Source organism: Pseudoalteromonas sp. NJ631, from assembly GCF_000276645.1.
GTDB classification, from domain to species: domain Bacteria; phylum Pseudomonadota; class Gammaproteobacteria; order Enterobacterales; family Alteromonadaceae; genus Pseudoalteromonas; species Pseudoalteromonas piscicida.
On record NZ_AKXJ01000019.1, the window covers coordinates 1 to 57,671 of the forward strand.

Here is a 57,671-nt window from a genome sequence, read left to right on the forward strand (position 1 = left end):
GCTCCTACTACCATATACACTGCATCGTAGGGGGTGGTTCACCCGCCGATGGTTTTGCAATGAAGTTCCGGCAAAAAACATGTACATCAAAGCTTGTTTCAACACTCGCTCCCACCAGATACACAGCGTTAATTCTCATTGAGGTTTTGTATTCTTTCTTTAATTTTAGTGCTTGAAATTCCTTGGGTATAAGGGATATAAACAACTCGAATATTTTGTGGTGCTAAAGCTATTTCCAATGCTTGCCAACGGGGCGTGTGTTGCCATTCATCACCGCAGATCACAAGGTTTACTCTTTGTTGTGCGATCCAGTGCGCTGCTCGCTCAGTATCGGCCATTGGTGCACCGACTAAAACCGCTTTATCTACGCATGCTAATGCCTTAATAATACTTAAGCGCTCGTCTTGATCCATTATTGGCGGTCGTCCCTTACTTTTTAACGCAAAAGCATCCGGTGCGACCCCAACAACTAAGTAGTCACCGTGTGATTTCGCTAACGACAAATACGTTAAGTGACCAGAGTGAAGCAGATCAAAAAAACCAAGCGCTAAAACACGGCACGGCTGTTGTGATTTCATCTGCTTTTGTACGAACTGCATAAGATTTTTTAAAAGACCGTCATGAGGTTTGAATTGTAATAGCACCTTAAGCATGGCATGCATTTCTTTGAAGTTGCCTTTTTTCCACTCAGTGTAGAGGTGAGAGTAGGCATAACAGTAATATAAGTAGGAATCTTGTATAATATTCGGGGCGCAGACGATGGTATCAAAATTTGCGTCAGGCATTTTCCAATCCAATCCATATAATGCTTGTAAGATTTGTTCTGGATACTGGGGATAACAAATTTCTCCGGCAGGTGAGCTGATGCTCACAACTTGAATAGCAGAGAAACGCGTCACTCTATTCCAAGTAAAAGGTACTTCTCGCATCCATAAACCTGATATGGTGTCTCCAGTGCTTTGCTCTGTGGCATAACCGCAAAGGTCGAGCACCAAGCCTGATTGGTGGCGAAAACACCGAGGGTTTATAAGCCCATAGGATTGCGCTTCTTCCTGCCAGCCAAGATGCTGTAAATGTTCGATTGCGCTTTCCATGTGAGACCAGTCGATACCAATATCAATATCTTTATCATTTTCTAAGAGTTGACCTTCACGCTCTAACCCAAGCAAACTACCAGCCGTAGGGAAAGCATAAAACCCCGCCCTTTTTAAGGATGACAACGTTTGTAGTAATAGGTGTAATGCGTTTTCAGGAGTTAGTTTAGTTGAGTTCGCGCTTTCATGTATTGGTACTTCGGATGATTGAACTTCTGCAATGTTTGTCAGTGCGTCATGCTGCAAGCGCCTTCCTAGCGCTTGATAAAAGGTTTGAGCGGCGAGTGGTAGTTGTCTGTTTTGTTGATAACTACGAGCGAGAATATAATAGCTATCTGGTACATCTGGGTGTTTATGTAGCAGTGCTTCAAGTTGTTCAATCCATTCACTCCCGGCTTGTCTTCGTTGTGCCAATTGTGCGAGATATAAAATGACCTGCTGGTTGGGCTGCTGTTGATATAGCTGCTGAAATGCTTGTTCTGCTGCTTGGTCTTGGCCCGAAGTAAAATACTCGATAGCCTGTGTCATCTTTTTATTAAGCTGTGACTGTTGAATTGCTGTATCTTTCTGCATCGATTAAATACCTAGTTGGCTGCTTTTAGTTTTTGTAGTCACAGAGTCCATATTTTGATGACCCACTTTAATGGATTTGATGTGTTTAATGTGAAGTCGCTAGCAGTTTTATGCTTCTGCACGCTCGGGCATTTTGCCAACCAGTGGAAGCTCCACTATGATTACTTTAAATCAGGAAATCGGAGAGCGAAAGTGCTACCAGTTTTAATTATTGTTTCTTCTCTGACAGTACTCGCCCCTGATGAATTGTTTAAGACATTACAGGTTATTCAAGATTTAAACACCTCTAATCCAACACAAGCAACTCGGGTATATGAAGCAGCGCTGCCCAAACTGCCAACACAACCCTCTAAAGGCATCTATGAGTTACATCGTGCCGGTTTAGAAGCTGCAATTAAAACAAACGATACGGTCAGAATACATGAAATAGTAGCGCTATTTTCTGAAAATGCTGAGTGGCTTGCGTATTTGCAGTCCGAAAAGGGGCAAATTGCAAATTACCTCGCAATTTACTATCGCCGAATAGGTAAGCCTGCGCTTGCGCAAAAAAACTATGAATGTGCACTTAAGTACTCAACTCACGAGCAAAGGCCACTTATCGTTAATAATCTTGCCGTTTTATATCGAACAACAGGGCAGTTAGAAGAAGCAGTCGATATTTTAGCGCCGACATTGTCTGAGGTGAAGGATGAACAACTGGAAGCGGCACTTAACAATAACTTAGCTAATGTTTATTTCGATATGAGTAAATATCAGCATGCTGCGAGACTATATAGGCAAGCTTTTCTCTATCATCAAAAAGCAGAGCAAGCTTACGAAGCGAGCTATACGGGGTTAAATTTATTAAATGTTTATTTGCTTGCCAATCAGTGGAAAAATTATAGACGCTATATGAATACAGTGAAAACTCAGCTAAGTGCGGTAGAGGATAAAGAATTATCTATTGTGTTTACTTGGCAGGAGCTAATTTTTCAAAAAAGTAGAAATGGCATACAGCCAAATGCAGATCAAGTTGAGTTTCTTATTTCGACTTTACCCAAATTGCTCCAAAGTGATTACGGCAGCAATATGGAGAAATATGTTTATACATTGCAGCTCCCAGAGTTGATAGCATTTTATAATACGTTGTTGTCTGAGCAGCAACAAGTGGCAGCCAGTGTATCGACGAATGCTTCGCTACTGGAAGTGGCGCTATCTTGGTGTGAGCACTAATCCATCACAAAAAACTATTACCATAGTAGAGCACAGCACCGTTTTTTATACGTTGAATAGTAGATGTAGTCAGGTAGGGGCTGATAAATAATGAGTACCTTTGACTTAACCATCACAGAGTAATACCAATTTACTTAATTAAGTGGTCTATTTTGAGGCAAAAAAATCTTGTCGATAGCCCGGCAAAAATTTTGCTATTTAGTTGTTCTAAATGATAAATTTTTAACACTGCTAGCGTCAGATTTAATTCCTCAAATTGAGCAAGTATTAAGTCAAATCGGTATAAAATCAAAGGTCAAAAGCGAGTTCAGAGTTAGAAAGTCCACGCTAGATGTAGCTGGGGAACAGATTCATTGGTATCTGTGCCAAGTTTGTTACGCCAATATTGCCATTCAACACCTAACATTAACTGATTGTCAGGCATACCTACCGCGTTGCCTAGATCCCATTGTAGAATTGGCTGCGCGAGCAACCAGCCTTTTACGTCATTACCCAACTCGTTCTCTCGCTCGCCAATATACTCTACGTGACCTGTGAAATAGAACTTTTGCTCGCCTATTGTAAAGGGGTAACCCCAAGCGAGATCTACCATCCAGCTATCACTTTCTTTAGGCGCACCGCCATGACTAATACCTTGGCTATCGTCTTGATAAAGTGTGAAGGTAGAAGAGAAAAAATTGAACCCTTCAAAATTCCAATTTACTTTGACACCTGGCAAGTATTTCATCACCTTTGCGTCTGCGGCTGCATTGAAACCCATTGTTAAGCTAACGTCAGCTATGGCCTCGAAAGAAGACTTAAAGCCTGCAATCTTTGACATCGACAAGCTCGAATACCACTCCCCGTAAAAGTCTCCGTCTTGGTAACCATCACTAAGGTCATCTTTGCTGTAATCGATAAAGAAGAAATTATCGCCGTAGCGATATCCAGACGCATGTTGTAATGAGTAAACCGTTGCCGTTGCTTCGTTTCTGCTAAACGGGTTTTTGAAATCACCGTGGTTTATGTGTAGTTGCGTTGTACTCCAATCAGCAGCATAACCAAATGTGCTAAAAGCGAGTGAGGAGGAAATGATGAGTGTGTTGATTTTCATTTATTAATTCGGATAGCGTTAAAAGTGAAAGTATAACAAAAGCGCCCAAAGTTGGGCGCGTAATCCGAACAAATTATGCTTTATTTCTTCTTAGGCAGATAACGGTAATGGCGGTGAAAGCCAAAATGAAACAGTAATAAGAAGAACTAGATACGTCCCAAGGGCTGATTTTAAACGTGGCCCCGAGTAGCAGTGCTTGTGCACCATAGGGTAAAGAGCCTTGCATAACACAAGCAAAAATATCTAGTAAGCTTGCCGAACGCTTAGCTGAGATCTTTCCATCTTCAGCCAGTTTTTTAGCAACGGGGCCAGCAACTATGATACTTACCGTGTTATTTGCGATACACAAGTTACTTGTTAACACGAGTGCAGCAATACCCAGTTGATCAGCAACTTGACGGTGCCATTTCGCGATAATGCTGGTAATTTTTTGGATCTGTTTGGCTAAAAAATCTAGGCCGCCATTGATACGAATAAATTCAGATAAACCACCAATAAACATCGACAGCAAGAAAATCTCCTGCATATCACTAAAGCCTTTATAGATATCGTTTAAGAATGCAGCGCCTTGATAGTCACCGACAAAACCCATACAGCCGGCAAACACAATACCACTAAAGAGCACAACAAAGACATTGATACCAATCACCGCCAAGACCAAAATAAATGCGTATGGTAAAACTAATAACCAATCAAACGGCTTGGTTTCTACAACCTGCGGCTCTGGGGTTAAAAATATCAATAGCAAGACAGTCAACAACGCAGCAGGTAGGGCTATCTTTAGATTCTCTCTAAATTTATCTTTCATTTCACAGCCTTGCGTTCGCGTTGCTGCAATTGTGGTATCAGAAATAATAGATAAGTTATCGCCAAACATTGCGCCCGAAACGATGGTGCCAGCCATAAGTGCCGGATCAATTCCGGTTTTCATCGCGACGGCAACAGCAATAGGTCCAATTGCACCAATTGTGCCCATGGAGGTTCCCATTGCGGTAGAGACGACAGCAGAAATAAGGAACAAGCCGGGTAATAAAAATGCCGGAGGAATAAGTGATAAACCGGCGTTAACCACAGCGTCAACACCGCCAGTGGCACTTGCAACCGCAGAAAAAGCTCCTGCTAATAAATAGATGAGGCACATGGTGATGATATTGCTGTGTCCTGCGCCTTGAATAAAAGTTTCGACACTGCGGTTGATGGTATCTTTATTAAGTAAAAAAGCGAGAACGATGGCTGGTAGAATCGCGACAGGAGCTTTTAATTGATAAAACGCATAATCAACGCCTTGCGATTGCAAATACAATCCTGCGCCAAGAAAAATCCCTACAAAGGTCAACAGCGGCAATAATGATAATTTTGCCTTTGTTTGATTGTAATTTGGTTGCATAGCACTCCCCAACAATAAAGCACAGCCAATAGTCAGCTGTAAAACCGCACAACACACCTAATACCAATTGTATTAATTCTCCAACCAATTTGAACGGGGAATTAGCATATTAGCGTCGTTAAAAATTTCTCATTTAGAACAACTAAATAGCAAAATTTTTGCCTAGCTACTAAAGCTATTTCTCCGCTTCCAAATAGCCCATTTACTTAATGCAATTGGTATAAGATGAAAATCTCTCAACTTCAATAGGTGAGCGAGCGCGGCAGTTTATATGTTTAGACGTCTAAAGTCTAATGTTTTATTATTTTCAACTTAACTGACTATGACACACAGATACGGTAAACTCTACTCCCGCAAAAACACATTTCTATTATCCGGTTAGCCATCGTTGCTGCCTTTTGGATAATCAACATCGCAAATAAAAAGGGTAACGTATGACAAGAATAGGTATTTACGGTGCGAATGGCAGAATGGGGTTAGCATTGATTGAAGCCTGTTATTTGTCGCAACAAGTAGAGCTGGCCAACGCTTTTGTACGAGATAATTCACAATATCTTGATAAAGCAGTTAATCAATTGCAGCCTCAAGCAGGCGCAAATATCTGTTTTAGCTCCGAGCAAAGTAAGCTTGAAAATGTTGACGTATTAATAGACTTCACTTTGCCAGAGGGCATGAAGCAGCATTTATCAGCTGCAATTGCCGCTAAAAAACCGATGGTGATCGGTACTACTGGATTGACTGCAAACGAAATGGCGCTGTTGGTCGAAGCCGCAAAAGATATCCCAATTGTGTTTTCTCGCAACTATAGCGTTGGCATTAACCTGCTACTGAACCTAGTACAAACAGCCGCACAAAAGCTGGCTGACGACATGGATATTGAGATTTTCGAAGCACACCATCGCAACAAAATCGACGCGCCCTCAGGAACTGCGCTCGCTATCGGAGAGGCGATTGCAGAAGCAAAAGGCTGGCAACATGATGAGGTTGCGGTTTACGACCGAAGTCAAAGCCATGAAGCGAAATCTCAACAAGAAATCGGTTATTCAGTCCTCAGAGCGGGAGATATAGTAGGTGAACATACGGCTTACTTCTCGACAATGGGGGAAAGGCTTGAATTAACACATAAAGCAGCGTCGAGATTGACCTTTGCATCAGGTGCTGTAAGGGCTGCGCAGTGGCTAAAAGATAAACCAGCAGGCCTTTATGATATGCAAGATGTGCTAGATTTAAAGAAGTAAGTATAACATTTTGAGGCTTTAAAGCAAAAAAAGAGTTTAATGGCTTATTTTTATAATTTTTGTGATTTGTATTAGACGAAAAGGCATTCATGCTGTAGACTATAACGAATTTGCCAAAATTTTAATAACTGCGTGTTACCAAGCGCTTTGTAGACGGGATGTTGAGCGTTTTGCTTTCGCCCGTTTTTTACTATTAGGAGGTTAACTTGACTAAATCCGCTCTGTTAGTCCTTGAAGACGGCACGGTGTTTCGCGGTACTGCTATCGGTGCTGACGGTATGTCAGTCGGTGAGGTGGTATTCAATACGTCAATGACGGGGTATCAAGAGATCTTAACGGATCCTTCATACGCGGAACAAATCGTTACGCTTACTTACCCACATATCGGCAACACCGGTACTAACAGCGAAGATGAGGAAGCGGACAAGATCTGGGCAAAAGGCCTAGTGATCCGTGACTTACCACTGCTTGCGAGTAATTTCCGTAACGAACAATCATTGAGTGATTACTTGAAAGAACGCAATATCTTAGGGATCGCAGATATTGATACTCGTAAACTAACTCGCATTTTACGTGATAAAGGCGCCCAGAATGGCTGTATTATCGCAGGCGACGAAGTAGACGAGCAAAAAGCGCTAGAAGCGGCGCAAGCATTCCCTGGCTTGAAAGGGATGGATTTAGCAAAAGTAGTAACAACAGAATCTCAGTTTGAATGGCGTGAATCAAGCTGGACTCTAGGCGAGGGCTTTAAAACGCTTTCTGCTGAAGAAGAAAAATTCCATGTTGTTGCGTACGATTTTGGTGTGAAAAAGAACATTCTTAGAATGTTAGTTGATAGAGGCTGTAAGTTAACCGTTGTTCCAGCAGAAACCTCCGCTGCTGATGTACTTGCATTAAACCCTGATGGTATCTTCCTATCAAATGGCCCTGGCGACCCTGAGCCATGTACGTATGCCATTGAAGCAATCAAAGCATTTTTAGAAACAGATACACCTATTTTTGGTATTTGTTTAGGCCATCAGTTATTAGCACTCGCTTCTGGTGCGAAAACAGTAAAAATGAAGTTTGGTCACCATGGTGGTAACCACCCGGTTAAAGACTTAGATCGTGATGTCGTGATGATCACTGCACAAAACCACGGTTTTGCTGCTGATGAAGCAACGCTTCCTGATACCCTACGTGCAACGCACAAGTCACTGTTCGATGGCACACTGCAAGGTATTCACCGTACTGATAAGCCAGCGTTTAGCTTCCAAGGTCACCCTGAAGCAAGTCCTGGTCCACATGATGCGGCACCGCTATTCGACCATTTCATTGAATTAATGCAATCTCGCAACGCTTAATTAGACCGGAGTAATAATGCCAAAACGTACCGACATAAAAAGCATTCTGATTTTGGGCGCAGGCCCAATCGTTATCGGCCAAGCATGTGAATTCGATTACTCTGGTGCTCAGGCCTGTAAAGCGCTTAGAGAAGAAGGCTATAGAGTTATTCTTGTAAACTCTAACCCAGCGACTATCATGACTGACCCTGAAATGGCGGATGCAACTTACATCGAGCCTATTCACTGGGAAGTGGTAGAAAAGATCATCGAAAAAGAAAAGCCTGATGCGGTGCTGCCTACTATGGGTGGCCAAACAGCTCTTAACTGTGCGCTAGACCTAGATAAGCACGGTGTGCTTGCTAAACATGGCGTTGAGCTAATTGGTGCGACTGCAGATGCAATCGATAAAGCGGAAAACCGTGAGCGTTTTGACGCGGCGATGAAAAATATCGGCTTAGAATGTCCTCGTGCTGAAATTGCACACTCAATGGATGAAGCGCACGATATCTTAACTCGCATCGGGTTCCCATGTATTATTCGTCCTTCATTCACGATGGGCGGCACCGGTGGTGGTGTTGCGTATAACATGGAAGAGTTTGACGAGATCTGTACTCGTGGTCTTGACCTGTCACCAACAAATGAACTGCTTATCGATGAAAGCCTATTAGGCTGGAAAGAATATGAGATGGAAGTGGTTCGTGACAAAAACGACAACTGTATCATCGTATGTTCAATCGAAAACTTCGACCCAATGGGCGTACACACTGGTGATTCAATCACAGTTGCACCAGCACAAACGCTAACTGATAAAGAATATCAAATCATGCGTAACGCCTCGATGGCGGTACTTCGTGAAATTGGTGTTGAAACTGGTGGTTCAAACGTTCAGTTTGGTGTCAATCCTGTTGATGGCCGTATGGTTATCATCGAGATGAACCCGCGTGTATCGCGCTCTTCTGCGCTTGCGTCAAAAGCAACGGGCTTCCCGATCGCTAAAATCGCAGCCAAGCTTGCCGTAGGTTATACGCTTGATGAGCTTCAAAACGACATCACAGGTGGTGCAACTCCAGCATCATTTGAGCCGTCAATCGACTACGTAGTGACTAAGATCCCTCGTTTTAACTTCGAAAAATTCGCAGGTTCAAACGACCGTCTAACTACGCAAATGAAGTCGGTTGGTGAGGTAATGGCAATTGGTCGTAACCAACAAGAGTCATTACAAAAAGCACTTCGAGGCCTGGAAGTGGGTGCTACGGGTCTGAACCCAATCGTTGCACTTGACGCGCCAAACGCAAAAGAAACGATCATCCGCGAATTACGCGAGCCAGGTGCTGAGCGTATTTGGTATATTGCTGATGCGATGCGTCACGGAATGTCTGTTGAAGAGGTATTTGAACTCACTAAAGTTGACCCTTGGTACCTAGTGCAAATCGAAGACATCTTAAAAGATGAAGCGACAATCGCTGAAGTGGGCATGGCAGGTCTAAACAAAGACTTCCTACGCCGCTTGAAGCGTAAAGGTTTCTCAGATGCTCGCATTGCCGAAATTGCAGGCGTATCAGAAAAAGAAATTCGCAAGAAGCGTCACCAGCTTGAAATTCTACCAGTTTACAAGCGCGTAGACACATGTGCTGCAGAATTTAGCTCAGACACTGCTTACATGTACTCAACGTATGATGAAGAATGCGAAGCGAATCCTTCTGACAAAGACAAAATCATGGTTATCGGTGGCGGTCCTAACCGTATCGGTCAAGGTATCGAATTCGATTACTGCTGTGTACACGCTGCCCTTGCGATGCGTGAAGATGGCTATGAAACTATCATGGTTAACTGCAACCCAGAGACGGTTTCAACAGACTACGATACGTCTGATCGCTTATTCTTCGAGCCAATTACACTTGAAGACGTGCTAGAAATTGTCCGTGTTGAAAAGCCAAAAGGCGTAATTGTTCAGTACGGTGGTCAAACTCCACTTAAACTGGCACGAGATCTTGAAGCGAATGGTGTGCCAGTGATTGGTACTTCTCCTGACGCTATCGACCGCGCAGAAGACCGTGAGCGCTTCCAACAGCTTGTAGAGCGTCTAAACCTACTACAACCAGAAAATGCAACGGTAACCTCACTAGAAGAAGCAGTTGCTAAATCACAAGAAATTGGCTTCCCACTGGTTGTTCGTCCATCATACGTACTTGGTGGTCGTGCAATGGAAATCGTGTACGATGAAGACGACTTACGTCGCTACATGACAGAAGCGGTGTCTGTTTCTAATGAAGCACCAGTACTACTTGACCGTTTCTTAGACGATGCAATTGAAGTAGACGTAGATGCTATCTGTGACGGTGAGAATGTTATCATCGGCGGTATTATGGAGCACATCGAGCAAGCAGGTGTTCACTCGGGTGACTCGGCTTGTTCATTGCCTGCACACACGTTGCCACAAGATATTCAAGAAGTGATGCGTAAGCAAGTCCGTGATATGGCGCTGGAGCTGGGTGTTGTTGGCCTGATGAATACCCAGTTCGCGGTGAAAGACGGCCAAGTTTACTTGATTGAAGTTAACCCACGTGCTGCTCGTACAGTACCATTTGTTTCAAAAGCAACAGGCGTTGCACTTGCAAAGGTTGCTGCACGTTGTATGGTTGGCCAGTCTCTTGAAAGCCAAGGTGTAACGAAGGAAGTTATCCCTCCATATTACAGTGTAAAAGAAGTGGTATTGCCATTCGCTAAGTTCCCAGGTGTTGACCCAATGCGTGGTCCAGAGATGCGCTCGACGGGTGAAGTGATGGGTGTTGGTGAAAACTTCGCCGAAGCATTCGCAAAAGCCCAATTAGGTGCATCAAACACTTTACCACGTGGCGGCCGCGCGCTACTATCTGTGCGCAATGGTGATAAGGCACGCGTAGTTGAACTAGCTAAGACAATGAAAGCAATTGGTTTTGAGTTAGATGCAACGAATGGTACGGCGAAAGCGCTTGAAGAAGCGGGTATTGAAGTACGTCGCGTAAACAAAGTATTCGAAGGCCGTCCTCATATTCTTGACCGTATCAAGAATGGTGAGTACAGCTATATCGTTAATACTACCGAAGGTCGCCAAGCTATTGAGGACTCGAAGGTGTTACGTCGTGGTGCACTTCAGCATAAGACTAACTACACCACTACGCTAAATGCAGCGTTTGCAAACTGTACAGCGAATGAAGCTGACGATAGAAGTTCTGTAAACTCTGTTCAAGAACTACACCAGCGTTTGAACTAAAAAGAACAAGGCCAGAGCGTCAGCTCTGGCAATGAGTGAGATACTTATGCAATCAATTCCGATGACAGTACGAGGCGAAGAATTGCTTCGTGATGAACTGAATCATTTAAAAAAAGTTGTTCGCCCGAAAATCGTTGCAGATATTGCAGAAGCGCGTGAACACGGTGATTTGAAAGAAAATGCTGAATACCATGCTGCACGTGAGCAGCAAGGTTTTTGTGAAGGCCGAATTCAAGAAATTGAAGCTAAGCTTTCGACAGCACAAATCATCGACGTGACTAAAATGCAGAACAACGGCAAGGTTATTTTTGGTAGTACTGTGACTATTGTGAATGTAGATACAGACAAAGAAGTAACTTATCGTATCGTTGGTGACGACGAGGCAGATCTTAAGAACAACTTGATTTCTGTTAATTCACCGATTGCGCGTGGATTAATCGGAAAAGAACTAGATGATACGGTGAATATTCAAACGCCAAATGGTGCTGTTGAATATGAAATCATTGAAGTTGAATACAAGTAATCCTTTCTTTTAAAGCCCGCATCCGCGGGCTTTTTACTATAATAATCATTTCTACTTTTGCTGCTGTAATGCTGTGTAATTGCCATTTCTCTATATTCTTATAGCTTTGTTTGATGCCTATGTATTTTTGGAACAAACATTTTTAGGAGAAATGGATGTCATTTGAAGTCGATCAATTCAAAACACAAGGGTTTGAATTGTTTATGTCGAGTTGGAAATCTAGCTTGGTAGGTGCTGGCGCGCGGGATCTCTCCCAGAATCAACATTGTTTTTGGCGTACCATGCGTAGTCGATGTGCGATCGACCTTAGTAAGCAGAGTGAGCTTTTGCAAGGTGTGAGTTTAGCAAGATACGATACCTATCTTATTCTTACTGCTTTGTTGTATACCAATAGCTTGTATGCAAGCTCTGATTTAATCATTGGTTATAATCTACCAGATCACTTCTTTACCAGTAATAGTTCAGAAGCGCGACAAAGCTTCTCTCGTGAGTTACTTGATTCGCTTAAGCTCACTCAGCCCTTGTTCTTAGTTGATGAATATTTTGAAAATTTTGAGTTCAATACGATTGCTTATGACAAGCTCAATGAGGCTAATCCCGTTTGGCACGATATAAGCAGCGAATTAGGTACTTTACCCAGCTTAGTAAATACCACTCGCTCAGAGCATCAGCTTTCCTTGAATCTATTACACTTTGTACCGAAGCTATTCTCCGGTAAGCAACTTGCTGAGCAAGTAAACTATTTAGTTGAGATTGAATAGGATTATAGACATCTGACATAGTTTGAAACGAATTTGCTTTAGACTTTTAGTGCGAGCTTGTTACACTCGGATTGTTCCCAAAACCAATTAGGCACCGGTTCATAAGTGATATGTTAGTATGAATCGGTATCTTTATCAGGAGAATAACCATGAGTTTATTAAAAAGCGCATTGTTTAAGACGTTGAAAAATAAGTCTACTCAGCAAGTCGCTTCAGTGGTTTTGGATAAGGCACTGAAGCAGGGAAAAGAATACCTAGATTCAAGAAACACCAGCAGTGGTAACGATACAGATGAGTTGCTGTTAGGGCTACAGCATTTATTAGCACAAAAACCAAATGACGGTGTTTATTCAATCACGCTATCCACTTATCGAGTGAGAGTAAAAATCACTTCTGGCGCTATTTCCCATATTGATAAGATCTAATTTATTCCACTCACTATAAATTTTTATTCCTTCTTTTCGTCAATTGGTTGGATTTTTAATCATAAAGATCAACCAATTGGGTGTATGTATAAGCTACAACCTTCACCTTTGGATACCCGTTTTTAAGATTATGGTGGCTTTTCCGTCGAGCCACTATTCCATAAAGTTATATAAAATATATTGTATACATTGTAATTTTAGTGTTAAAAATCTATAACCCAATCGGGTTTGGATACACAACAGGAAAGGTAAATGATGAAAATTACAAAACTCACTTTGGCGCTATCTGCGCTTACAGCGATAAATTCAGCCAACGCACATCAAGAATCACAGCGACTCTTTAAGCCGCTCGATGCATCGGTTCAAGTGGAAACGAACATTTCCCATGGCCATGAGCACAAAAATTTGTATGATAGAGCACCCGTTGCACATACACCAACAAGGAGTATGCCGCTATTATCTGCTAAACACACGCCATTATTGCAAGCGATGGTAGTAAGCCAAAGTGAAGCGATTGCTGCATGTGATTTAAACAGCTTAGCAAATGCGAGCAGTAGCCAAATTGTTACTGAAATAAAGCAACAGGGTACGAGCTGTATCAATGCTTTGTTCTCCGCTGACAGCAGCATCCAGACACAAGTATTCACTTCAGATAAAATGTATGCTGCGGCGCAAAATGCCAAGTCGCTTTCGCAAAGCTATTCAGGCAACGGCAGTGCCGACCTCGAAGCGCTTTATCTATTTATTCGCGCTGGCTTTTACGTTGAGTTTTACAATGACCAGGTGACTTTTGCTACTTGGGTGAAGCCTGCTGTTAAAGATGCGTTGGATGCTTTTGTTAGCAATAGCCATTTCTACGACGACAATGATGCCCATGGTAAAGTACTTGGTGAGGCTATCACTACAATGGACTCATCGGAACTACAAGGGCACTATCTGCCAGTTGTAAAAGCATGGCTATCCAAATGGAATGAAAGCTACGCTCAAAAGTGGAATATGCGCAGTGCGGTAAACGGCATTTTCACTATCTTATATCGTGGTCAGTGGAATGATAACTTTGTCGCTTTGGTTAAAAACGATCAACAATTGGTGAGTTTACTAGGGAGCTTCACCGAACAAACTTGGATGGTAAATTCAGACTCTGAATATCTAATCATCAATGCTGCGAGCGAATTGGCTCGACTTAAATTATACAATGGTGCAGCTATTCAAGAGTCAGTCGACACGCAATTAACCGCTTTATTCTCGCGTTATAACAGTTATGGCTTTGGCGATGGTGTCTGGTTAGCTGCGGCTGATGTCGCGACCTATTATGCTGATTGTAGCCAGTTTGGCATTTGTAATTTTGATAAAGAACTTGAGACCAAAGTACTTTCTCAACAACATAGTTGTAGCGATACAATAAAGATTAGAGCACAAGCGCTCACCGCTCAGCAATTGACTTCAGCGTGTCAAACCATGGAAGCGGAAGAAGGGCGATTCCACACCATGCTGGAAACTGGCCGCTTACCGGTTGCCGATGATAACAATGATTTTCTGCAAGTGAATATCTTTAATAGCAGTGCAGACTATAAAAAATATGCCAAAGCCATTTTTAAAATCAGCACCGACAACGGTGGTATGTATTTAGAGGGTAATCCTAGCGATGTGAATAACGTTGCTAATTTTGTTGCATACGAGGCCAGTTATGCAAAGCCGGATCATTACATCTGGAACTTAGAGCATGAATACGTACATTATCTTGATGGGCGCTTTGATCTTTATGGTGACTTTAATGCACCGACTAAGCCTATCGTCTGGTGGAGTGAAGGGGTGGCTGAGTACATTGCAAACCTAAATGATAATCAAGCCGCAATAGATACAATCAAAGATGGCTCAGTATATACGCTAGCCGAAATATTCAGCACGACGTATGACGGTTTTGATCAAGATAGAATTTACCGTTGGGGTTATTTAGGGGTGAGATTCCTGTATGAAAAACACTTTGATGAAGTACTCGCAATGCGACAGGAAACGAGACAAGCAAATTGGAATGCGTACCAAGCCCGTATGGACCGCCTCGCATCACAGTATCAATCAGAGTTTGTTCAATGGTGCAACGAGCTTGCCGCTGGTGGTCAGAATAACGCACCCACTTCAGAGATTAATGGGCCATACTCTGGTGATGTTAATCAAGCGATACTATTTTCAAGCCAAGGTAGTGTCGACCCTGATGGTGATACACTCACTTATCTGTGGCGTTTTGGTGATGGTAGCCAAAGTAATGAAGCCAATCCCACGCACAGTTATGTGCAAGCAGGCGAGTATCAAATTAGCTTAACAGTGAGTGATCCTAGCGGTTTGAATCACACTAGTAATACAGTGGCTACTGTAAGCGCAACGACTTCAAACAAATTACATTCTGGCGTACCTGTCACGGTTGCGGGCGAGCAAGATGAACAAGTTGCGTTTTCAATCGATGTCGCTGCTGGCACTGATAAATTAGTCATCAGCACGTCTGGAGGTACAGGTGATGCCGATCTTTACGTTAAGTTAGGCACGGCGCCAACACTCAGCGAGTATGATTGCAGACCATACCAATCCGGTAACGAAGAGGTATGTGAAATCACTACACCTGCCGCTGGTACCTATCACATTATGCTGTATGGTTATAATCGCTTTGAAAATGTGCAGTTGTTAGGGGAAATCGTAACAAATTCAACAATAGAGGACGTATGTCAGTCGCAGGGTAGTGTCTCTAATGGTAGATTAGCAGCGGATGAAACAATTTGCCTTGGAAGCCAAGAGCCGATGTGGTTTAGCCTTGAGAATGTAAGTGGTCAACAATCGGTGGTGATCAAAACAGCCCATGGTAGTGGTGATCTTGGGCTTGAATACAGCAATGCAGGATGGCCAAACGGCACTAATGTGGACGCAAGCTCGTTCAATCAAGGTAACCAAGAGTGCATTGAGATAAGTGCGCAATCTGAATATTGGGGATACTTGAAAGTGTCAGGCTCACCAACGGGTGCAGCGCTGAAGGTGTCTTATAATAAAGATGGTTGTCAGTAATAGCGCGTTACTAAGGCAAAAATAATGAAAGTAATTAAACGGGTGATACAGATCACAGTTATTACTTGTTCATAATTTGTTTTTGTTATATTTTTGTAAAGTAAGGGGCCTTTGGTCCCTTTGTTCATTTAAAAACATGCAAAAGGAATTAACGGATGTGCCGAGAAGGAGCTAGGCTGTATTTTTAAACTGTATTAAAAGTTTAGGTTAGACACGAGGCTCTCAGTGTTAAAACAGTGTTAAAAAAGTACTTTATTGCCATTTCCATTTGGTTAATGGTGGCCTTTTCAGTGACAGCCGCTGAAACCCAAATTCTTTACGTATATCATCATAAGCCGCCCTATATTATTGATCTAGAAGCGCAAAAAGGTCTTTATTTTGATTTAGCAAAACTGATTAATGCCGTGCAAAAAGAGCTGCAGGTCGAAGTACGTTTCGTACCACGTAAACGCTTAGATAAGCAGCTCGAACAGCAAACGCTCAAAGGTTTTATTTTAGGAGTAAACCCGGCTTGGTTTGATGACCGCAAAAAACAAAAGTATTTGTGGAGCGGCCCGTTAATGTATGACACGGACGAATTCGTCTCGCATGTAGATCAACCGTTTGAGTATTATCACCCTAGCTCATTGTACGGTAATCAAGTTGGCGCCATTGCAGGGTACTACTATCGCCACTTGGATCAAGGAGTGGAGCAAGCCAATATCCAGCGAGTGAACGTAAATTCCGAAGAAGCACTATTGGAGATGATCCTCAAAAGGCGGGTGAGTATTGCCATTGTCAGTCGGTCTACGACAGAATATCTTGTTGCTAAAAATGGTTGGAAGCGAGTGTTTCACTTTTCTCAAAATCCCCATGAAACCTATTTTAGAGCAATATTGGCGCCTAAAAATTCAGCATCGGATTTTGAGGCGCTACAACAGGTGTTAGATTCCAAGCCTTTCAAAAAGCAATTGGTGAAATTGCTTAAAAGCTACCATCTTGCTTATTAAAGTAAGGGGAAAGGAGCAGTAGCTATTCTTATTTCAGGTTAGATACATCGCTCCGGTGCTTTCGTGATCACCAACTACCCGTGTTTTCCATTGACTGCCACGGCTCAGCTGGAGGCAACGCATCACCTTGTTGGAGTAACTCGATAGAAATGCCATCTGGAGACTTAACAAATGCCATGTGACCACAGCGGGGTGGTCGGTTGATCACCACACCTGCATCTTGCAGCTTTTGGCAAAGTGCATAAATGTTTTCTACGGCAAAGGCCAAGTGGCCAAAATTACGACCACCGCTATATTCTTCCGGATCCCAGTTATAGGTAAGTTCGATAGTAGGAGAAAAGCTTTGCTGCGCCTGCTCAACTTGATCAGGGGCGGCGAGATAAATTAAACTAAAACGGCCTTGTTCACTGTCATAACGTTTCACTTCAACGAGACCTAAGAGGTCGCAATAAAACTTCATTGATTCGTCAAGATCACGTACACGTACCATGGTATGTAAGTATTTCATTATGTATTCCGTTTAGACTCTAGTCAGCAAAGTTTAAAGTGTTACAGATCAGATTGAAAGGTCAACAGACCTCAGGCACCTAGATGACCGGATAAAAAAGTAATTGATTTCTGGTAATTTTTAGTACTGCTAGTTAAGCTTTTGTCAGATTGAGAATTAATGTATCACAAGGGCGCTCAATGATGGCAGAACTTCCTGAAGTAATAGATAGCATGACAGATATCGTTTCGTGCTTAAACACCAGCGAATCTTTGGAGCATTTCTTGTTGAATGTGCACTGTATTGTGCAAAAAATTACTTACGCGGACAATTTCTATGTGGTTTTGCAAAGACAAGATGGCGAGTTTGAATTTCCCTATTTCCATGATGTCAAAGACAGTATTTCGCTCGAGGAATTAAATAGTCTAACTAGCACAGAAATAGATAAAACGCTTACTAGTTATGCGCTGCGCTCTGACAGTGTAAAGAACTATTCTGAGCATGCTTTGATGGCATTGACCGAGAAAGGGGTTATTGAAATGTTAGGCAGTTTCCCCAAGCAATGGTTGTGCTTTCCGCTAATCAATCGCGACAAGCATTTAGGCGCGTTTGTGATCCAATCTTACCGTCGTAGCGATGAATATTCAGAAGCCATGGTGGATTTGTTGTATACCGTTAGTCATGTTATTGCCTCTGCGATGGATGCATTTGCAAACCAGCAAGCACTCATTGACGCGAATACAGCACTTAGAACACATGAGCTTGAATTGGAAGCAATGGTAGAAAAGCGCACCCGTGAACTTAGTGTGAGTTTAGAAGAATTAAGAACAGAAGTCGAAAAGCGCAAATCACTTCAAGAAAAGCTAGAGTTTGATGCCTACCACGATAATCTTACGCAATTGGCGAATCGAAAATACCTTTTTAACGAGCTGAATAAAATGTCTGCTCGCTCGATGCGACAGCCGGTAAATGTATATTTAGGGTATCTAGATTTAGATAACTTCAAGCCGATTAATGATAATCATGGCCATCATAGTGGTGACGAGGTTTTGGTACACGTAGCAAGACGTCTACAAGAAGCGTTACGAGAGTATGATTTTGTTTGTCGTATTGGTGGAGATGAGTTTGTCTTTGTGATTAATGAAAAAATTGCCAGAGACTTGCTTGAAAGCTTAGCAAATCGCCTTTTGAGTGTGATAAATGAAGATATCTTGCTTACCAATGGTGAGTTGGTCAATGTCGGGTGTAGCATCGGCATGGCGGTTTCTGAGGGCATGGAATTCAGTGCGGAATCGTTATTAAAAGTAGCGGATCAAGCGCTTTATGAGTCGAAAGGAAAGGGCAAGAATCAGGTTTCATTTAGCTTCAAATAACACTGAATATAAGATTAATATTTTGTTATTTATCATGTTTTTATAAAATTTCATGATATTGCTCGTTGCCCTTTGCTTTAAGCAGATGATTGATTTAGGATCAGGCTTTATAGTCAGAAAAACATGGACATTATGATCATCAGGCTGATCCTTATTGCACTGTTTTGTTTTGCTATGACGGCAAAAGCAGTAGAAGTTCAAAATTTATATGAAGCCTCGCTGAGTGTTAGCGACAAATCTCGCGCAACGCGAGCGCAAGCGAGCCAACAGGCATTATTAAAAGTGTTGCAAAAGCTCACAGGTAAAGCCGATGATTTTTCTCACCCTTCTATCCAAGCGAGCCTTAAGCGCATCTCAGATTACATGCTGAGATATGAATATTATGATCGACAAGGCGTAACCAAAATAAAGGTGGAGTTTGAGCCTGGTAAGGTCGAAGATCTAGTCAGAGAAGCTGGTCTACCGCTTTGGGGTAACCGCCGTCCTATGGTCGCGATTTGGATGGTGATTGAAGATAATTTCCGCCGAGAGTTTGTTACGCAAGAAAGCTACCCTCAACTCGAACGCCTGATTTATGACACCGCAGACGAATGGGGCGTGCCAGTGGTTGTTCCTTTGATGGATCTTGAAGATCGCAGCAATGTGAGTATCGCAGAGGTATGGGGAAACTTTTCTAACGAAGTAGAGGAAGCGTCATTGCGTTATGAGGCGGAGCGCGTTATCACCGCACGCTTGTTCCAGCCTCCCCATACAAATTCTTGGCAGCTAGATTGGCGCTACACTGATGCCGAATATTTTGAGCCTGAGCAATATGTCGGTGACAAGCAGCAAGTTATTATTGATATGGTGAACCAGCTATCTAGCACCTTAGCTCAGAAATATGTTATCGATCCTAATCTCACTTTAGAAGCCCATCGAACTGAAATCGTTGTTGAGCAATTACAGTCATTTACGGATGTAGAAATGGCGAAGCGTCGTTTGCTATCTATGAGTACTGTAGTGGATGTCGATGTGATCTACCGTGCGAAAACAGCTGTGAAGTTTGCGATTGAACATACCTCAAGCGTATCAGATTTGCGTAAAACCATTGCATTGGAGCAAAGTTTTAAGGCGTACGAAGACCCGAGAGCCTATTATCAAATCGCAGACGACAACAACCTTAAATATAATTGGGTGGGCAAATAGGATGGAATCGCCACGTCAAATGGCGTTGCCAGTGACGCTGCCTGATGACGAAACCTTTGCCTCTTATTTTGGCGGTGAAGCGTCATTAGAGGTAAGCCACTTAAAAAATGGTCTTTCCCGTCGTTTAACTGGTTTTCAGTACACTTATCTGTGTGGATTGGCAGACTCTGGCAAGTCGCACTTGCTTTATGCCACGTGCATTGAAGCGCAAGAGCTTGGACTCTCGACTATTTTATTGTCGATGCGAGAAGTCTTGGATTTTGGCCCCTTGGTATTAGATGGGCTCGATGCATTGGATGTAGTTTGTATAGACGATGTACATTTGGTTGCAGGAGATGAAGCTTGGGAAAAAGCCTTATTTAACTTTTTCAATCGTTTTAATGAAAAAGGCAAATGCCTAGTGGTTACTGCCGATCTGTTGCCCAACATGCTGAATTTGTCACTACCAGACTTAGAATCGCGTCTAACCTGGGGAACGACTTTTCAGATCCGCTCGATGAGTGATGATGATAAAGCCGAAGCCTTAGTAAAAAGAGCACACATGCGTGGCCTTGAACTCTCCGATGAATGTGCGCGATTTTTGCTCACGAGATTGAGTCGTGATATGCGCGCTTTACTTGATGTGTTGGATAAACTCGATCACGCATCCATGGCTGCGCAAAGAAAGTTAACAATTCCTTTTATAAAAGCCACTTTAAAGCTGTAACAGGGCTAGAATATCGCCTTGCAATTCAGTTATCATAAGAGATTAAATAACAGCAAATTACCTCAGCAAAGATCAGGTAGACAATGAATTTAGAAAATATTTTAGCGCAAGCGCTTGAAGCCGTTGAGCAGGCAAGCGAAATTGCGCACCTTGAGGAAGTTAGAGTTAACTACCTTGGTAAAAAAGGTGAGATCACAGGTCTTCTTAAAACGCTAGGCAAACTAGCACCAGAAGAGCGTAAAGATGCAGGTCAAGTGATTAACCAAGCTAAGACCCAAGTACAAGATGCGATTACGGTAAAACGTGAAGCGTTAGCCAATGCAGCACTTGAGCAGAAGCTAGCAGCTGAGACGATTGATGTGACGTTGCCGGGTCGTACAATGCCAGCTGGTGGCCTTCACCCAGTTACTCGCACCATTGAACGTATTGAGCAGTTTTTTGGTGAGCTAGGATTTGCTGTTAAATCTGGCCCTGAGGTTGAAGATGACTTTCATAACTTTGACGCGCTAAATATTCCAGAGCACCACCCAGCGCGTGCCGATCATGATACTTTCTATTTCAATCCTAAACTGGTACTACGTACACAAACCAGTGGCGTTCAGATCCGTACTATGGAAGCTGAGCAGCCGCCTTTGCGAATTATCTCGCCAGGTCGTGTATACCGTAACGATTACGATCAAACACATACGCCAATGTTCCACCAAGTTGAAGGCTTGATGGTCGACACTAACGTGAGCTTTACAGAACTTAAAGGAATTTTGCACGATTTCCTACGCAACTTCTTTGAAGAAGATATGGAAATTCGCTTCCGTCCTTCATACTTCCCGTTTACAGAACCTTCAGCTGAGGTGGACGTAAAAGGTAAAAATGGTAAATGGCTTGAAGTACTAGGCTGTGGCATGGTGCACCCGAACGTATTACGCTCGGTAGGCATTGACCCTGAAAAATACACTGGTTTCGCCTTTGGTATGGGGGTTGAGCGTTTGACGATGTTACGTTATGGCGTAACTGACTTAAGAGCTTTCTTCGAAAACGACTTAAAATTCCTAAACCAATTCAGATAAGAGCGACAAAAGTATGAAATTCAGTGAAAAGTGGTTACGCGAGTGGGTCAATCCAGCAATTGATACTGATGCGCTATCTGAGCAATTATCAATGGCGGGTTTAGAAGTTGATGGTGTAGACCCAGTTGCCGGTGACTTCCAAGGTGTGGTTATCGGTGAAGTGGTTGAATGTGGTCAACACCCAGACGCTGACAAACTTAGAGTAACAAAAGTAAATGTAGGCGAAGACGAACTACTAGATATTGTCTGTGGTGCCGCTAACTGCCGTGCCGGTTTAAAAGTGGCTGTTGCTAAAGTGGGCGCAACGCTTCCAGGCGATTTCAAAATTAAGAAAGCTAAACTTCGTGGTCAGCCGTCTCACGGTATGCTATGTGCGTTTGAAGAGCTTGGCATGGCGGAAAGTTCAGACGGTATTTTAGAACTCCCTCTGGATGCGCCAATCGGTCAAGATATTCGTGAATACTTCGGCTTGAACGATGTAACGATTGATGTCGATTTAACGGCTAACCGTAGCGACTGTTTGGGGATCAAAGGTCTGGCTCGTGAAGTCGGAGTACTAAACAGTATCGACGTAACAGAAGTTGTTATCACGCCAGTTACGCCAACGATTGATGATAAAATCTCTATTGAACTGGTAAACAGCGAAGCATGTCCACGCTACTTAGGTCGTGTGATCAAGGGCGTTAATGTTAAAGCAGAGACCCCGTTTTGGATGGTAGAGAAACTGCGCCGCTGCGGTGTACGCTCAATTGATCCAGTTGTTGATGTTACGAACTACGTATTGCTTGAGCTAGGTCACCCGATGCACGCGTTCGATTTAAGCCAAATCGAAGGTGGAATTAAAGTACGTAATGCCTCTGAGAATGAAGAGCTGGTATTGTTAGATGGCAACACGGCGAAGCTTAATCCATCAACACTACTGATTGCTGATGATAATAAAGCACTTGCGATGGCAGGTATCTTCGGTGGTGAACAGTCGGGTGTTAGTGACGAGACAAAAGACATCTTGTTAGAAAGCGCGTTCTTTGCACCGCTTGCGATTGCAGGTCAGGCACGTAGCTACGGTTTGCATACCGATGCATCGCACCGTTATGAGCGTGGTGTAGACCCAGTACTGCAGCGCGATGCGATGGAAAGAGCAACAGGCTTGCTACTTGAAATCGTTGGCGGTGAAGCCGGACCGATTGTTGAAGCTGTGTCAGAAGCGGATTTACCAAAAGAGCGTCAAGTGACTTTACGCCGTGAGCGTTTAGACCGCGTGATTGGTTATCATATCGAAGATGCTAAAGTATCAGACATCTTAACGCGCCTGGGCTTAGCGGTAACATTTGCTGGCGGCCAGTGGCAAGCTCAAGTGCCAAGCTATCGCTTCGACATTAGTATCGAAGAAGACTTAATTGAAGAAGTTGCGCGCGTATTTGGCTACAACAATATTCCAAATGTGGCACCAACCGCTGCGTTAAAGATGACAGATCATCAAGAAGCACGTTTGCCAGTAGCGCGTTTTAGAGATGAGTTAGTAAGCCGTGGTTATCAAGAAGCCATCACATATAGCTTCGTTGATCCAAAAGCACAACAGCAGCTACATCCAAAAGCCGATGCATTAATTCTTCCACACCCAATTTCGGTTGAAATGTCTGCAATGCGTGTAAGCCTGATGACAGGCCTGATCAATGCGGTTTCTTATAACCAAAATCGTCAACAGTCACGTATTCGTTTATTCGAAACGGGCCTTAAGTTTATCAAAGACGACAACGCGGAGAACGGTGTACGTCAAACCGCTGTGATCGGTGGCATCGCGTATGGTAATACGCACAATGAACACTGGTCTGTGCCTTCACGTAAAGTGGATTTCTTTGATGTGAAAGGCGATGTAGAAGCATTACTTGCGCTTTGTAACGATAAAGCGCGCTTTAGCTTTAAAGCAGAAGCGAGCGATGGTTTGCACCCTGGTCAATCAGCTGCAATTTATGCAGACGGTAAAAAGGTTGGTTTCATCGGTGCAGTTCACCCTCAGCTATTAAAGCCGTTAGAGCTTAAAGATACACCATATGTATTTGAAATCGACATGGCTGCTTTAGAAAATCGCTTGCTTCCAGAAGCAGTTAGTATCTCGAAATTCCCATCAAATAGAAGAGATATTGCTATTTTAGTTGCAGATGACGTAAAAATAGGCGATATTTTAGAGTGCATTGAGAAAGTTGGCGGAAATCAATTAGTTGACCTAAACTTATTCGATGTGTACAAAGGGCAAGGGGTTGAACCTGATCATAAGAGTTTAGCCATTGCTCTAACATTACAAGCGGTTGATAGAACGCTCGAAGAGAAAGACATCAACGCGGTTGTAGAAAACGTGGTGGCCGAACTGGCCAAACAATTCAATGCATCGTTGAGGGACTAGATATGGCGCTTACTAAAGCCGACATAGCTGAACACCTATTTGAAAAACTGGGGATCAATAAGAAAGATGCCAAAGACTTAGTTGAAGCGTTTTTTGAAGAAATCCGCTCAGCGCTAGAAAACGGCGAGCAAGTAAAGCTCTCTGGGTTTGGTAACTTTGACCTTCGCGACAAGAAGGAACGCCCAGGTAGGAACCCAAAAACTGGGGAAGATATTCCTATCTCTGCGCGACGCGTGGTAACTTTTAGGCCTGGCCAAAAGTTAAAAACCCGTGTTGAGGTCGGCACAAGCAAAAACTTGTAATATAAGAAAGCCTTGGTGGTGATACCAAGGCTTTTTTTATATTGAAATAGTTTTGTCACATATTCAAGCTACACTCTGCGCCTGTTTGCGTTCCGTGGAGTGAGGAGCTTATGCGAGGAGCACACTCCTTAAGCAAGTTGTTTAAGAATATCTTTATTGCTTGGTTGTCTTGCACCTTTGTATTTTCAATTGTGGCCGCCTTCACTTATGTGCATCAAAAAGAGACCGCTAAATCCAATCTTGTCACCGTAGCGAGTCGAATTGTATCTGACATCAACAAAGAGTTTGTCGTTGTAGACGATACCTTAAAACACGCCATCCACCTTTCTCCACATTGCGACCCTGACGGTCTACACTACATGCGTCGATTGGTTTTTGAAAACCCAGGCATGAGCGAAATAGGGATCGTAGATAGTAAAGGGAAATTGGTCTGCAATTCTTTTGGGCAACTCACTCCACCTGTGAATACCAGTGCTCCAATAAAGAAGCCTGGACTTAGATACTATGGCCCAATCATTACCGACTATTTAGAACTTCCAGCCTTTGTTTTAGCGCGCACGAGAGACGATGGTTATGAGGTAAATGTGTTGATGCCGGATCATTGGCTAAAGAGTATGCTTGATATCTCGGCTCATCATAATACCGATTTTGCTGCCTTGGTGGACAATAGCACGGGTGTGCCGGTTTTTTTAAATGGTAAATATGCTTTGCCAATCCGCCAAAAACTATTTCCGACTGCTAATAGCCGCGCAGTAGAAGGACTCTTTGATGATGCAAAGGTAAAGTTTGCGTACGTTGCAGCTATTCCGAGTTTGCCGCAGATGAGCTTAATCATTGCAAAAAATGATGAGCAACTAGTGAGTCTAGGGTGGTTGTGGCTAGTACTTTGGAGTGTGTTGTATTGCGCCTCTTGGGTTGGCCTCACGTTGTTATTGATCAGTTATGACAAGCGCCAGCTAAGCAGTAAAACACAAATATTAAGAGCATTGGCAAATGATGAGTTATTTAATGTGTATCAGCCTCTTGTTAATGCAGAGGTGCCATCGATAGTGGGCGTGGAAGTACTCATTCGTTGGCGTCATCCACTTGAAGGAGTGCTCGGTCCCGCTTACTTTGTGCCAGAAGCTGAGCGTGATGGTACAATTTTAGATATCTCGATAGCGCAAGTCGAAAACGCTGTGCGTGATTTGACGGACATCTTAGTTGCTCAGCCAGACTTTAAGGTGTCTTTTAACGTTAATGGTTTACTTCTGGGCTCTAAACGCTATATCGACGCCTTACTTGCTGCAAAAAACCAAATATCCTCGTTGACTATTGAATTAACTGAGCGTGATGTGCTGACGCAGGCTCAAACGAAAACGGTACTAACTGAGCTCAAACGGGCTGGAATAGAAATCGCGATTGATGACTTTGGCACGGGATATAGCGGTTTGCAGTACTTACAAAGTTTTCCGATCGACCTGCTGAAAATAGATCAGAGCTTTGTTGCATCAATTGGCCTAGATACTTTGCAAACCCCTGTTTTATCGGCAGTGATTGATATGGCGGAAAAGCTGGATAAAAAACTGATTGCTGAAGGGGTAGAAACTCAAGCTCAAGCTCGTTATCTCAAAAGCCGGGGGGTGAATGTTCATCAAGGTTGGCTTTATTTCAAAGCACTGGAACTACCGCAACTACAGTGTGAGATAGATAAAGTGTTAGATAACAAAAGAGCGGCTTAACCGCTCTTATTTAATGAAAAGGCCCAACTATTATAAAACTTCAGCGAAGTAGCAACCAAATGCACCAAGTGTTAGTACATTTGCGCTTGCCGTGCCACTTAGGTGCTTCAGCTCACACTGCCTTAATGCAACTTCAGGAAGTGTCGCGCTTTGCTGAGTAGCTGCTAAGTTGAATGCGCACAGCAATGTCTGGGTTTGTGTTTTACGGTAAAAAGCTAATACTGGCTCTGGGGTATCAATAAACTCAATGTCACCTGTTTTTAGTGCAGGTTGTGCATTTCGCCACTGTAGAAATGCTTGATAATAGCTGAGCGTTGAATTGCTATCTACAGCTTGTTCGTCTACTGCTCGTAGAGCATGTGCTTCAGAAACTGGTAACCAAGGCTTAGACTCTGAGAAGCCAGCATTAGTTTTTGCCTTCGTCCACGGAAGCGGCGTTCTACAGCCATCACGGCCTTTAAAGTTTGGCCAAAAGGTAATGCCATATGGGTCCTGCAGCTCTTCGAAGGCAACTGCGGCTTCGCCAAGTCCTAGTTCTTCGCCTTGATACATACAGACGCTACCGCGCAATGAACCGAGAAGGGCGGTGAGCATTTTGACCTGTGTATCGTTTACCTTGCCATCTACACTCCAGCGACTTGCTACCCGTTCTACATCGTGATTTGCAAATGCCCAACATGGCCAACCTTCGGTCATGACTGACTCCAGGCGAGAAACCGTTTCTCGGATGTACTTTGCACTATAGTCGTTAGTTAGGAGCTCAAAGCTATAACCCATGTGTAGCTTGTTACCATCGGCCGTATACTCTGCCATTGTTTGCAAAGAGTCTTCTGAGCTTATCTCACCTAAGCTAACTGTGCCTGGGTATCTATCTAATAGGGCACGGATCTCTTCCATGAACAGTAAGTTTTCAGGTTGCGTATTGTTGTAATAATGGTACTGAAAAGCATAAGGGTTGTCTTCGCTAAAGCCACGACCTTGACGGAGTTCAATAGGTTTAGCTGGATTATCCCTAAGCTGCTTGTCGTGAAAACAGAAGTTGATAGCATCTAGTCTAAATCCATCAACGCCTTTTTTAAGCCAAAATTCGACGTTGTCTAGTACGGCTTTACGTACTTCAGGGTGATGAAAGTTCAGATCCGGTTGCTCAGTTAGGAAGTTATGCAGGTAATATTGGCAACGTCTAGGCTCCCACTGCCAGGCAACACCACCAAAAATGGATAGCCAATTGTTTGGAGGACTGCCGTCTGGATTGGCATCGGCCCATACATACCAATCTGCTTTGTCGTTTGTTTTGTCTTCACGACTTTCGACAAACCACGGGTGTTGATTTGAGGTATGACTAAGTACCTGATCAATAATGATCTTAATATCACGATTATGTGCTTCGCTGATAAGCGTGTCAAAATCGTCGAGTGTACCAAACATAGGATCGATATCGCGATAGTCGCTAATGTCATAGCCAAAGTCTTTCATCGGTGACTTAAAAAATGGTGAAATCCATACAGCATCAACACCAAGCGATTTAATATAATCTAGTCGCTGAATAATACCCTGTAAGTCGCCAATACCATCTGCATTACTGTCCTGAAAGCTACGCGGATATATTTGATAGATAACCGCGCCTTTCCACCATTCATTATTTGCCATGCACTTTCTCCAGGCTATGTGCGTGTTTGTTCTTTGGCAGTGCTGAGTATCAAGTAAATACTATGCTAGGCACTTTCACCACTAATTTTGCAAAAGAATACGTCATGCACATGGGGCTGTAAAAAACCTGCATACGTATGCAGGTTTTTTTGGGTAATTTTATGATAAGTCATTTACATAAATTTATTTTATAAAATAAATTTACCAATAGTGGCCATTAAAAAGGAATAATCAGACAAATAAAGCTTTTCGAGAGCGAACTTTTGGTAAGACCAATTTAACTTGGGTATGACTAGTGATGACATGTTGAGGATATTTTGATGCTCAGTCGACAATAATAGCCCATGAAAGTTAAGATTTAGTGAAATTAAAGCAGGAAAATAAATGCGGTCGGTCTTATGACCTTAACTAATAAAAATATATATTTATCATAAGGTTGGGTTTTATTCCTGTAAAAAGCCTGTAAATTTCCTTGAAATGCACTAGCTTTGAATACGTATGCATAAAGTTGTTTACAAATTTAATCAGCCGCTAGTATTTGACTGACAACAACTGTGCTCGTTTGTTTTTTAATCAGTTTGCACGCCTGATGAACAAATCGCACAATATAATATGGTTAATTGGGATAAAACATTATGTCTAAGTTCAAACCGAGTATGCTAACGCTTGCGCTGATTGCTGCGGGTGTGAGCCATGCTGCTCCTGTTGAAGATAACACTGCTAATAATGAAGAAAATAACGTTGAGGTGATCGAAGTTCGAGGTATCTCGCGCAGTATCATCGCCTCAATCGATAAAAAAAGATTTAGCGACACCATTGCAGAAGTAGTTGATGCTGGAGACTTAGCTTCCTTACCTGACGTGTCAATCGCTGACTCGCTAAGCCGTCTACCAGGGATCACCGCGGTAAGAGCAAGTGGGCAATCTTCGCAACTTAATATTCGCGGGATGAACGGCGACTTTATTCAAACCACATTAAATGGACGTGAACAGGCGAGCACCAGTGGGTATACCGCAGGTAGTCGCTGGATTTCATTCGACCAATATCCGTCAGAATTAATTAATCAAGCCGCAGTGTATAAATCACCAAAGGCATCGCTGATTGAAGGCGGTGTTGCGGCTACGGTTGAGCTTAAAACAGCAAACCCTCTCGATGCTGAAAAAGAACATAATTTTAATTCTTCGGTAAGATATTCCTACAATGATGCAGCGTCAGATGTAGGCGCGGATTCAACAGGCGAACGTATTAGTTTTTCATACCGAGGTAAATTCCTAAATGAGACACTTGGATTTGCTATTGGTGGGGCGTATCTAAACCAACCAAATAACGCAATTGATATCTCAGCGCATGCTCCTACACGCTCTCAAGATTTTGATGGTGATGGTACTGAAGAGCGCTCAGTCAATGGCTTTCAATATCGCTCAGCCAAAGGCAGCGATGAAAGACTTGGCCTGTTAAGCACCTTGGTGTATCAGCCAACAGACGCATTCAAAGTCCAATTTGATTATTTCCATTCTAAGTTTGAATCGGAAGATAAAAAGAGCGGCTTAAATATTGAAGGGTTCTCAAAAGATATTAACTCGTTGTATACGGTTGACAATGCAGTTGTTAAAGATGGTTTTCTAGTCGCTGGGGATGTAACTATTACGGATCCCAATGGCCCATGGGTTGAGATGCGCTCTGAGGACCAATCAACGGACTCAACCACCGACAGCTTTGGCTTAAACTTGCAATATACGACAGATTCGTGGGAATTAAAGTTCGACTGGGCTCATAGTGAAGGGGAAAAAACGCGTAGAGATATGATTGCTTCAATGCATGCATACGAATACGGTACCTCTACACTGGAAGATGGAACATTAGTTAACACCTGGCAAGAATTAAGAAATCAAACGTTTTCTTTTGAACAAAGAGAGAAAGACTCACCACTGTTAACACTTGGTAACGGGTATACCGACCTATCTAATATGCGACTGGGTGACTGGGAACAATTCCCTCACAAGTACACAGATGAGTTAGATAGCGTTAAAGTTGATTTTAAATATTTTATTGAGAACAGCTTTATTTCTTCGATTGAAGTTGGTGCGCGTTGGTCTGATCGTGAATTTACTGATCAACGCTCGACATTTAGATGGGGCGCACGCGAAGGTCAAAACGGTTATCAATTACCGGATGGCACTATCGTCACGAACAAAGGCTGTGAATTTAATGATCAGAACCACCCGTGTATTCCTCACGATTTGACAGGATATGTTTCGGTTAGAGATACTCGAGGCTTCCAATACTTGGAATTAGACCTTGAAGGTATCGCTAACGAAGTATTTGGTCCGGGTAATTATGAGGCGCAACAAACTTGGGGCCACAATTGGACGCTCATTGAAAGTGGAGCTGTTCGAGAAGAAGTATTAGCCGGTTATATTATGGCAAATATAGATACTGAAATTGCCGACATACCAGTGACGGGTAATTTTGGCGTTCGTGTAGTAAGAACTGATACGAAATCAATAGGCATTCAACAGATCCAAGGCGATGAAGTTGGTGACTCAATCATCGATGACAATGGCGTTGAAAGAACCGATTATCGTCATGTTAATTATGGTCCTGAGTATACAGACACATTGCCTTCACTAAACCTCAATTTCAGAGTGAGTGACACAGACCAAATTAGGTTTGCAGCTGCAGAAGTTATTGGCCGTCCACCTGTCTACCAGCTTAGAGGTGGTGCAGGTTCTTGGGCTGACACCGCAAATGATGGTACTAGTCCTCGTTATAATGTGTGGTCAAAAGGTAACCCAAATTTAGACCCGTTTAGAGCGACTCAAATTGATTTATCTTATGAGCGTTACTTTGAAGATGGTGGTGCTTTTGTTGCCGCTATATTCTGGAAAGATATTGAATCTTTGATTGAAAGTATCACTTATCAAGAAGGTGAAGTTGACTGGGCTGATATTGGCCTAGAGGTTCCTGATGGGTTCGTTGCAGGTCAATACCAAACGACTCAGAACAATGATCAAGGTGGATACATTAGAGGTATCGAGCTTGCCTATACCACGATGTTTGATAATTTACCGGGCGTCTTTTCAGGCTTAGGTTTTAACGCTAACTATTCATATACCGAGAGCGAAACAACGGTAGATGGCGGTGGTAACTTCCCTGATCAGCAATTGCCACTCCCTGGTCTATCAAAAAATGTTTGGAGTGCGACGGTATTTTGGAACATAGACTCGTTCACAACACACCTGAATATCCGTTACCGTGATGAATATGTATATGAAGGGGCTTCACCAGGGGGCTCTTCTCTAGCTTGGGCTGATGAATATACTGTGGTTGATTGGCAGGCATCGTACAACTTTGAAAATGGTTTAGAAGCCGTCTTACAGGTTAATAACCTAACTGATGAGCCAAATACCACTAATTATGGTACTGCACTTGCCACTGGTGAGTACAAAGAGTTTGGTCGCCAGTATTATTTAGGGTTCAACTATAGCTTCTAATTAGTCGCAAGCATCCATGGCCACCAAAGTAACACCTGCTTTGGTGGCTTTTTTATAATCGCTCACAGTGTAATGAGTGGTTATCATCAATTATCTAAATTGATATGTTTGTTTCACTTTCAATACGTGGTTTTTAATAGAGTTAAGGTGCGAAGGCGATGAAAAATCAGAAAATAGTGATTTTAGGTGGTGGAACTGCTGGTTGGATGGCCGCAAATATGATGGCAAAAAGCTGGGCAGATAAAGCGATAGAAATCACTGTGGTTGAATCTTCTAGCATCGGAACTATTGGTGTTGGTGAAGGGTCTACTCCGCAGTTCAAAGGATTTATGGACTATTTAGGTATCTCGGAAGCCGAGTGGATGCCGGCTTGTAATGCGACCTATAAAAATGGTATTCGGTTTATAGATTGGTCGACAAAACCTGGGTTTTCTAGCTATTTTCACCCATTTCCTGCACAACCTGACGACTACAGTGCACCGGCTTTTTTTCATAACAGTTTTGTTCGGCGTAAGGCGATTGACGTAGAGGGCCACCCAGACCATTTTTTTTTAGCGACTCACTTGGCTGATTTAAATAAATCCCCAATTGCTGCAGAAAGCTTCCCGTTCGAAATTAATTATGGTTATCACTTTGACTCAGCTTTGCTTGGCCAGTTGTTGGCTCGCAAAGCGGCTGAGTTTAATGTAAAACACCTTGATGCAACAATTACCGACGTTCGAAAACACCTTGATGGTGATATTGCGGCACTGATAACGTCTGATGGTACAGAAATCGCGGGTGATATTTTTATTGACTGCTCGGGCTTCAAAAGTTTACTGCTACAACATACTTTAGGTGTGGGTTTTGAGTCATTCGAGTCCAATCTATTTAACGACGCTGCGGTCGTTATACCTACCAAGCAATTTGACACTATTCGCTCCGAAACACAGTCTGTTGCGCGTCAATTTGGGTGGTCTTGGCACATACCACTAACGAACCGTATCGGTAATGGTTATGTCTATAGTCAGCGTTACTGCGATGCGGATCAAGCCGAAACCGAGCTAAGGGCTGCTTTGGGTTTGTTGGACTCAGAAGTAGAAGCTCGACATATAAAAATGAAAGTAGGGCAAGTTAAAGCGCATTGGAGTAAAAACTGCATAGCGATTGGTTTATCTCAGGGCTTCATAGAGCCATTAGAAGCAACCGCTTTGCATATAGTCCAAGAAACCGTTCAAAGTTTCATTGACTGCTACCAAGATGCGGATTTTACCGATGGTAACAGAGATAAACACAACCGCGCTTTGAGCGAACGATATCAGGCTATTCGAGACTACATCGTCGCCCATTATCGTGTGAATAGTCGCACTGACACCAACTACTGGCTTGATAATGCCAACAATAACAACTTATCGCGGTCACTCTATCAAATTTTACAGACTTGGGTTTCTGGTAATAACTTATCGGATGAATTAGTTCGCCAAAACGTTGAGCGATATTACCCTTCAGTCAGCTGGCATTGTTTATTGGCAGGTTATGGTATCTACCCAGAACAAGCTCAGCTTAAGTCAGGCAATGCCCTAGCAAACCAACATAGCATCGAAAAAGTGAATGACTTCATTAGACGATGTGGATTGAATTTTAAAGATCATCGAATGGAGCTAGAAAGCTTTGTGGCAAATGTTCACAAGTAACTTGGTATTAATCGTTATTAAAATCTAATCAAGGGTCTTTCTGAATACATATGTAATGGGTTCAGTACGTTCGTTTACGCAAGTAGACTCTTTTAAAACAGCATTATGACAATACTATGAAAAATAAATCTCTACTATTGGCTGTGTCAGCGCTTTTGGGTGGTGCAGTAAGTTTAAGTGGCTGTGGCCCCAAGCCAGTTGATAAAAAAACCGAACAAATGACATTGCAATCGGAAGTTGCGCCAGTGAGCAAACCCGTTGTTTATCAAGTATTCACAAGGCTCTTTGGCAATACTAAAACAGAGAACAAACCTTGGGGAACGCTAGAGGAAAACGGCGTAGGCAAGTTTTCTGATTTTACTCCTACGGCATTACAACAAATTAAGGCGATGGGGGTGACCCATGTTTGGTATACCGGCGTGCTCCATCACGCAGTAGTGACGGATTATAGCAAGTATGGGATCAGCCAGGATGATCCTGATGTTGTAAAAGGCAGAGCGGGTTCGCCCTATGCAATAAAAAATTACTACAACGTTAACCCAGATCTTGCGAATGATCCTTCTGCACGACTGGCTGAGTTTGAAGCCTTAATCAAACGCACACATGACGCCGGCTTAAAAGTGATCATTGATATTGTGCCAAACCATGTCGCTCGTAACTATGAGTCACTCGGTGCGCCTAAAGGAACTGTTGATTTTGGCACCAATGACGACACGCAAGTTGCATATGCTCGGGACAATAATTTTTATTATGTGGTTGGTGAGGAGTTTACAGTACCAACGAGTGAAAGCTATCAGGTGTTAGGGGGGGGAACCCATCCATTAGCGGATGGCAAGTTTGCAGAAAATCCAGCAAAGTGGACCGGTAATGGGGCTCGTGCGGCAAAGCCTGATATTAATGATTGGTATGAAACCGTCAAAGTGAATTACGGTGTGAAGCCTGATGGTAGCTACGATTTTGACCGCTTGCCTGACGATTATGCGCAGCAAGATTACCGTGCGCACTTTGAATTTTGGCAACACAAGCAATTGCCAGATAGTTGGTACAAATTCCAAGCCATTACCCATTTTTGGTTAGAAAAGGGCGTAGACGGTTTCCGTTACGATATGGCGGAAATGGTGCCAGTAGAGTTTTGGAGCTTCCTAAACTCGTCGATTAAAACAAAAAATCCTGAAGCTTTCTTACTTGCAGAAGTCTATAACCCCACTTTATATCGCCCGTATATCAAGCAAGGGAAGATGGATTACCTCTACGACAAAGTGGGTTTCTACGACACCTTGAAGGCGTTAATGCAAGGCAAAGGTAGTGCCCAAGCCGTGTTGGATAGTCATCAATCGGTAGCCGATATTGCCGCCCATATGTTGCACTTTTTAGAAAATCATGATGAGCAGCGTATCGCAAGCCCTGAATTTGTAGGCGATCCGCTAAAAGGTAAACCCGCTATGGTGATCAGTCACCTGATAAGCACAGCACCATCAATGATCTATTTTGGACAAACATTAGGGGAAGACGGCTCTGAGCAGGCGGGGTTCGGCAGTCCAAGCAGAACCAGTATCTTTGACTATATTGGTGTACCCGAACATCAAAAATGGATGAATAACGGGAAGTTTGATGGCGCGCTTCTTTCGGATGAGCAAAAGGCGCTTCGTAATTACTACGTCAAATTACTCAATCTTGCAAAACAGCCAGCGATTGCGGCTGGTGAATACCAGCAAGTCACCCTGAGTGCTGAGATGCCAAGCAATGCTGAAACAGTTATGGCATTTGGCCGTAAATTAGGTCAACAAAAGGTGTTGGTCGTGAGCAACTTTAATGCGGAACAAGAACAAATAGTCACCGTAAATCTGCCTAAAGACTGGCATGGTGCTTACAACGATATTTTAGAGTCACACCCGACTTTACAATTACAACCAACAACTGATGGCGAGCATGTCAACGCAACGATTACACTAGCGCCGCTTGCCAGCGCGGTTTATCAATTAGAGAAGTAACCTATGCAACAAGAACAACAAAAACCACAGCTCAGTTTTTGGCAGATATGGAATATGTGCTTTGGGTTTCTTGGGATCCAATTTGGTTTTGCACTGCAAAACGGCAACGTGAGCCGTATTTTTCAAACCCTCGGTGCTAAGGTCGATGACATCCCTATATTGTGGGTTGCGGCGCCCTTAACGGGTTTAATCGTGCAGCCAATTATCGGCTACTGGAGTGATAGAACATGGGGAAAACTTGGGCGTAGAAGACCATTTTTCTTGTGGGGGGCTATTCTCACCACGCTATCGCTTTTCATTATGCCCAATTCTCCAACGCTTTGGATTGCGGCGGGTATGCTGTGGATCATGGATGCGTCGATCAACGTCACGATGGAGCCGTTTAGAGCATTAGTAGGTGATAATCTGAATGAAAAGCAACGTGCTACAGGTTATGCTATGCAAAGCTTTTTCATTGGTGTTGGTGCCGTGGTCGCGTCTGCGCTGCCTTGGATGATGACCAATTGGTTTGAGGTGAGTAACACAGCTCCTGCAGGACAAATCCCTGACTCGGTAAAATACGCATTTTACTGGGGGGGAGCTATCTTGTTCATCTCCGTATTGTGGACGATTCTAAAAACGAAAGAATATAGCCCTGAACAACTCGCAGCCTTTGAACAAGCGCAAACGAATACGCAAAGCGCAACACTGTCAGACTTACCTGTGAACTTTTTAAAAGGCAGTGCGGTGAGTGGTTTCATTGGCGTTATTGTGTTGCTTGCCGTTGCACTTCTTGGCCTTGAAAAAGAGCTTTATTTGCTCAGTGGGCTGCTTATCGCTTTTGCAATTGTATTTGTCATTGCGCATGTGATGCAGCAAAAACAGCGTGTAAGTAATGGTTTTTATCATGTTATTTTTGACTTGTTTACGATGCCAAAGACCATGCAGCAGCTTGCTGTGGTGCAGTTTTTTAGCTGGTTTTCGCTATTTTCCATGTGGATCTATACCACCTCAGCGGTGACGAGCTATCACTATGGCACGTCAGATGTAACGAGCAAGCTTTATAACGACGGTGCTGATTGGGTCGGGGTGTTATTTGCAGCCTACAATGGCTTTGCTGCTATTGCTGCGATGGTGATCCCATTTATGGTTAAGCGCATTGGTCTCAAAGGGGCACATGCAGCTAACTTGTTTTTTGGCGCCGTGTCTTTAATTAGCTTCAAATTTATCGCTGATCCCACATTACTTTGGTTGCCAATGGTGGGCATTGGCTTTGCTTGGGCATCTATTTTGTCATTACCTTACGCGATGTTAAGTAACGCTTTGCCAAGCAACAAAATGGGTGTATTTATGGGGATCTTTAACTTTTTTATCGTGATCCCACAATTACTCGCTGCCAGTATTCTAGGTCTAATTCTGCGTCATGGTTTTGATAACCAACCGATATTCGCACTCGTCATCGGAGGCGTGTCATTTTTACTCGCTGCATTAGCTGTTTCAAGAGTCACGATAAAGGCTCAATAAGGAGAACGAGATGATTAAACTATCAACAATCGCACTTGCCTTGGTAAGTGCTGGCCTCATGGGTTGCGGATCACAGCAATCTGGCAATGAAACCCTGACGGCACCAGGTGCACCTGGCGTTAAACCTTATTGGTCATACTCTGGAAAAACGGGGATTGGTACGTCGTACGAAGCGTACGAAGACGGCAAGTACAGCGATTCTACGGCTACTAAAGCAGTTTCAAAGGTATGGTTTTCTGTTGCAAAAGGGATGATCACAGAGACCATGTTTGGACTTATTCACCAAGCGCAGATCAAAGACATGCAATTTATCATCGTGGGTGACGGCTTTGCAGTGAAAGAATCTGATACTGACGCTCTAGATGTCACGATTGACTACCTTTATAAAGATGCCAGTGGGCGCCCGTTATCGCTGGCTTACAAAATTTTAAGCAAGGATAAGCAAGGCCGTTTTACTCTTGAAAAGCATATTTTTACCGACCCTGATGGACAAACCTTGTTTGTTCGAGCAAAAGTAGATACTGAATTCAAAAATGTACAGGCTTTTGTGAACGTTAATCCATACGTGAATAACAATGGCTTAAACGATTTTGCAAAAGTGACAGAGCAAGGTTTGTTAGCATGGGAAGGTAATAATTATCTCTCATTGCAGAGCAAAACCGGCTTTGTTGAAGCATCTGTCGGTTTTACTGGCATCAGCGATAATTTAGCGGCACTTGAGACTACAGGACATATAGCCCGGGCTTATGCGTCTACAGGCAAAGAGAGTGGCAACGTTAACTGGTTGGCAAACCTAGGACAAGTAAAGGGCAGCAGCACCTTTGACCTTACCTTGAGTTTTGGTCACTCTCAGCAGCAAAGCTTTGCTGAAGGGGCGGCTACATTAGCCAAAGGTTACGATAAGGTACTGGCTGACTATAATGGTCAAGGTGAAGCGACAGGCTGGCAAGATTATCTCGAAAGTTTAGCGCCACTAAAGTCCATGACGGCAAATACCGCAGACAACGGCAAGTTACTTTACACCAGTGCGCTTGTGCTTAAGGCGCAAGAAGATAAAACCCATGCCGGTGCGCTGATAGCATCGTTGTCAAATCCTTGGGGTGACACAGTGCCAGCAGAGCAAGGCCATACCGGTTATAAAGCAGTATGGGTGCGTGATTTTTATCAAGTAGCGATGGCATTTTTGGCGATGGGAGATACACAAACAGCACTTACTGCTTTTGAGTATCTAGAAAAAGTGCAAGTTACGGATAAAACACCGGGTAACCATGGCGATACTGGCTGGTTCTTACAAAAAACGCACGTAGATGGCGAGCTTGAGTGGGTTGGTGTCCAACTTGACCAAACGGCAATGCCGATTATGCTGGCATGGAAACTATGGCAAGCGGGTGTGCTAAGCGATGATAGATTGGTTTATTGGTACAACAAGATGTTAAAGCCTGCGGCTAACTTCTTAGTTGAAGGGGGACTGGCTAAAATATTGTGGAATGACACGCAAATCACACCGCCTGCGACGCAACAAGAGCGTTGGGAAGAGCAAAATGGCTATTCACCATCGACTACCGCGGCAATCATTGCAGGCCTTGTGACGGCGAGCGACATTGCTAAATTGGCCGGTGATAAAGCGGGACAAGAGAAATTCCTCGCGACGGCGCAGCAGTACAATCGTGATGTTGAGTCATTCATGTTCACAACCAAAGGGAATCTGCAAAGCAAACATAGTGATGGTCAATATTTCTTCCGTATTGGACAAGACGAAAACCCTAATTCCAGTACGACCTTAAATGCCAATAATGGCCGCAGCGGAATGGATAAGAAGCAGATCATCGACGGTGGCTTTTTAGAACTTGTGCGTTATGGAGTTAGAGGGGCTGATGCCCCGAGCATCGTGGCAACCATACCTGAATACGATGATGAGTCGATAGCTGAAAACTTAAGAGTAAAATATAGCTTTAAATTTGATGGCGATGTTAATAGTTATCCGGGGTACCGCCGTTACGGTAACGACGGCTATGGTGAAGACGAGAAACGCGGTATCAATTATGCTGAAAATGGTCAGAATACCGATGACCAACGCGGTCGAGTGTGGCCTTTCTTTACCGGAGAGCGTGGTCACTATGATATTGCGCTGGCGCTGCTTGATGGTGAGTTAAGTGCGGATGAACAGAGCAAAATACAAAATACTTATGTGAAGGGGATGGAGCACTTTGCTAATGAAGGCATGATGTTACCTGAGCAAGTATGGGATGGTGTGGGTAAAAATACCTTTGGCTATCAACTTGGCGAAGGAACCAACTCAGCGACGCCTTTGGCTTGGACACATGCTGAATACGTAAAGTTAGTACGCTCTCTTAATGAAAAACAAGTGTGGGATCACTACCCAATCGTAGAAAGTAAACTGAAATAACAAGCAGTAAGTAAACACATAAAAAATGCCGAAGATGAGTTCGGCATTTTTTATTCGATTATGCTGAAGATCTAGCTATCGCGAAGATTGTCTAATAATAAGTTTGGGCGGCAAGAGAGTAGAGGCTACCTCTTCACCTCGGATAAGTGTAAGTAGGTTATCGACCAGCATTTGTCCTGCCAATGTGGTGTTTTGCTGCACCGTAGTTAAAGAGGGAGAAACATAACCCGCAGCGGCAATGTTATCAAAGCCAACGACATGGACATCAAGAGGGACGCGAACGCCTGCTTCTTGAAGCGCCTTAATCGCGCCAATAGCAATAAGATCGCTAGCAGCGAAAAGCGCGTTAAATTTAACATTGTTGGCGATTAAGGAGCGAGTTGCATGATACCCTGAGTCTTCTGTGGAAATCGCATTTGCCATCTTACGGTCGCTCACCTCAATACCTTTTGCTTTAAGGGTGTCTCTAAAGCCTTTAAAGCGCGCAAAAAATTCTGGGCTGTGATCCGAGGCATCGCCAATAAACGCACAATCTGTTCTGACCATGTCGATTAAATGCTTAGCAGCCAATACACCTCCACCGTAATTATCGCAGCTCACCGTTAAGTCTGGACGGTTATCAACCGTTGCCCCCCAACAAACAAACTTTGTGTGGTTGTCGAGTAGAGTTTGTAACTTTGACTGGTAATCGATGTAATCACCATAGCCTAGTAAAATTAACCCGTCAGCACGATGGCTATCCTCGTAATCGGCATGCCAATCACTGCTCGTCGATTGGAACGATACTAAAAGGTCATAGCCTTCTTTCGCGCACGCTCGGGTAATACTGCCAAGCATACTTAAAAAGAAAGGGTTAATTTGTGACTCGTCTTCTGTGGGATCTTCAAATAACAGCAAAGCCAATGTACTGCTTTGCTGAGTGCGCAGATTACTCGCGTTTTTATCGACCTTATAGTTAAGCTTTTTAGCAATCTCATGAACGCGACGACGTGTTTCTTCGTTAACCAAAGGGCTATTTCTTAGGGCGCGCGACACCGTAGATTGCGAAACGCCAGCATAATGGGCGATATCAAATGAAGTTGCTTTACCTTTCATGTTCTTCTCAACGCTTAAGACAGTGACATTGTCAGCCATTCAATTTTTTTTTCAACCAATTTCACCGAATTTGCAAATTTTTATTGATACAGTCTGACACCGGTGTCATAATGTCGATGTTTTATCATTTTGTTGTCAAAACGTATTTGGCTGCCCTATGCCAAGGGCAGCATTTTTTACCAAATTAACAGAATAACAGGTAAGAGCAAAAGCCAAGGCGTGCAAATTTTGGCGAGTTGAGACAGTAAATTGCAGGACGTGTGCTGGCAGCCCTGATGTTAGCCCAAGCATAATCGCAGTGATAAAGAGATAATAATATGAGCCAGACAACAAGCCATTCATCCGTGCCGTTTGAGCCGATTGTCGTTGCCGACATCGGGGGAACAAACGCCAGATTTGCAATCGTGTCAGATTTTGATACGCGAACTAACCATTTTGTAATTACGCATCAAGCCACTTTTCCTAGTGCTGAATTCCAGTCTTTTGAATCCGCTATCCAAAAATATTTAACTGAGCTACCTGTTGCGCAGCCAAGCCGAGCCTGTCTCGCGGTTGCCGGTCCTATCAAATCTCAGCAAGTTCATTTAACTAATTTAGGTTGGCATTTTAATTCCGAAGACATCAAAGCCCAGTTCGATTTTACCGAACTTGCCGTGATCAACGACTTTGCTGCCTTTGCCTATGCGGCGCCCTACTTAGCACTAGAGAAAAACCTAGTAATTAAGCAAGGTCAGCCTGAGCTAGGTGCAAATATCGGCGTAATGGGTCCTGGCACTGGATTTGGTGCAGCTTGTCTTGCTAGAGATATTAACGGCAGCGCGGTGATGAGCTGTGAAGCGGGACATATCTCACTTGCACCGGTTACCGCCTTAGACAAAGAGCTGTTAACGGTACTGCGCGCGAGTATTCAACATGTCTCAGTCGAGACGGTGTTTTCGGGCCCAGGTATTGCGAGACTCTACAAAGCCATGGCAGAAGTGCGTGGTGAGCAAGCAAAAGATCTTAATGCGGCGCAGATCAGTGCGCTTGCGAAAGAATGTAAAGTGTGCGATGCAACATTGAGTCACTTCTGTGACTGGATGGGTAGTGTGGCTGGCGATTTAGCACTGACTTTTGGTGCCTTAGGTGGTGTTTATATAGGTGGTGGGATCTTGCCGCGGATGAAAGAGCGATTACAAGCAAGTAGCTTTGTTGAACGTTTTACCGAAAAAGGCATGATGTCACAGTACACGAGCCAAATTCCAGTTACTTTGGTGGTACAAGATAATATCCCACTGATTGGCGCAGCAGCATGTATTCATGAGCGACGCCGGGCTTAAGGGAAAATCGATGAAAAAAGTAACTATTAATAGCGTTGCCGAATATGCCGGAGTGTCTAAAAAGACAGTATCTCGGGTATTAAATAACGAGCCAAATGTTAGTCCAGCAACGCGGGAAAAAGTCCTGAAGGTCTTTGAAGAGCTGAATTATAAGCCTAACCCTATTGCACGCGGCTTGGCACAAAATCGTAGCTTTATCATCGGCTGTTTATACGACAACCCATCAAAAAGCTATATCACGCGAGTGCAAAGCGGTGCGCTGGAAGCGTGTCAGAAACATAGTTACAATTTATTGATACATCCTTGTGAGCTGCGCGGCCAAGACCTTATCGACAATGTTGATCAGCTGCTTACCACATCGAGACTTGACGGTATTGTACTTACTCCGCCGTTTTCAGACTCCAACGAGCTTATTGCTTTTTTAAAGCAGCGTAATATTCCCTATGCACGCGTTGCTTCAGCCATTGAAGGCGATGATTCGATTTCAATTCGCAGTAACGACGAGCAGGGTGCTTTTGAGTTAACTGAACACCTGATCAATTTAGGTCATACCGAAATCGCCTTTATTAAAGGTCACCCTGATCACAGTGCCACAGAAAATCGGTTTTCTGGTTACCAAAAAGCATTAGCAAAGCATGGTATTGAATATCGAGAGCGGTTAGTTGCAGAAGGTAACTTTAGTTATCACTCAGGTGCTGACAGTGCAAAAGCCATATTGGACTTAGAACCAAGACCAACGGCTGTATTTGCATCAAACGACTACATGGCTGCGGCCGTGTTAAAGCTTGCTACGCAGCGAGAGATCAAAGTGCCCGAGCAGCTATCTATTGCTGGGTTTGATAACGCACCTATCGCAAGGCATATTTGGCCGGGTCTGACGACGATAGCACAGCCTGTTGAAGAAATGACTCGGATAGCGGTAGAAGAGCTGATTAAGCATATATCTCAGCCGCAAGAAGCACCGTTTCAGCAAGTTTTAGAAGCTAAACTCATCACTCGAGAGTCGACGAAAGCACGCTCGAATTCATAACTTTTTCAATTTTTATACTTGCCCCAAAGCTCAACGCTTAGCCGTTGGGCTTTTTATTTTCTCTGCTACTAGGAAAAGCGTTGAGGACTAGATAAACGCGCAGATTTATGTCGTGATTATCAGGCTTGCTTGTCCATCGATTAAAGGTCATGTTGCCAAGTTTAGGTTCATTGATAACTTCACTATCAAATAATGACTGCGCTCAATCATTAATATTAATCTTTTTGTCATAATAATTACTAATAAAATCAGTTAGGTAATGATTTTAATACCGCAGATACCGGTAAAGTTTTAAGTGGTTATAATTTGGTCATTTTAAAAAGTTAGACTAAATTTATAAGAAGGGTTGACACCGGTGTCAGCTTTATGCGTAAATATAGTGACACCGGTGTCAGGTTGGGGTGAGAGACAACCTGATAGCGTACCTTTGAACGGGTAAATCAAAGCAGCTCTGTACAAGGATTACCACGAATGCTGGTAATCGTGCAGAGCCTTTTTCCTCTAACACTAGAGAGTCAGTAATATGTTGCATCCACGAATTCAGGAAGTCACCGAACGCGTCATTGAGCGAAGCAAAGCAACACGTCAAGCCTATTTAGCTCGAATCCAACAAGCAAAAAAACAAACGCGCGTACGAGCGGGACTGGGCTGTGGAAACCTAGCACACGTAATGGCTGCTTGCTCAAGCAGTGATAAAGCTCGCCTAAAAGAAGATGAGCAACCAAACCTAGCAATTATCAATTCGTACAATGACATGTTGTCTGCGCACGAACCGTATAAAGAATATCCAGATTTAATTAAAGCAGTGGCAAACAAGTTTGACGCGACTGCGCAAGTAGCGGGTGGTGTACCCGCTATGTGTGACGGGGTTACCCAAGGCCGCGATGGCATGGAACTGTCGTTGTTCTCTCGTGACGTAATTGCCATGTCAACAGCGGTGGCATTATCACACGATGTCTTCGATGGGGTTTTCTGTCTTGGTGTATGTGACAAAATCGTCCCAGGATTATTAATCGGTGCCTTATCTTTTGGCCATTTGCCCATTTTCTTTTTACCAGCAGGTCCAATGCAATCAGGGATCCCGAACAAAGAAAAGGCACGCATTCGTCAAAAGTTTGCACAGGGCTTAGTCAGCCGAGAAGAGTTACTGGAAGCTGAGAGTGCTTCATATCACAGTGCAGGTACTTGTACTTTCTACGGTACGGCGAACTCGAACCAGATGTTAATGGAGATCATGGGTCTTCATTTACCTGGTAGCTCATTTATCAATCCATACACAGAATTAAGAGATGGCTTAACGGCGAGTGCGGTTGAGACCATGCTAACTCAGCTACTTGACGGTAAAAGCGGCAATGCACTTGCGGATATCGTGAGTGAAAAAACCGTGATCAATGGCTTGGTCGGTCTGTTGTCTACTGGTGGTTCTACCAATCATGCCATTCACTTAGTCGCAATGGCAAAAGCAGCTGGCGTGCAAATCACTTGGAAAGACATGGCGGATTTGTCTGAAGTAGTGCCGTTGTTAACACGTATTTATCCAAATGGTCATGCCGATGTAAACCACTTCCAAGCAGCTGGTGGCATGGGCTTCTTAATGCGTGAATTAAGAGATGGCGGCTTCTTACACAATGACGTAAAAACGATTGTGGGTGAGGGGCTTGATGCTTACACGATGGAGCCACTACTGGATATCAACAGCAATGTGATTATCAGTGATAATCAAGGTCCTGCCAAAGTGAAGTGGGTACCAGTACCTGAGAATTCACTGGATGAAGAAGTGCTTCGCCCAGTAGCAAATCCATTTAACAAGCAAGGCGGCTTGCAACTACTTAATGGTAATTTGGGTAAAGCGGTGATTAAAGTGTCTGCGGTACAGGAGCAGCACCAAACGGTGACTGCACCGGCGAAAGTATTCAGCTCTCAAAGCGAATTACAAGAAGCCTTTACTGCTGGCAAGCTTAACCAAGACTTTATTGCCGTGATTAAAGAGCAAGGCCCTAAAGCGAAAGGTATGCCTGAGTTACATAAACTGACACCTGTCATGGCTACATTACAAGACCAAGGTTTTAAAGTGGCGATTGTGACTGATGGTCGTATGTCTGGTGCGTCGGGTAAAGTACCTGCGGCGATCCACCTTGCACCGGAAGCGGTTGAAGGTGGTGCAATTGCAAAAGTGCACGAAGGTGATTTGATCACCTTAAATGCACCAAAAGGCGAATTAGTGCTACATGTTTCTGATGAAGAAATGGCACAGCGCGAATTACAGCTTTCACCGCAATCTCAAACATTTGGTACGGGTCGAGAGCTATTCTCAGGATTTAGACACGTAGTGAGCAGTGCAGATCAAGGCGCATGCTCATTTGGCATCGAAGAATAATAACAGTGGGAATGAGGGTGAGCATGAGTATTAAAGAGATATTGTCAGCAGCACCAGTGGTTCCGGTTATCGTTATTGATAACCTAGAAGACGCGGTGCCGCTTGCTACGGCATTGTTTAATGGTGGCTTGAAAGCACTTGAAGTGACACTTCGGACACCGGTGGCAGCGCAAGCGGTAAAAGACATTAAAGCGGCTTTACCTGACGCCTATGTTGGTACTGGTACGGTAGTGGATAAGGCAACCTTTAATGCCTCTGTAGAAGCCGGCGCTGACTTCATGGTAAGTCCAGGTGTCAATGACGAATTATTGGCACTGGTAAAATCGTCAAGTATTCCATTTCTCCCAGGTGCTGCAACGCCAAGCGAAGTGATGAAGCTTGCAAGTCATGGTTTTGAATTCTTAAAGTTTTTCCCTGCAGAAGCCGCAGGTGGTGCACCAATGCTTAAGTCCATTGGCGGACCAATTCCACAAGTAAAATTCTGTCCAACGGGTGGTATTTCGTTGGCAACTGCACCTAAGTATCTTGCACTCGACAATGTGGTATGTGTGGGCGGTACTTGGATGCTTGATAAAGCACTTATCGCAAACAAAGACTGGCAAGCCATTGAAGCGCTTGCGAAACAAGCAAGTGAAGTAAAATAGATTAGGGGACAGTTATCATGATTAATATCGCAATTAATGGCTATGGACGTATCGGTCGTAACGTACTTCGTGCACTGTACGAGTCAGGTCAGAATAAAGACATCAAAGTCGTTGCCATCAACGATCTCGCACCTGCAAACGTAAACGCACATTTGACTCAATTTGACTCTGTACATGGTCGTTTTCAAGAGCAGGTTGTTCTTAACGACAACACACTCGTTATCGGTGGTGACGAAATCACGCTAACGCAAGAGCGTGATCCTGCAAATCTTCCTTGGAAAGCGCTAAACGTTGATATCGTGCTTGAATGTACTGGGTTGTTCACTTCTCGTGAAGCTGCGGCTAAACACATTGAAGCCGGTGCGAAAAAAGTGATTGTATCTGCGCCGGGCACAGATATGGATGCAACGGTTGTTCATGGCGTTAACAGCGAAGTACTAAATGCTGAATCAACCATTATCTCTAACGCATCTTGTACCACAAACTGTCTTGCGCCTATTGCAAAAGTATTGAATGATACGATTGGTATTGAGCAAGGTAGCATGACAACCATTCATGCCTACACCAACGATCAGAATCTATCAGACGTTTACCACCCGGATCTATATCGTGCGCGTAGTGCTACTCAGTCAATGATCCCGACGAAAACGGGTGCGGCAAAGGCGGTTGGCTTAGTGCTTCCTGAACTTGCTGGCAAACTAGACGGTATGGCGGTTCGTGTGCCAACCATCAACGTATCACTGGTTGATTTAACGTTTGTTGCCAAGCGTGACACTTCAAAAGAAGAAGTGAATGCAGCAATCAAAGCGGCTGCTGAGGGCGCGATGAGTGAAATCCTTGAGTACAATGAATTACCTTTGGTTTCTATTGATTTCAACCACAATCCAGCTTCTTCAGTGTTTGACTCAACACAAACCAAAGTAGATGGAAAGCTGGTAAAAGTGATGGCTTGGTATGATAACGAATGGGGCTTCTCTTGCCGCATGCTAGACCAAGTTAAAGCACTAGGTGCATTTTTATAATCAGGATTAATTTCTAACCAAAAGCTCTGCAGATCGCGGAGCTTTTTTGTTTTTGACGGAAAAATTGCCATTCTTCCTTATCAATTAGTATAAGTTCCTTGAGGATCGGCAGCGTATATGGAAAAATTCACCACACAAATACCAATAACTCCAAACGAGGATTCAATTATGCGCATCATCTTGCTAGGCGCGCCGGGTGCAGGTAAAGGTACTCAAGCTCAATTTCTAATGGACAAATATGGGATCCCTCAGATCTCGACAGGCGACATGTTACGTGCTGCTATCAAAGAAGGGACTCCGCTGGGTCTTGAAGCGAAAAAAGTCATGGATGCAGGTCAACTAGTATCTGATGAAATCATTATCGGCTTGGTAAAAGAGCGCATCGCAAAAGAAGATTGTGCAAATGGCTTCTTGCTTGATGGCTTCCCACGCACAATTCCACAAGCAGACGCAATGAAAGAAAATGGCATCAAAGTTGACCATGTTATCGAATTTGATGTGGCAGATGAGATCATCGTTGAACGTATGAGCGGTCGTCGTGTACACCCAGGTTCTGGTCGTGTTTACCATATCGTTTACAATCCGCCTAAAGTAGAAGGCAAAGATGACGTAACGGGTGAAGACCTAATCATTCGTGATGACGACACTGAAGAGACAGTCCGTAAACGTCTAGCGATTTACCATGAGCAAACTAAACCACTAGTAGACTACTACAGTGCAGAAGCGGATGCTGGTAACACGCAATATCACAAACTAGATGGTACACAAGCTGTTGATGCGGTGAGCAAGCAGTTAGGTGAACTATTGGGTTAATAATTAAGCGTTCGCTTGGTTAACATGTAGGAGTCCAAAGAGACTCCTACATTATCTTTAAACTAGCTAAATCGTTTTAATAAGTGCTGTAGTGGAAAGTAATACTTTCTTTTCGACTTGGCTCTGCATAATGGAAGTTGCCTGTGGCTTCTACTCTATGAACGATAGAGGCTGAAATACCCGCTTTAAATGCCTCACCATTAAACGTAGTTGTATTCCCTGAATCGTTAGGGTTAATTTCAATACACTTGAAAGGTGTCGTGCTGTATGCACGACTGAAACAAAGCTCCACCGTTTCATTGCCAGGATCGGCGTAACCCGCTGAAGTATAGCTAACTCCAGTGATAGTACCCGTTTTACTTCCATATGGGATATCACTTAAATCGATGTTTAATACAGAAAACTCTGTGGTTGAAAGACCGCCTGCTGAGCTTAATACTAGCATCCGACTAGGTTGTTTTTCTTTCGTGATCATAAAGTTGTCAGCAATTGCTTGACCACTTAGCGCGAGTGAAGAAATGAATAGGGCGGTAAGAGACATCTTTTTCATTAACAATTCCTTATTGTATAGTCTAATTCAAGCTACGCAGTGCAACTGCATAACGGCGTGATTGTAATGAAGGGAGAATGTTTAGGTCAACCTTAGAATTGTAAGTTAATGCAACTAAATCAGTGGGTTATGGTTTTGTTTTGATGAGTCTTATGAGTAAGGGGTTGATGCCCCTTACCAGTTTTACGCTTTTGCGATAAATATAGCACGGAGTGGAGCGGGGTAGCCTTCAATGGTTTTGCTAGTGTCATTTGGATCTAAGAAATCAGCAAGCGACTCTGTTTCCATCCAAGGGGTTTGGCGCTGCTCGTCTAACGATGTGACGTCTTTGTTTACCACTTTGATATCTTTAAAGCCCACACGCTCAAGCCATAATGTTAATGCGTCGCAGCTTGGAATAAACCATACATTGCGCATCTTGGCGTAGCGGTCGGTCGGCACCAATACTGTATTTACATCGCCCTCAATCACGAGTGTTTCTAGCACCAGTTCGCCACCTTTTCTTAGCTGAGACTTTAGCTGCGCTAAAAAGTCGATTGGTGAACGACGGTGATATAGCACGCCCATTGAAAACACAGTATCAAATGCTTTTAACTCAGGCAGTTGCTCTACACCTAGTGGTAGTAAATGCACGTTTGGATCGGGGTTAAAGTGTTTAATCGTTTGGAATTGACACAAAAACAGATCGGAGGGATCAATGCCAACAACAAGTTCTGCGCCTTCACCGCGCATACGCCACAAGTGATAACCTGAGCCACAGCCGATATCCAAAACATTACGGCCGTGAAGGTCGCTAATATGGGGGAGCAGTCGGTCCCATTTCCAGTCGCTGCGCCACTCAGTATCAATATGGACGCCATGTAAATGAAATGGTCCCTTACGCCATGGCATCATGCGTTTTAGTAAATGCGTTAACTGCTTTTGATGACCTTCATTAACGTCTTCGCCAGTACCTATCTCAACCTTGGTTTTTATATCAACATGCGTGGTTGAGATCTCAGGTAGATTTTTAATGACTTTTTCCCATTTCGGCCAGTCACCATGTTGGGCTTCTTTTTGCCAATGGCTAAGCTGCGCAGGCAACGTTTCTAGCCAGTGGCTCAAAGGGGTTTTCGCAATGGTTGCATAAAAGTCGGTAAACCAATGATTCATAATTGCCTCTATTTTATTGCTACCATTGAGCAGAAGTTAAAGCACTGATACCACACTTGAGTTTGATTAAAGCCAATATCCTCTAATCTTGTCATATGGGTACTTAACGAGTCCGTGCGCATCACATTTTCAATCGCGGTGCGTTTTTGGCTGATCTCTAATTCTGAGTAGCCATTGTGGCGTTTAAAGTCGTGGTGAAGGTCGATAAGTAAGTTGTCTTTAGTACCGTTTTCACCGCGGATTTTTTCACTTAATAGCAGTACGCCACCAGGTTTTAAACCCTGATATATTTTTTCGAGAACCGCTTTGCGGTTTTCTGGTGGGATAAACTGTAGGGTGAAGTTCATCGCAACGACAGATGCATTGCTGATCTCTATTTCATTGATATCACCCAAAGTGACCGAGACTGGGACGTCAGATTTAAAGCCTTTTAAATGCAGTTGGCAACGCTCTACCATAGGCTGTGAATTATCCACGGCAATGATATGACAGTTTTCTTTATCTATATTTCTACGCATGCTTAGCGTGACCGCGCCTAAAGAGCAGCCTAAGTCATATAAGTTTGAGTTACTTTGCGCGTAAGTACCCGCAAGTTTGCCCATTGTGCTTACTATTGTCGCGTAGCCCGGCACTGAGCGCTGGATCATATCTGGAAATACTTCGACGACATTGGCGTCGAAAGTGAAATCTTTTACTGCTTGCTCAGTGGCATAAATACTGTCTTTGCCCGTCACATTGAATCTCTCTTTGAAAATAATCTCGCTATTTTAGCATTTTATGCTGGATAGTCAGTGATAAATTCAGTAGCTTGGCTACTATTAATAATAAGAAGTAAATATGAGACCAAAAATGGCGAAAAGCAAAGTGATTAGCACAGAAGATATCCTCTCAACGCTATGCCACTCAGTAACAGAAGTTCTGTCGTCGGCAAGCGGCAACCAAATTAACTATTCCGCGATGGTACAAAAGATCACTCGTACCTGTATGAGGCCTGACATCGGCTGTTTCGTATTGTTTGATGGCGGCTTTACCGGTTTAGTCGTAACTAATTTTACCGCGCAAGCAGCAATGGAGGTGTATACCGATTACATGCGCAACATGGGCATGCCTGAAGAAGAAATTGCGCATAGTCATTTATCCGATGACGTTGCCAATGTATTGGGTGAGTTGATGAACCAGATTGTTGGTGATTTCACCAACAAAGTACGTGAGCAGCTACATACCTCTATCACGCAAAACCAACCGAAGATGATGGCTATCAACAAACAGGTGCAGATCTCGGTAGACACAACAATGGATCGCCCGCAGGCAAGACGCGTTACCTTTACCACGCAAGGCCAGAATATTTTCTATCTTGAATTGGCAATGGATAAAACTGAATTTATTAAGCTACATGACTTTGATATTGCAGAGTCGGTAGACCCAGATGACATTATTGCAAGTCAGGCTGAGAAGAAAAAGCCAGCGAAGCCGCAGGAAGAAGATGTTGTAGATGACGACTTTATGGATCAGTTAGGACTGTAAAACCGTATTTAGAGCACCTAATAGAAAGGCCACCTCAGTGGCCTTTCTATTACGTCGAAATCTTCATTTCGCCCTTATAGTAATGGCACTAATGCAGTGCGCCTTTTCCTGCATTAAGCTCAGGTGCTTCTTCTACATGCTTTATGGATGTTAGCATCATAAAGGCTTCATTGAACTCAAAGCGGGCGATGGCGGTTTTTAATTTCTGTAGTTCTGGTTCAGTCAAATAGCTACTTACTGAAATTGAGTCTACTAGCTCTGTGGCTTGAGTATCATAATCTCTTAATGCACATGCGAGCTGGATGAGTTCCTCTAATTGATTATTGCCACCTTTTTCTTCGTTGTTTTTCGTTACACTTTTTACCTGATGAGACGCTTCTTTTTTACGACGCTTTTGGCATTGTTCCAGTGCATATTTAACGTATTTAATCAGCTCGTCAATTTCGCTTGCATTAGGTGGGCGGACATTAAGAGAAGCCTCAATGTGCTTAAACTCTTCAGTCAGCCTAACAATCGAAAGGTTAGCGCTAGCGCCTTTTAATGCATGTAACATGCTATGTGCAAGTTCAAAATTCTCAATGGCTAACGCCTGTTTTAAATTGATCAGCTCTTCAATCTGCTGGGACAGGAACTTTTCTAAGATATCGAAGTAAACTTTTTGGTTGCCCGCGGCTCGAGCAATACCCTCGGCAATATCAATGCCTTCAAACTCAATGACCTCATCAACTTCCTCTACCTCTGCTGTGACTTCTGTTGGGTTTGCTACTGGCGTTGCTAAAAGGTTACTGGTCTCAGCGCTTGAATATTTCAAAATGCTTTTAACGAGTTGCTCTACGTCGATGGGTTTTGTGACATGGTCATTCATACCAGCATCGATGCAAGTCTGGATGTCTTCTTCCATGGCATTGGCGGTCATCGCGAGAATAGGAAGTGTATTTTTATCGAACTCTATACGAAGGTTTTGCGTCGCGGTAATGCCATCCATCACTGGCATTTGCATATCCATTAAAACAATATCTATATGTTTGCTATGAACTTGCTCAATGGCTTCTTGCCCATTATCAGCGACCGCCACTTGAGCTCCGAAGCTAGATAAGATCTCCACTGCGATCTCCTGATTGACAGGTTGATCCTCCGCAACCAAAATCGATAAACCATTTAGTGCTTGTTTACTAATCGTTTGTTCTTTTTTGGTGATAGTGGTTCTTACTTCTGGTGAGTCAAATACGGCATTTTGAATAACGTCCACAAGGTTTGACGGATTAATCGGCTTTAAAAGTACACCATCGACTAAACTGGCTTGGCTATCGTTGAGGTTTAACTCCCGACCATAAGCTGTGACTAAAATAAACTTACTTTGTGACACATCGACTTGCGATTGCAGCTTAGTGATCATCTCGATGCCATCTAATTTTGGCATATGCCAATCGACGAAAATAAGATCGGGTAAATCTTGTGTTAGGACGAATTGATTTAACGCCTTATGAGGGTCCAAATAAGAACAAACTTGCATACCAAAGTTTGTTAGCATACCACTTAACACGTCCAATGCATGTTGGTTATCGTCAATAATTGTTGCTGATAGCTCTGATAAGTGGGTTGACGCCATTTTCGCCTGACTCAGCTCGTCACTGACTTCCATTTCTAATGTGAAATAAAACTCCGAACCGACGTTTTCCTCACTCTCAACATATATTTCTCCCCCCATAAGCTTGACCAGTTGCTGCGAAATTGTGAGGCCAAGCCCAGTACCGCCATATTTTCGGGTGATTGAATTGTCTGCTTGAGAAAAAGATTGAAATAGGTTTTTTTGCTGGCGTTTATTCATGCCAATACCGGAGTCTTTGACGCTAAACTTAATTTTCGCCAACCCTTTTTCGACATTGACGAGGGCAACACGAATAACAACCTCACCGGTTTCTGTGAATTTAACCGCGTTACCCGCTAAATTGATGAGTACTTGGCTTATTCTAAATTGATCGCCAATCACGCAGTAGGGCACTTGTGAGTCAATATCAAAGACTAACTCTAGTTGTTTTTCTTGGGCTTTTACACTGACGATGGTGGCGACATTGTCGAGTAGTTTTTCTGTTGAAAAGGCCTGATATTCTAACTCGATTTTGCCAGCTTCGATTTTTGAAAAATCGAGTATATCGTTGATCAATCTAAGTAATTGCTTTGCCGCAGTATCTATTTTTGATACGTAGTCGTGCTGTTTTGCATTTAATTCGGTCGCGAGTGCGAGATGAGACATACCAATAATGGCGTTCATTGGGGTTCTAATTTCATGGCTCATGTTGGCGAGGAATTCGCTTTTCGCTTTTGCCGAGTTTTGGGCCAAGTCTTTCGCTTCTATGAGCTCGCGTTGTAGTTGGTTCCTCTCCGACACGTCAAGGTACATACCAACAATCCCAGCTACAGCGCCATTTTCATTAAAAAATGGCGCTTCGTATACAATAAGTTCCCGAGCTTGCTCTTGGCCATCGAGTAATAGTACTTCGTAGGTTTGCTCTTGGGTTGTGGTGATAATTTCGTGGGCTTTGGACTCAAATAGACTGGCTATTCCTAAATCAAAAATCTCTTCTAGTTTGGCGCCAATCACGTCTACTTCAAATTGATCTAACAGTGCCAAGAAGGACTTGTTTACCCCCATAAATACCCCGTCAGTAGATCGATAGTATGTAGGGTTTGGGATAGCATTGATAATGTGGTGGGTAAGTTCAAGTTGTTCGCTTAAGGCCGACTCTGTCTTTTGTTGTTTTTCGATATTTTCATTAATAGCAAGCGCGAGACTTAAGTCCTTACACAAGTACTCAAGCGCTTCAAATTGGCTGTCTATCAACGCCTGTGCACTACCGACTAGTAGCACATAAACTACATGATTACCGATGGCTAGTGGAAAGCAATAACGGCTTTGTAACTTCACTTCAACTTCTTGTTCTTTGAGCCACAACGGTTCTTGTTGTACTTGTGGTTCATTATTTGTTGCGCAAAGCGCTATCGTGGACGCAATAATTGATTGGCTTGGTGTCACTCCATGGCTTTTCACTAACGACAATGTGTCGTCTTCTGAATTGGCATAGAGGCACACACTCGGTGCATTGAACTCATTGGCAATAAACTCTAATGCGTGGCGCACGATAGGCTCGGAACCCGTGATGGATTTTAGTTCGCGATTATAGTTTTCGATAATTGCGGCTGACGCTAACTTTTGGCTTTGAGAGGTGGTGGCAGCATGGATAGCTTGTGTGAGGCGTTTTACATCTGCGTCACTGTTTGTGGGGGCTACTGAAAGAGGGGCGCCGTTTAACGCTTGTTCACGTAACGTATTGACGATGCGATAGAGTGGGGAGAAATGTTTAGTGCGCATAAACCAAACATAAAAGCTTAAAAATAGTGTTAACACCGCGAAAGCAAGGCCAGTAATCAACAGAATTTTAAGTTGTTGATTAGTGTGTGTTTCGAGTTCAGCGTTTGCGATGAGAGGTAGTTGTGAGATGGCGTTTTGATAACTTTGAGGTAAATAGACCTGTTCAACCGTGTTTGCTAAAAATTGAGATTTTAATCTTGCTTGGGTTTCATAAATTTGTTGTAGCGGTAGTGGTAAGGAGTGACTTGGTGCAGGTTTGATATCATTGAGCCATTGGGCGTTTTTATCTTTGCTATATATCTCAAGTGAGAGGTGGTTGTGATAAGCGATATTAACGTCGGTCGCGAGTGTGCTATGAGTGGTTGTTGAGTAGTAGATAAGCGTTGCGCTTCCTAAGGCTGCCATCAAGGCGAAAAGTGCGATCCAACTTAGTAATGCTTTTGAGGACATAAGTTATTATTTACGCGTGAATTTATATATAAACATAGTCGCGATATACAATTTCTCAAGCTATGCTGTAAAAAGTGTCTACCTTAAGGACTTGAGTAACGTTACATGTCAGACATTTTAATTGTTGACGATATGCCGGAGAACCTCCAAGTATTGCAGCTCATACTAAGAAAGGAAGGATATAAAGTATTGGCAGCACGAGGCGGGGACATTGCATTAGGTATCGTTAAAAAGCATCAGCCTGAATTAATTATTACTGATATAAAAATGCCAAACATGTCGGGGATTGAACTATGTAAAGTGCTTAAGTCCGACAACTCGACTGCGGCCATTCCCGTTATTTTTGTGAGTGCTTATGAAGACAGCGAGAGCTTGGTACAAGCATTCGAGGTTGGTGGTGTTGATTACATTACCAAACCCTATAAACCCGCTGAAATCATAGCCAGAGTAAACACCCAATTTAAGTTAATTGAAGCGCAAAAGTTAGCGGTAAAACAGCAGCTATCTAAAGCCATAAACCAAATGGTGATGGGGATTGCACACGAAATCAATACCCCGCTTGGTACCAGTATTACATCAAACACCTTTTTAGAAGGCGTCATGCAAGAGCTTCAAAGTGCACTTACCGCAGGTACGCTTACGCAGGATGGGTTGGTTACGGGGTTTGAACAGATCAAAGACAGCAGTGCGCTGTGCAGCCGTAATCTAGAAAAAGTGGCTAAGTTTGTCAGCTTATTGAAGTCGGTCTCTCAGTCTGAGCGAGATAGCAGCTGTGCTGACGTTAAATTACAAGAAATAGAAACAAGACTGAAAAAAGATTTTTCAAAGCAAGACGTACAAATTCAGTTTGTTGGTAACACAACAACAGAGATTTATGTGGATGGACAAGCTCTGGTTGAGGTATTGAGCAACTTAGTTGAAAATTCCATTGCGCATGCTTGGATTGACCATGATCATCTTGCCACTATCACCTTTACGCACTCGGGTAACAATTTACATGTGAATTATACTGACAATGGAATAGGGCTTAGAGGAATTAGTACACAAGAGTTATTAAAACCATTTGTTACAACAAAAAGAGGTAATGCAGGTCATGTTGGGCTGAGCGCAAATTTAACTGCCAACTTGGTTTCAGGGGCACTCAATGGAGAGTTTAGTGTGAAAAATACACCGCAAGGATTGGAGTGGGATATCCAAATACCGATAGATGCCCCCGATAATGCTTGATCTGCATCAAAAGTCTCAGATCCTATACATAAAAGCGGACATAAGTCCTTATATCATTTGTCCTAATTCAATAAGCTCGCTCGCTGTTAAAACGTAATCTTTAAAAAATACTCTGCTAACCATGTAATTAGCTACACTTTTTGAAGAATTATCGACAACACGATCGTATAAGGGCTTTTTAGCCTTTGCTGTTGCTGTTTTGAGCGAGGCTTGTCAAATACAAGTTTACTGCTTAAAAACAACCCCCTAGGTTAACAGACCCGATAACATACGCCTTACCTTCTACTAGGTACGCAGTGTTGAGATGACACGGGAAGTGCGTTATTTACTCCAATGTGCAATTGAGTAAATAACCATGAATTACTAATAATTTTGGTGGAACCATTATGCAACAGTTACCTACCGTAGACTATCAATCGCCAAATGCTGCGAAAGAATTTGTAGAATCTTTAAGAAACACGGGTTTTGGTGTACTAAAAAATCATCCAATCCCACAAGAGTTGGTTGAATCAATCTACAAACATTGGCAAGAATTTTTTAATTCAGAAGAAAAACACGAATTCCTTTTCAATAAAGAAACCCAAGATGGTTACTTCCCACCAGAAGTCTCTGAAGTTGCGAAAGGTTTTACAGTAAAAGACATTAAAGAGTACTTTCACGTTTATCCAAAAGGTCGCGTACCGGCCCAATTAGAAGCAGAGATTCGTGAATATTACCGTTTAGCGAGCGAGTTTGCTCAAGAATTGCTAAGCTGGGTACAAGCTGAAGCGCCTGCAGATGTGAGAGCGAGATTCTCTATTGATCTTAAAGATATGATCAAAGAATCAGAGCAGACATTACTGCGTATTCTTCATTACCCACCAATGACAGGCGATGAAGAACCGGGTGCAATTCGCGCCGCAGCTCATGGTGATATCAATCTACTTACTGTATTGCCTGCGGCAAATGAGCCTGGCCTACAAGTGCAAAGACAAGATGGCAGCTGGTTAGACGTACCATGCGACTTTGGTTCGTTGATTATTAACATTGGTGACATGCTGCAAGAGGCGTCGGGTGATTACTTCCCCTCGACAATTCACCGTGTGATTAACCCTACGGGCAAAGCGTCGACGAAATCTCGTATTTCATTGCCGCTATTCTTACATCCAAGACCGGATGTTGTGTTGTCAGAGCGTTACACTGCAGATAGCTATTTGCAAGAGCGTTTGAGAGAACTTGGGGTTAAGTAATCTGCGAATAACCTGAACGATAAGGTTAAATCGATAAAGCGACTTGATGTAATATTGAGTCGCTTTTTTATTATGTGTCTAACATTCCCTAATCTATGTTAGTCCTTGTAATTTGACGATTATTGCAATTTTTCACTGACAATCCTCACAAACTGTGCAATATTAGTTTTTTTCAAAATGAAGAAATTTCTTGAAAAATTTAATGACAACGCTGTCATTTGTTGTGTAACATCAATTCAACATGAATGAAAAACCGTGTCCAACGAAAACAATAACGCGGTCTAATCCAGAACAAAGTAGGGGTCTTTACATGATGGCTAAACAGGTTAACCAAGACCAACTATACATCGGCGTCGATGGTGGTGGAACAAAATGCCGCGCTACAATTTATTCTCTTCAACATGGCGTTTTGGGTACGGGTCTAGGCGGTCCTGCGAATCCCTTACATGGTTTAGAGCGCACGCTTGAATCCATTATGGTGTCGACACAAATGGCGTTACAAGACGCGGGTCTTCGTGTTGAACAAGTACATGAGCTAAATGCAGGTCTTGGCCTTGCAGGTGTTAACTTACCCGCGCTCTATGACAAAATCATGCAATGGGAGCATCCCTTTAAACAAATGTTCCTTACCACAGACTTACACACCGCGTGTATTGGTGCTCATGAAGGTAGCGATGGTGCCGTGATTATTACGGGCACCGGCTCCTGTGGTTTTGCCTTGGTTGATGGTAAAACAGTGAACTATGGTGGTCATGGCTTTGCTCAAGGCGATATGGGCAGTGGCGCATGGATGGGATTAGAGGCGGTAAAAGCAGCGTTACTCGATCTCGATGGCCTTGGTGAAAAAACGTCATTGAGCCAAGTATTGCTAGAGCACTTCAGTGCGAAAGGGGCAATGGGTATTGCAGAACAAATGGCGGGGCAGCCGTCTAGTGGGTATGCAAAGCTGGCTCGTTATGTGTTAGAGCAAGCAAAACTAAATGATGAA

General features: G+C 43.3%; 41 protein-coding genes (1 of these 41 running past the window's edge). 31 read left to right on the forward strand and 10 right to left on the reverse strand.

Annotated features, from left to right (window positions below; genetic code table 11):
- Positions 1-128 precede the first annotated feature (128 nt).
- Complete coding sequence (locus A587_RS0121415) at positions 129-1,667, reverse strand: adenylyltransferase/cytidyltransferase family protein (RefSeq protein WP_017219223.1); 1,539 nt, start codon at positions 1,665-1,667, stop codon at positions 129-131.
- Positions 1,668-1,859: 192 nt separating this feature from the next.
- Between A587_RS0121415 and A587_RS0121420 the strand changes: the two genes are divergently transcribed.
- The gene (locus tag A587_RS0121420; RefSeq protein ID WP_198285550.1) at positions 1,860-2,879 is read left to right on the forward strand and encodes a tetratricopeptide repeat protein; all 1,020 of its coding nucleotides are present in this window, start codon (positions 1,860-1,862) and stop codon (positions 2,877-2,879) included.
- 313 nt (positions 2,880-3,192) lie between these two features.
- On the opposite strand, the gene A587_RS0121425 is transcribed toward A587_RS0121420, so the two are convergent.
- Both A587_RS0121425 and A587_RS0121430 read right to left on the reverse strand, forming a co-directional pair.
- Entirely contained in the window at positions 3,193-3,972 is a 780-nt protein-coding gene (locus tag A587_RS0121425; RefSeq protein WP_017219225.1) for a hypothetical protein, read from the reverse strand.
- Between the two features lie 73 nt (positions 3,973-4,045).
- The gene (locus A587_RS0121430) at positions 4,046-5,359 is read right to left on the reverse strand and encodes a Na+/H+ antiporter NhaC family protein (RefSeq protein ID WP_017219226.1); all 1,314 of its coding nucleotides are present in this window, start codon (positions 5,357-5,359) and stop codon (positions 4,046-4,048) included.
- A 434-nt stretch (positions 5,360-5,793) separates the two neighbouring features.
- On the opposite strand from A587_RS0121430, the gene dapB reads away from it, so the two are divergent.
- From dapB to A587_RS0121470, 8 genes are all read left to right on the forward strand, one after another.
- Complete coding sequence (gene dapB / locus A587_RS0121435) at positions 5,794-6,597, forward strand: 4-hydroxy-tetrahydrodipicolinate reductase (RefSeq protein WP_017219227.1); 804 nt, start codon at positions 5,794-5,796, stop codon at positions 6,595-6,597.
- Positions 6,598-6,803: 206 nt separating this feature from the next.
- On the forward strand, positions 6,804-7,940 hold the full coding sequence (gene carA / locus A587_RS0121440; RefSeq protein ID WP_010377970.1) for a glutamine-hydrolyzing carbamoyl-phosphate synthase small subunit: 1,137 nt from the start codon (positions 6,804-6,806) through the stop codon (positions 7,938-7,940).
- Positions 7,941-7,956: 16 nt separating this feature from the next.
- Positions 7,957-11,175, forward strand: a complete 3,219-nt coding sequence (gene carB, locus A587_RS0121445) for a carbamoyl-phosphate synthase large subunit (protein ID WP_017219228.1) — start codon at positions 7,957-7,959, stop codon at positions 11,173-11,175.
- Between the two features lie 46 nt (positions 11,176-11,221).
- Positions 11,222-11,698, forward strand: coding sequence for a transcription elongation factor GreA (gene greA / locus A587_RS0121450; RefSeq protein WP_010377973.1), 477 nt, complete (start codon positions 11,222-11,224; stop codon positions 11,696-11,698).
- Between the two features lie 155 nt (positions 11,699-11,853).
- Positions 11,854-12,459: a hypothetical protein gene (locus A587_RS0121455; RefSeq protein ID WP_017219230.1), complete on the forward strand. Its 606-nt coding sequence runs from the start codon at positions 11,854-11,856 to the stop codon at positions 12,457-12,459.
- A gap of 149 nt (positions 12,460-12,608) precedes the next feature.
- Positions 12,609-12,884 carry a hypothetical protein gene (locus A587_RS0121460; protein ID WP_010377978.1) on the forward strand — a complete coding sequence of 92 codons (276 nt, stop codon included), beginning with the start codon at positions 12,609-12,611 and terminating at the stop codon, positions 12,882-12,884.
- Positions 12,885-13,136: 252 nt separating this feature from the next.
- Positions 13,137-15,935, forward strand: a complete 2,799-nt coding sequence (locus A587_RS0121465) for a collagenase (protein WP_017219231.1) — start codon at positions 13,137-13,139, stop codon at positions 15,933-15,935.
- A gap of 236 nt (positions 15,936-16,171) precedes the next feature.
- Complete coding sequence (locus A587_RS0121470; RefSeq protein ID WP_017219232.1) at positions 16,172-16,924, forward strand: substrate-binding periplasmic protein; 753 nt, start codon at positions 16,172-16,174, stop codon at positions 16,922-16,924.
- Between the two features lie 67 nt (positions 16,925-16,991).
- Here A587_RS0121470 and A587_RS0121475 read toward each other — a convergent pair whose 3' ends face one another.
- Positions 16,992-17,432: a VOC family protein gene (locus tag A587_RS0121475; RefSeq protein ID WP_017219233.1), complete on the reverse strand. Its 441-nt coding sequence runs from the start codon at positions 17,430-17,432 to the stop codon at positions 16,992-16,994.
- Positions 17,433-17,611: 179 nt separating this feature from the next.
- Here A587_RS0121475 and A587_RS0121480 point away from each other — a divergent pair, with 179 nt between their 5' ends.
- The 7 genes from A587_RS0121480 to A587_RS0121510 all read left to right on the forward strand — a co-directional run bounded on the left by A587_RS0121480 (position 17,612) and on the right by A587_RS0121510 (position 26,163).
- Positions 17,612-18,784, forward strand: a complete 1,173-nt coding sequence (locus tag A587_RS0121480) for a sensor domain-containing diguanylate cyclase (RefSeq protein ID WP_017219234.1) — start codon at positions 17,612-17,614, stop codon at positions 18,782-18,784.
- Positions 18,785-18,907: 123 nt separating this feature from the next.
- On the forward strand, positions 18,908-19,969 hold the full coding sequence (locus A587_RS0121485; RefSeq protein WP_017219235.1) for a DUF2066 domain-containing protein: 1,062 nt from the start codon (positions 18,908-18,910) through the stop codon (positions 19,967-19,969).
- A gap of 1 nt (position 19,970) precedes the next feature.
- Positions 19,971-20,675, forward strand: a complete 705-nt coding sequence (hda, locus tag A587_RS0121490) for a DnaA inactivator Hda (RefSeq protein WP_026001083.1) — start codon at positions 19,971-19,973, stop codon at positions 20,673-20,675.
- 83 nt (positions 20,676-20,758) lie between these two features.
- Complete coding sequence (pheS, locus tag A587_RS0121495; RefSeq protein ID WP_010604038.1) at positions 20,759-21,739, forward strand: phenylalanine--tRNA ligase subunit alpha; 981 nt, start codon at positions 20,759-20,761, stop codon at positions 21,737-21,739.
- 13 nt (positions 21,740-21,752) lie between these two features.
- Positions 21,753-24,140 carry a phenylalanine--tRNA ligase subunit beta gene (gene pheT / locus A587_RS0121500; protein ID WP_017219237.1) on the forward strand — a complete coding sequence of 796 codons (2,388 nt, stop codon included), beginning with the start codon at positions 21,753-21,755 and terminating at the stop codon, positions 24,138-24,140.
- Between the two features lie 2 nt (positions 24,141-24,142).
- Positions 24,143-24,442 (forward strand): integration host factor subunit alpha, encoded by a 300-nt coding sequence (ihfA, locus tag A587_RS0121505; RefSeq protein ID WP_010377997.1) that lies wholly within the window; start codon positions 24,143-24,145, stop codon positions 24,440-24,442.
- 110 nt (positions 24,443-24,552) lie between these two features.
- Positions 24,553-26,163: an EAL domain-containing protein gene (locus A587_RS0121510; RefSeq protein ID WP_017219238.1), complete on the forward strand. Its 1,611-nt coding sequence runs from the start codon at positions 24,553-24,555 to the stop codon at positions 26,161-26,163.
- 30 nt (positions 26,164-26,193) lie between these two features.
- Here A587_RS0121510 and A587_RS0121515 read toward each other — a convergent pair whose 3' ends face one another.
- Positions 26,194-27,813 (reverse strand): alpha-glucosidase family protein, encoded by a 1,620-nt coding sequence (locus A587_RS0121515; protein ID WP_017219239.1) that lies wholly within the window; start codon positions 27,811-27,813, stop codon positions 26,194-26,196.
- A gap of 635 nt (positions 27,814-28,448) precedes the next feature.
- Between A587_RS0121515 and A587_RS0121520 the strand changes: the two genes are divergently transcribed.
- From A587_RS0121520 to A587_RS0121540, 5 genes are all read left to right on the forward strand, one after another.
- Positions 28,449-31,307 carry a TonB-dependent receptor gene (locus A587_RS0121520; RefSeq protein WP_010378003.1) on the forward strand — a complete coding sequence of 953 codons (2,859 nt, stop codon included), beginning with the start codon at positions 28,449-28,451 and terminating at the stop codon, positions 31,305-31,307.
- 158 nt (positions 31,308-31,465) lie between these two features.
- Positions 31,466-32,980: a tryptophan halogenase family protein gene (locus tag A587_RS0121525; protein WP_017219240.1), complete on the forward strand. Its 1,515-nt coding sequence runs from the start codon at positions 31,466-31,468 to the stop codon at positions 32,978-32,980.
- A 116-nt stretch (positions 32,981-33,096) separates the two neighbouring features.
- Positions 33,097-34,971 (forward strand): alpha-amylase family glycosyl hydrolase, encoded by a 1,875-nt coding sequence (locus A587_RS0121530; RefSeq protein ID WP_017219241.1) that lies wholly within the window; start codon positions 33,097-33,099, stop codon positions 34,969-34,971.
- Positions 34,972-34,974: 3 nt separating this feature from the next.
- Positions 34,975-36,474: an MFS transporter gene (locus A587_RS0121535; RefSeq protein ID WP_017219242.1), complete on the forward strand. Its 1,500-nt coding sequence runs from the start codon at positions 34,975-34,977 to the stop codon at positions 36,472-36,474.
- Between the two features lie 10 nt (positions 36,475-36,484).
- A complete protein-coding gene (locus tag A587_RS0121540) occupies positions 36,485-38,881 on the forward strand; it encodes a glycoside hydrolase family 15 protein (RefSeq protein ID WP_017219243.1) in 2,397 nt (798 codons plus the stop codon).
- Positions 38,882-38,956: 75 nt separating this feature from the next.
- On the opposite strand, the gene A587_RS0121545 is transcribed toward A587_RS0121540, so the two are convergent.
- Positions 38,957-39,976 (reverse strand): LacI family DNA-binding transcriptional regulator, encoded by a 1,020-nt coding sequence (locus tag A587_RS0121545; protein WP_017219244.1) that lies wholly within the window; start codon positions 39,974-39,976, stop codon positions 38,957-38,959.
- 317 nt (positions 39,977-40,293) lie between these two features.
- Here A587_RS0121545 and glk point away from each other — a divergent pair, with 317 nt between their 5' ends.
- The 6 genes from glk to adk all read left to right on the forward strand — a co-directional run bounded on the left by glk (position 40,294) and on the right by adk (position 47,181).
- Positions 40,294-41,295, forward strand: coding sequence for a glucokinase (gene glk / locus A587_RS0121550; RefSeq protein WP_010378016.1), 1,002 nt, complete (start codon positions 40,294-40,296; stop codon positions 41,293-41,295).
- A 10-nt stretch (positions 41,296-41,305) separates the two neighbouring features.
- Positions 41,306-42,325 carry a LacI family DNA-binding transcriptional regulator gene (locus tag A587_RS0121555; RefSeq protein ID WP_010378018.1) on the forward strand — a complete coding sequence of 340 codons (1,020 nt, stop codon included), beginning with the start codon at positions 41,306-41,308 and terminating at the stop codon, positions 42,323-42,325.
- Between the two features lie 523 nt (positions 42,326-42,848).
- The gene (edd, locus tag A587_RS0121560; RefSeq protein WP_017219245.1) at positions 42,849-44,702 is read left to right on the forward strand and encodes a phosphogluconate dehydratase; all 1,854 of its coding nucleotides are present in this window, start codon (positions 42,849-42,851) and stop codon (positions 44,700-44,702) included.
- A 23-nt stretch (positions 44,703-44,725) separates the two neighbouring features.
- Positions 44,726-45,346, forward strand: coding sequence for a bifunctional 4-hydroxy-2-oxoglutarate aldolase/2-dehydro-3-deoxy-phosphogluconate aldolase (locus A587_RS0121565; RefSeq protein WP_017219246.1), 621 nt, complete (start codon positions 44,726-44,728; stop codon positions 45,344-45,346).
- A gap of 17 nt (positions 45,347-45,363) precedes the next feature.
- Positions 45,364-46,368: a type I glyceraldehyde-3-phosphate dehydrogenase gene (gap, locus tag A587_RS0121570; protein WP_017219247.1), complete on the forward strand. Its 1,005-nt coding sequence runs from the start codon at positions 45,364-45,366 to the stop codon at positions 46,366-46,368.
- 168 nt (positions 46,369-46,536) lie between these two features.
- Positions 46,537-47,181 (forward strand): adenylate kinase, encoded by a 645-nt coding sequence (adk, locus tag A587_RS0121575; protein ID WP_010378026.1) that lies wholly within the window; start codon positions 46,537-46,539, stop codon positions 47,179-47,181.
- A 76-nt stretch (positions 47,182-47,257) separates the two neighbouring features.
- Here the strand turns inward: adk and A587_RS0121580 are convergent, their stop codons facing one another.
- The 3 genes from A587_RS0121580 to cmoA form a co-directional block, all read right to left on the reverse strand.
- Entirely contained in the window at positions 47,258-47,731 is a 474-nt protein-coding gene (locus A587_RS0121580) for a hypothetical protein (RefSeq protein ID WP_010378028.1), read from the reverse strand.
- 183 nt (positions 47,732-47,914) lie between these two features.
- A complete protein-coding gene (gene cmoB, locus A587_RS0121585) occupies positions 47,915-48,883 on the reverse strand; it encodes a tRNA 5-methoxyuridine(34)/uridine 5-oxyacetic acid(34) synthase CmoB (RefSeq protein ID WP_017219248.1) in 969 nt (322 codons plus the stop codon).
- Between the two features lie 8 nt (positions 48,884-48,891).
- Positions 48,892-49,617 carry a carboxy-S-adenosyl-L-methionine synthase CmoA gene (gene cmoA / locus A587_RS0121590; protein WP_010378032.1) on the reverse strand — a complete coding sequence of 242 codons (726 nt, stop codon included), beginning with the start codon at positions 49,615-49,617 and terminating at the stop codon, positions 48,892-48,894.
- A 115-nt stretch (positions 49,618-49,732) separates the two neighbouring features.
- Between cmoA and A587_RS0121595 the strand changes: the two genes are divergently transcribed.
- On the forward strand, positions 49,733-50,407 hold the full coding sequence (locus A587_RS0121595) for a DUF3334 family protein (protein ID WP_010378035.1): 675 nt from the start codon (positions 49,733-49,735) through the stop codon (positions 50,405-50,407).
- Between the two features lie 88 nt (positions 50,408-50,495).
- Here A587_RS0121595 and A587_RS0121600 read toward each other — a convergent pair whose 3' ends face one another.
- On the reverse strand, positions 50,496-54,227 hold the full coding sequence (locus tag A587_RS0121600; protein WP_026001084.1) for a response regulator: 3,732 nt from the start codon (positions 54,225-54,227) through the stop codon (positions 50,496-50,498).
- A gap of 105 nt (positions 54,228-54,332) precedes the next feature.
- Between A587_RS0121600 and A587_RS0121605 the strand changes: the two genes are divergently transcribed.
- The 3 genes from A587_RS0121605 to nagK all read left to right on the forward strand — a co-directional run.
- Positions 54,333-55,454 (forward strand): ATP-binding response regulator, encoded by a 1,122-nt coding sequence (locus A587_RS0121605; RefSeq protein WP_010378038.1) that lies wholly within the window; start codon positions 54,333-54,335, stop codon positions 55,452-55,454.
- A 386-nt stretch (positions 55,455-55,840) separates the two neighbouring features.
- Positions 55,841-56,683: an isopenicillin N synthase family dioxygenase gene (locus tag A587_RS0121610; protein ID WP_017219251.1), complete on the forward strand. Its 843-nt coding sequence runs from the start codon at positions 55,841-55,843 to the stop codon at positions 56,681-56,683.
- Positions 56,684-56,993: 310 nt separating this feature from the next.
- Positions 56,994-57,671: the 5' portion of an N-acetylglucosamine kinase gene (gene nagK / locus A587_RS0121615; protein ID WP_010378041.1), read on the forward strand. 234 nt of this gene lie beyond the right edge of the window; 678 of the gene's 912 nt are visible here — the first part of the coding sequence; its start codon is at positions 56,994-56,996; the stop codon falls past the right edge of the window.

Bases quoted from the DNA above. Each gene is read 5' to 3' on its own strand.
- A587_RS0121425 (WP_017219225.1), bottom strand. From the start codon at position 3,972: ATGAAAATCAACACACTCATCATTTCCTCCTCACTCGCTTTTAGCACA.
- A587_RS0121515 (WP_017219239.1), bottom strand. From the start codon at position 27,813: ATGGCAAATAATGAATGGTGGAAAGGCGCGGTTATCTATCAAATATAT.
- A587_RS0121485 (WP_017219235.1), top strand. From the start codon at position 18,908: ATGGACATTATGATCATCAGGCTGATCCTTATTGCACTGTTTTGTTTT.
- pheT (WP_017219237.1), top strand. From the start codon at position 21,753: ATGAAATTCAGTGAAAAGTGGTTACGCGAGTGGGTCAATCCAGCAATT.
- A587_RS0121565 (WP_017219246.1), top strand. From the start codon at position 44,726: ATGAGTATTAAAGAGATATTGTCAGCAGCACCAGTGGTTCCGGTTATC.
- A587_RS0121600 (WP_026001084.1), bottom strand. From the start codon at position 54,227: ATGTCCTCAAAAGCATTACTAAGTTGGATCGCACTTTTCGCCTTGATG.
- A587_RS0121510 (WP_017219238.1), top strand. From the start codon at position 24,553: ATGCGAGGAGCACACTCCTTAAGCAAGTTGTTTAAGAATATCTTTATT.
- A587_RS0121455 (WP_017219230.1), top strand. From the start codon at position 11,854: ATGTCATTTGAAGTCGATCAATTCAAAACACAAGGGTTTGAATTGTTT.
- A587_RS0121430 (WP_017219226.1), bottom strand. From the start codon at position 5,359: ATGCAACCAAATTACAATCAAACAAAGGCAAAATTATCATTATTGCCG.
- A587_RS0121530 (WP_017219241.1), top strand. From the start codon at position 33,097: ATGAAAAATAAATCTCTACTATTGGCTGTGTCAGCGCTTTTGGGTGGT.
- A587_RS0121520 (WP_010378003.1), top strand. From the start codon at position 28,449: ATGTCTAAGTTCAAACCGAGTATGCTAACGCTTGCGCTGATTGCTGCG.
- A587_RS0121595 (WP_010378035.1), top strand. From the start codon at position 49,733: ATGGCGAAAAGCAAAGTGATTAGCACAGAAGATATCCTCTCAACGCTA.
- adk (WP_010378026.1), top strand. From the start codon at position 46,537: ATGCGCATCATCTTGCTAGGCGCGCCGGGTGCAGGTAAAGGTACTCAA.
- A587_RS0121525 (WP_017219240.1), top strand. From the start codon at position 31,466: ATGAAAAATCAGAAAATAGTGATTTTAGGTGGTGGAACTGCTGGTTGG.
- A587_RS0121535 (WP_017219242.1), top strand. From the start codon at position 34,975: ATGCAACAAGAACAACAAAAACCACAGCTCAGTTTTTGGCAGATATGG.
- A587_RS0121465 (WP_017219231.1), top strand. From the start codon at position 13,137: ATGATGAAAATTACAAAACTCACTTTGGCGCTATCTGCGCTTACAGCG.
- dapB (WP_017219227.1), top strand. From the start codon at position 5,794: ATGACAAGAATAGGTATTTACGGTGCGAATGGCAGAATGGGGTTAGCA.
- A587_RS0121540 (WP_017219243.1), top strand. From the start codon at position 36,485: ATGATTAAACTATCAACAATCGCACTTGCCTTGGTAAGTGCTGGCCTC.
- edd (WP_017219245.1), top strand. From the start codon at position 42,849: ATGTTGCATCCACGAATTCAGGAAGTCACCGAACGCGTCATTGAGCGA.
- glk (WP_010378016.1), top strand. From the start codon at position 40,294: ATGAGCCAGACAACAAGCCATTCATCCGTGCCGTTTGAGCCGATTGTC.
- carB (WP_017219228.1), top strand. From the start codon at position 7,957: ATGCCAAAACGTACCGACATAAAAAGCATTCTGATTTTGGGCGCAGGC.
- A587_RS0121415 (WP_017219223.1), bottom strand. From the start codon at position 1,667: ATGCAGAAAGATACAGCAATTCAACAGTCACAGCTTAATAAAAAGATG.
- ihfA (WP_010377997.1), top strand. From the start codon at position 24,143: ATGGCGCTTACTAAAGCCGACATAGCTGAACACCTATTTGAAAAACTG.
- A587_RS0121555 (WP_010378018.1), top strand. From the start codon at position 41,306: ATGAAAAAAGTAACTATTAATAGCGTTGCCGAATATGCCGGAGTGTCT.
- A587_RS0121610 (WP_017219251.1), top strand. From the start codon at position 55,841: ATGCAACAGTTACCTACCGTAGACTATCAATCGCCAAATGCTGCGAAA.
- cmoB (WP_017219248.1), bottom strand. From the start codon at position 48,883: ATGAATCATTGGTTTACCGACTTTTATGCAACCATTGCGAAAACCCCT.
- greA (WP_010377973.1), top strand. From the start codon at position 11,222: ATGCAATCAATTCCGATGACAGTACGAGGCGAAGAATTGCTTCGTGAT.
- hda (WP_026001083.1), top strand. From the start codon at position 19,971: ATGGAATCGCCACGTCAAATGGCGTTGCCAGTGACGCTGCCTGATGAC.
- A587_RS0121605 (WP_010378038.1), top strand. From the start codon at position 54,333: ATGTCAGACATTTTAATTGTTGACGATATGCCGGAGAACCTCCAAGTA.
- A587_RS0121545 (WP_017219244.1), bottom strand. From the start codon at position 39,976: ATGAAAGGTAAAGCAACTTCATTTGATATCGCCCATTATGCTGGCGTT.
- A587_RS0121580 (WP_010378028.1), bottom strand. From the start codon at position 47,731: ATGAAAAAGATGTCTCTTACCGCCCTATTCATTTCTTCACTCGCGCTA.
- A587_RS0121475 (WP_017219233.1), bottom strand. From the start codon at position 17,432: ATGAAATACTTACATACCATGGTACGTGTACGTGATCTTGACGAATCA.
- A587_RS0121480 (WP_017219234.1), top strand. From the start codon at position 17,612: ATGATGGCAGAACTTCCTGAAGTAATAGATAGCATGACAGATATCGTT.
- pheS (WP_010604038.1), top strand. From the start codon at position 20,759: ATGAATTTAGAAAATATTTTAGCGCAAGCGCTTGAAGCCGTTGAGCAG.
- gap (WP_017219247.1), top strand. From the start codon at position 45,364: ATGATTAATATCGCAATTAATGGCTATGGACGTATCGGTCGTAACGTA.
- A587_RS0121460 (WP_010377978.1), top strand. From the start codon at position 12,609: ATGAGTTTATTAAAAAGCGCATTGTTTAAGACGTTGAAAAATAAGTCT.